Source organism: Mesorhizobium sp. L103C119B0 (assembly GCF_000502235.1).
Lineage (GTDB): Bacteria > Pseudomonadota > Alphaproteobacteria > Rhizobiales > Rhizobiaceae > Mesorhizobium.
Genome location: NZ_AYXE01000004.1, coordinates 55292 through 112158, shown reverse-complemented (window position 1 = coordinate 112158; position 56867 = coordinate 55292). Strand labels below are relative to the sequence as shown.

Annotated in this window: 54 protein-coding genes and 3 pseudogenes (2 of these 57 running past the window's edge); 31 read left to right on the top strand and 26 right to left on the bottom strand. The window is 63.0% G+C overall.

Annotated features, from left to right (window positions below; all coding sequences use genetic code 11):
* A protein-coding gene (locus X728_RS158200) for an NAD(P)/FAD-dependent oxidoreductase (protein ID WP_023708708.1) crosses the window boundary here: on the top strand, nt 1-642 show its 3' portion. Its footprint begins 462 nt before the window's first position; only the last 642 of its 1104 coding nucleotides appear in the window; the start codon falls outside the window, past its left edge; it ends in the stop codon at nt 640-642.
* Nucleotides 643-662: 20 nt separating this feature from the next.
* Here the strand turns inward: X728_RS158200 and gcvA are convergent, their stop codons facing one another.
* Complete coding sequence (gene gcvA, locus X728_RS158205; RefSeq protein WP_023733984.1) at nt 663-1562, bottom strand: transcriptional regulator GcvA; 900 nt, start codon at nt 1560-1562, stop codon at nt 663-665.
* A 131-nt stretch (nt 1563-1693) separates the two neighbouring features.
* On the opposite strand from gcvA, the gene X728_RS158210 reads away from it, so the two are divergent.
* Entirely contained in the window at nt 1694-2398 is a 705-nt protein-coding gene (locus X728_RS158210) for an SDR family oxidoreductase (protein ID WP_023705118.1), read from the top strand.
* Between the two features lie 30 nt (nt 2399-2428).
* On the opposite strand, the gene X728_RS158215 is transcribed toward X728_RS158210, so the two are convergent.
* The 7 genes from X728_RS158215 to X728_RS158245 form a co-directional block, all read right to left on the bottom strand.
* Entirely contained in the window at nt 2429-3331 is a 903-nt protein-coding gene (locus X728_RS158215) for a carbohydrate ABC transporter permease (RefSeq protein WP_023831057.1), read from the bottom strand.
* Between the two features lies 1 nt (nt 3332).
* Nucleotides 3333-4271, bottom strand: coding sequence for a sugar ABC transporter permease (locus X728_RS158220; RefSeq protein ID WP_023673470.1), 939 nt, complete (start codon nt 4269-4271; stop codon nt 3333-3335).
* Between the two features lie 102 nt (nt 4272-4373).
* Entirely contained in the window at nt 4374-5699 is a 1326-nt protein-coding gene (locus tag X728_RS158225; RefSeq protein WP_023831056.1) for an ABC transporter substrate-binding protein, read from the bottom strand.
* 39 nt (nt 5700-5738) lie between these two features.
* Nucleotides 5739-6824 carry a sn-glycerol-3-phosphate ABC transporter ATP-binding protein UgpC gene (gene ugpC, locus X728_RS158230; RefSeq protein WP_023831055.1) on the bottom strand — a complete coding sequence of 362 codons (1086 nt, stop codon included), beginning with the start codon at nt 6822-6824 and terminating at the stop codon, nt 5739-5741.
* Nucleotides 6825-7018: 194 nt separating this feature from the next.
* On the bottom strand, nt 7019-7597 hold the full coding sequence (locus X728_RS158235) for a DUF922 domain-containing protein (RefSeq protein ID WP_023712528.1): 579 nt from the start codon (nt 7595-7597) through the stop codon (nt 7019-7021).
* 64 nt (nt 7598-7661) lie between these two features.
* A complete protein-coding gene (locus tag X728_RS158240) occupies nt 7662-8939 on the bottom strand; it encodes a D-tagatose-bisphosphate aldolase, class II, non-catalytic subunit (protein WP_023831054.1) in 1278 nt (425 codons plus the stop codon).
* The gene (locus X728_RS158245) at nt 8936-9922 is read right to left on the bottom strand and encodes a sugar kinase (protein WP_023699147.1); all 987 of its coding nucleotides are present in this window, start codon (nt 9920-9922) and stop codon (nt 8936-8938) included. The genes X728_RS158240 and X728_RS158245 overlap by 4 nt, the downstream gene beginning before the upstream one ends.
* A 210-nt stretch (nt 9923-10132) precedes the next feature.
* Here X728_RS158245 and X728_RS158250 point away from each other — a divergent pair, with 210 nt between their 5' ends.
* Nucleotides 10133-10762 (top strand): glutathione S-transferase family protein, encoded by a 630-nt coding sequence (locus X728_RS158250; protein WP_023703088.1) that lies wholly within the window; start codon nt 10133-10135, stop codon nt 10760-10762.
* 145 nt (nt 10763-10907) lie between these two features.
* Nucleotides 10908-11141 (top strand): hypothetical protein, encoded by a 234-nt coding sequence (locus X728_RS158255; RefSeq protein ID WP_031193476.1) that lies wholly within the window; start codon nt 10908-10910, stop codon nt 11139-11141.
* Nucleotides 11142-11207: 66 nt separating this feature from the next.
* Here the strand turns inward: X728_RS158255 and X728_RS158260 are convergent, their stop codons facing one another.
* The 6 genes and pseudogenes from X728_RS158260 to X728_RS1000000170215 all read right to left on the bottom strand — a co-directional run bounded on the left by X728_RS158260 (nt 11208) and on the right by X728_RS1000000170215 (nt 17320).
* Nucleotides 11208-11705 (bottom strand): N-acetyltransferase, encoded by a 498-nt coding sequence (locus tag X728_RS158260; RefSeq protein ID WP_023831053.1) that lies wholly within the window; start codon nt 11703-11705, stop codon nt 11208-11210.
* A 10-nt stretch (nt 11706-11715) separates the two neighbouring features.
* A pseudogene (locus X728_RS01000000166535) lies at nt 11716-12805 on the bottom strand (ABC transporter permease).
* The gene (locus X728_RS158265; protein WP_031195123.1) at nt 12802-14373 is read right to left on the bottom strand and encodes a sugar ABC transporter ATP-binding protein; all 1572 of its coding nucleotides are present in this window, start codon (nt 14371-14373) and stop codon (nt 12802-12804) included. Before X728_RS158265 ends, X728_RS01000000166535 begins: the two are co-directional and overlap by 4 nt.
* Before the next feature lie 231 nt (nt 14374-14604).
* Nucleotides 14605-15552, bottom strand: a complete 948-nt coding sequence (locus X728_RS158270) for a substrate-binding domain-containing protein (protein ID WP_023673481.1) — start codon at nt 15550-15552, stop codon at nt 14605-14607.
* 407 nt (nt 15553-15959) lie between these two features.
* Entirely contained in the window at nt 15960-16967 is a 1008-nt protein-coding gene (locus tag X728_RS158275; RefSeq protein WP_023743907.1) for an aldo/keto reductase, read from the bottom strand.
* Complete coding sequence (locus X728_RS1000000170215) at nt 16964-17320, bottom strand: hypothetical protein (protein ID WP_155923947.1); 357 nt, start codon at nt 17318-17320, stop codon at nt 16964-16966. Before X728_RS1000000170215 ends, X728_RS158275 begins: the two co-directional genes overlap by 4 nt.
* 45 nt (nt 17321-17365) lie before the next feature.
* Between X728_RS1000000170215 and X728_RS158280 the strand changes: the two genes are divergently transcribed.
* The 15 genes from X728_RS158280 (at nt 17366) to X728_RS158345 (ending at nt 34976) form a co-directional block, all read left to right on the top strand.
* On the top strand, nt 17366-17590 hold the full coding sequence (locus tag X728_RS158280) for a hypothetical protein (protein WP_023689819.1): 225 nt from the start codon (nt 17366-17368) through the stop codon (nt 17588-17590).
* 257 nt (nt 17591-17847) lie between these two features.
* Entirely contained in the window at nt 17848-20340 is a 2493-nt protein-coding gene (ligD, locus tag X728_RS158285; RefSeq protein ID WP_023831051.1) for a DNA ligase D, read from the top strand.
* A gap of 450 nt (nt 20341-20790) precedes the next feature.
* Nucleotides 20791-21696: a Ku protein gene (locus X728_RS158290; RefSeq protein ID WP_023685883.1), complete on the top strand. Its 906-nt coding sequence runs from the start codon at nt 20791-20793 to the stop codon at nt 21694-21696.
* Entirely contained in the window at nt 21693-22814 is a 1122-nt protein-coding gene (locus tag X728_RS158295) for a tetratricopeptide repeat protein (RefSeq protein ID WP_023831050.1), read from the top strand. The genes X728_RS158290 and X728_RS158295 overlap by 4 nt, the downstream gene beginning before the upstream one ends.
* 21 nt (nt 22815-22835) lie before the next feature.
* Entirely contained in the window at nt 22836-23480 is a 645-nt protein-coding gene (locus X728_RS158300; protein WP_023831049.1) for an alpha/beta family hydrolase, read from the top strand.
* A 7-nt stretch (nt 23481-23487) separates the two neighbouring features.
* Nucleotides 23488-24258 (top strand): exodeoxyribonuclease III, encoded by a 771-nt coding sequence (locus X728_RS158305; RefSeq protein WP_023831048.1) that lies wholly within the window; start codon nt 23488-23490, stop codon nt 24256-24258.
* Between the two features lie 106 nt (nt 24259-24364).
* Nucleotides 24365-25972 (top strand): WD40 repeat domain-containing protein, encoded by a 1608-nt coding sequence (locus X728_RS158310; protein ID WP_023831047.1) that lies wholly within the window; start codon nt 24365-24367, stop codon nt 25970-25972.
* A 105-nt stretch (nt 25973-26077) separates the two neighbouring features.
* Nucleotides 26078-26671: a tetratricopeptide repeat protein gene (locus tag X728_RS0134630; protein WP_155923946.1), complete on the top strand. Its 594-nt coding sequence runs from the start codon at nt 26078-26080 to the stop codon at nt 26669-26671.
* Nucleotides 26672-26903: 232 nt separating this feature from the next.
* A complete protein-coding gene (locus X728_RS158315) occupies nt 26904-28913 on the top strand; it encodes an amidase (protein WP_023831045.1) in 2010 nt (669 codons plus the stop codon).
* Nucleotides 28914-28993: 80 nt separating this feature from the next.
* Nucleotides 28994-29530, top strand: a complete 537-nt coding sequence (locus tag X728_RS158320; RefSeq protein ID WP_023831044.1) for an isochorismatase family protein — start codon at nt 28994-28996, stop codon at nt 29528-29530.
* Between the two features lie 31 nt (nt 29531-29561).
* Nucleotides 29562-30026: a GFA family protein gene (locus tag X728_RS158325; protein WP_023831043.1), complete on the top strand. Its 465-nt coding sequence runs from the start codon at nt 29562-29564 to the stop codon at nt 30024-30026.
* A gap of 266 nt (nt 30027-30292) precedes the next feature.
* Nucleotides 30293-31306, top strand: coding sequence for a LacI family DNA-binding transcriptional regulator (locus X728_RS158330; RefSeq protein ID WP_023831042.1), 1014 nt, complete (start codon nt 30293-30295; stop codon nt 31304-31306).
* Nucleotides 31303-32820 carry a sugar ABC transporter ATP-binding protein gene (locus X728_RS158335; RefSeq protein ID WP_023831041.1) on the top strand — a complete coding sequence of 506 codons (1518 nt, stop codon included), beginning with the start codon at nt 31303-31305 and terminating at the stop codon, nt 32818-32820. The genes X728_RS158330 and X728_RS158335 overlap by 4 nt, the downstream gene beginning before the upstream one ends.
* Nucleotides 32821-32858: 38 nt before the next feature.
* A complete protein-coding gene (locus X728_RS158340; protein WP_023689830.1) occupies nt 32859-33872 on the top strand; it encodes an ABC transporter permease in 1014 nt (337 codons plus the stop codon).
* Nucleotides 33873-33992: 120 nt separating this feature from the next.
* On the top strand, nt 33993-34976 hold the full coding sequence (locus X728_RS158345) for a substrate-binding domain-containing protein (protein WP_023689831.1): 984 nt from the start codon (nt 33993-33995) through the stop codon (nt 34974-34976).
* Between the two features lie 95 nt (nt 34977-35071).
* Here X728_RS158345 and X728_RS1000000170210 read toward each other — a convergent pair whose 3' ends face one another.
* The 4 genes from X728_RS1000000170210 to X728_RS0134625 form a co-directional block, all read right to left on the bottom strand.
* Nucleotides 35072-35209 (bottom strand): hypothetical protein, encoded by a 138-nt coding sequence (locus X728_RS1000000170210; RefSeq protein ID WP_155923945.1) that lies wholly within the window; start codon nt 35207-35209, stop codon nt 35072-35074.
* Complete coding sequence (locus tag X728_RS158350; protein ID WP_155923944.1) at nt 35206-38289, bottom strand: AAA family ATPase; 3084 nt, start codon at nt 38287-38289, stop codon at nt 35206-35208. Before X728_RS158350 ends, X728_RS1000000170210 begins: the two co-directional genes overlap by 4 nt.
* Before the next feature lie 98 nt (nt 38290-38387).
* On the bottom strand, nt 38388-40346 hold the full coding sequence (locus X728_RS158355; protein WP_023831039.1) for a hypothetical protein: 1959 nt from the start codon (nt 40344-40346) through the stop codon (nt 38388-38390).
* Nucleotides 40347-40394: 48 nt separating this feature from the next.
* Entirely contained in the window at nt 40395-41021 is a 627-nt protein-coding gene (locus tag X728_RS0134625) for a nuclear transport factor 2 family protein (RefSeq protein ID WP_023831038.1), read from the bottom strand.
* A 269-nt stretch (nt 41022-41290) separates the two neighbouring features.
* Here X728_RS0134625 and X728_RS158360 point away from each other — a divergent pair, with 269 nt between their 5' ends.
* Entirely contained in the window at nt 41291-42358 is a 1068-nt protein-coding gene (locus X728_RS158360) for a M35 family metallo-endopeptidase (protein WP_081732353.1), read from the top strand.
* A 318-nt stretch (nt 42359-42676) separates the two neighbouring features.
* Here X728_RS158360 and X728_RS158365 read toward each other — a convergent pair whose 3' ends face one another.
* The gene (locus X728_RS158365) at nt 42677-43513 is read right to left on the bottom strand and encodes a hypothetical protein (RefSeq protein WP_023697775.1); all 837 of its coding nucleotides are present in this window, start codon (nt 43511-43513) and stop codon (nt 42677-42679) included.
* Between the two features lie 756 nt (nt 43514-44269).
* Between X728_RS158365 and X728_RS1000000170945 the strand changes: the two genes are divergently transcribed.
* The 4 genes from X728_RS1000000170945 to X728_RS1000000170205 all read left to right on the top strand — a co-directional run bounded on the left by X728_RS1000000170945 (nt 44270) and on the right by X728_RS1000000170205 (nt 46055).
* Nucleotides 44270-44425: a hypothetical protein gene (locus X728_RS1000000170945; protein WP_023671409.1), complete on the top strand. Its 156-nt coding sequence runs from the start codon at nt 44270-44272 to the stop codon at nt 44423-44425.
* Nucleotides 44426-44565: 140 nt separating this feature from the next.
* A complete protein-coding gene (locus X728_RS1000000170940) occupies nt 44566-44739 on the top strand; it encodes a hypothetical protein (protein ID WP_023689840.1) in 174 nt (57 codons plus the stop codon).
* A gap of 170 nt (nt 44740-44909) precedes the next feature.
* Nucleotides 44910-45614 carry a Crp/Fnr family transcriptional regulator gene (locus tag X728_RS158370; protein WP_023685922.1) on the top strand — a complete coding sequence of 235 codons (705 nt, stop codon included), beginning with the start codon at nt 44910-44912 and terminating at the stop codon, nt 45612-45614.
* A gap of 285 nt (nt 45615-45899) precedes the next feature.
* Nucleotides 45900-46055 (top strand): hypothetical protein, encoded by a 156-nt coding sequence (locus X728_RS1000000170205; protein ID WP_023831036.1) that lies wholly within the window; start codon nt 45900-45902, stop codon nt 46053-46055.
* A 22-nt stretch (nt 46056-46077) separates the two neighbouring features.
* Here the strand turns inward: X728_RS1000000170205 and X728_RS158375 are convergent, their stop codons facing one another.
* Nucleotides 46078-46818, bottom strand: coding sequence for a sulfotransferase family protein (locus tag X728_RS158375; RefSeq protein WP_023831035.1), 741 nt, complete (start codon nt 46816-46818; stop codon nt 46078-46080).
* A 268-nt stretch (nt 46819-47086) separates the two neighbouring features.
* Here X728_RS158375 and X728_RS158380 point away from each other — a divergent pair, with 268 nt between their 5' ends.
* On the top strand, nt 47087-48304 hold the full coding sequence (locus X728_RS158380) for a PLP-dependent aminotransferase family protein (RefSeq protein WP_031195111.1): 1218 nt from the start codon (nt 47087-47089) through the stop codon (nt 48302-48304).
* Between the two features lie 120 nt (nt 48305-48424).
* On the opposite strand, the gene yghU is transcribed toward X728_RS158380, so the two are convergent.
* Complete coding sequence (gene yghU / locus X728_RS158385; RefSeq protein WP_023831033.1) at nt 48425-49294, bottom strand: glutathione-dependent disulfide-bond oxidoreductase; 870 nt, start codon at nt 49292-49294, stop codon at nt 48425-48427.
* A gap of 527 nt (nt 49295-49821) precedes the next feature.
* On the opposite strand from yghU, the pseudogene X728_RS1000000168545 reads away from it, so the two are divergent.
* The 3 genes and pseudogenes from X728_RS1000000168545 to X728_RS1000000168535 all read left to right on the top strand — a co-directional run.
* Nucleotides 49822-50466 (top strand): annotated as a pseudogene (locus X728_RS1000000168545) (helix-turn-helix domain-containing protein); the annotation flags it as partial.
* Between the two features lie 52 nt (nt 50467-50518).
* A pseudogene (locus X728_RS1000000172250) lies at nt 50519-50773 on the top strand (integrase); the annotation flags it as partial.
* Between the two features lie 146 nt (nt 50774-50919).
* Nucleotides 50920-51327, top strand: coding sequence for an integrase core domain-containing protein (locus X728_RS1000000168535; RefSeq protein ID WP_023831030.1), 408 nt, complete (start codon nt 50920-50922; stop codon nt 51325-51327).
* Nucleotides 51328-51365: 38 nt separating this feature from the next.
* On the opposite strand, the gene X728_RS21685 is transcribed toward X728_RS1000000168535, so the two are convergent.
* Nucleotides 51366-52004, bottom strand: a complete 639-nt coding sequence (locus tag X728_RS21685; protein WP_023831029.1) for an SGNH/GDSL hydrolase family protein — start codon at nt 52002-52004, stop codon at nt 51366-51368.
* 130 nt (nt 52005-52134) lie between these two features.
* Nucleotides 52135-52539 carry an alpha/beta hydrolase gene (locus X728_RS1000000171460; RefSeq protein WP_050589871.1) on the bottom strand — a complete coding sequence of 135 codons (405 nt, stop codon included), beginning with the start codon at nt 52537-52539 and terminating at the stop codon, nt 52135-52137.
* A gap of 37 nt (nt 52540-52576) precedes the next feature.
* On the opposite strand from X728_RS1000000171460, the gene X728_RS1000000171455 reads away from it, so the two are divergent.
* The 3 genes from X728_RS1000000171455 to X728_RS1000000168525 all read left to right on the top strand — a co-directional run bounded on the left by X728_RS1000000171455 (nt 52577) and on the right by X728_RS1000000168525 (nt 54503).
* On the top strand, nt 52577-52912 hold the full coding sequence (locus X728_RS1000000171455; RefSeq protein WP_050589870.1) for a hypothetical protein: 336 nt from the start codon (nt 52577-52579) through the stop codon (nt 52910-52912).
* A gap of 784 nt (nt 52913-53696) precedes the next feature.
* Nucleotides 53697-53882, top strand: a complete 186-nt coding sequence (locus X728_RS158395) for a hypothetical protein (protein ID WP_023831027.1) — start codon at nt 53697-53699, stop codon at nt 53880-53882.
* Nucleotides 53883-54038: 156 nt separating this feature from the next.
* A complete protein-coding gene (locus X728_RS1000000168525) occupies nt 54039-54503 on the top strand; it encodes a DnaJ domain-containing protein (RefSeq protein WP_245266101.1) in 465 nt (154 codons plus the stop codon).
* 677 nt (nt 54504-55180) lie between these two features.
* Here the strand turns inward: X728_RS1000000168525 and rbsK are convergent.
* The 3 genes in view from rbsK to ugpC (X728_RS158415) are tightly spaced (at most 41 nt apart) and all read right to left on the bottom strand, a layout consistent with a single transcriptional unit that may run on beyond the window.
* Nucleotides 55181-56110 carry a ribokinase gene (rbsK, locus tag X728_RS158405; protein WP_023689460.1) on the bottom strand — a complete coding sequence of 310 codons (930 nt, stop codon included), beginning with the start codon at nt 56108-56110 and terminating at the stop codon, nt 55181-55183.
* Between the two features lie 4 nt (nt 56111-56114).
* Nucleotides 56115-56567 carry an RbsD/FucU family protein gene (locus X728_RS158410; protein ID WP_023711516.1) on the bottom strand — a complete coding sequence of 151 codons (453 nt, stop codon included), beginning with the start codon at nt 56565-56567 and terminating at the stop codon, nt 56115-56117.
* A 41-nt stretch (nt 56568-56608) separates the two neighbouring features.
* Nucleotides 56609-56867, bottom strand: partial view of a sn-glycerol-3-phosphate ABC transporter ATP-binding protein UgpC gene (gene ugpC, locus X728_RS158415; RefSeq protein WP_023831025.1) — the 3' portion only. 794 nt of this gene lie beyond the right edge of the window; the window shows 259 of its 1053 coding nt (coding positions 795-1053); its start codon lies off the right edge, out of view; the stop codon is at nt 56609-56611.

Below are 56867 nucleotides of genomic sequence, written 5' to 3'. Positions count from 1 at the left end.
CAAGCGGCGCCCTTTGCCGGCCGCTCGGTGCTGATCGTCGGCATGGGCAACACCGGCGCCGAGATCGCGCTCGACTTGGCGGAAAGTGGCGCGCGTCCGACCATTTCGGTGCGCAAGGGCGTCCACATCGTGCCGCGCCAGCTGTTCGGCGTGCCGATCCAGATGGTCGGCATCGCCAGCCGGCCGATGCCGCAGGCGCTGAACGACTGGATGTTCCCGATCATCCTCGATTTCGCGCTGGGCAAGCTCGAGAAATACGGCATCGTCAGGCCGAAGCAGGGCATCCTGCAGCAGATCGACGAAGTCGGCCGCATCCCGGTCATCGACGTCGGCACGGTCGACGCCATCACCAAAGGCGCCATCAAGATCGCACCCGACATAGCGGGCTTCACCGAGCGCGGCGCTGCGTTCACCGACGGCAGGCAGGAAAATTTCGACGCCGTCATCCTCGCCACCGGCTATCGCCCGGGCTACGAAAAGTTTCTGCCCGTGGAATTGCAGCCGGAGCGCAGTGGCGTCAACGCCCGCGCCTCTCAACTCGGCCTCTACCTCGTCGGCTTCTACAATCCGGTCACCGGTCTGCTACGAGAAATCGGCAGGGAGGCGAAGGCGGTGGCGGCCGACATTGCGCGGCGGCGGTAAAAGGGGAGATCGGCTATCCATCACAGCCGCGCCGCATCGCCCTCATCCAGCAGCCATCGCCGCACGGCTTGCGTCGGTTCTGGGTGCCGTTGCTTGCGCGGCATCACGACATAGAAATCGTGCGTCCCACGCATCTCCGCGTTGATCGGCTGCACCAGCCGGCCGGCGGCAATGTCGGCGGATACGAGAAACCGGCTGGCCAGCGCGATGCCCTGGCCGGCAATGGCGGCGTCGATCGCGAGGCCTGTCTGGTTGAAGCGCATGCGTTTGGCCTCGGCGGCCATCCTCAGGCCGAGCGCCTTTTCCATGAATTCCGGCCATAGATTGTGCGCGTCGTGCAGCAGGACGTGGTGCTGGATGTCGGTCGGCGCGATCTCGTTCGCGCCGGTCGGCAGCAGGGCAGGGCTGCAGATGGCGACGATCTGCTGTGGAAACAAAAGATCCACCATCAGGCCGGCGCCGAAGGGCAGGCGGCCTTGCCTGACCGCAATGTCGACGCCGTCGGCCTGAAAACTCGACAGGCTTTCGCTGGCCAGGATTCGCAAATCGACCAGCGGGTTGTGGGCGACGAACTCCGGCAGTTTGGGGATCAGCCATTTGGTGGCAAAGCTCGGCGTGACGCTGATCGTCAGCCGCGCCGGTTCGGGCCGCAGCAGCAAGGTGGCCTCCGAGATCAGCTCGAAGGCGCGGCGGATGTTGGGCATATAGGCGCGGCCCTCATCGGTCAGCGCCAGGCCGCGCGGCAGCCGGTCGAAGAGTTTTGTGCCGAGATCGGCCTCCAGCCCGCGTATATGCTGCGCCACCGCCCCTTGCGTCACGTTCAGCTCTTCGGCGGCGATGCGGAAGTTGAGATGACGCGCGGCGGCTTCGAAGGCACGCAGCGCATTCAATGGTGGCAGGCTCAGGAAGGCTTCAGGCATGCAGGAGTTTTTCTACAGCTTGATTTCAGGCTTTCTGGTTCGAACCAGATGGCAACACCGCTTATAGCATTGCTCGAAGGTCGGAAACATGGGCTTCAGAGTCCCGCCAACCCGTGCGAAGGAAAATCAAGATGAATGTAGAAAAAGTGGCAGTGGTCGTCGCCGGTGGCAGCGGCATGGGTGCGGCGGCGGCCAAGCGGCTGGCGGCGGACGGGTTCAAGGTCGCGATCCTGTCGTCCTCAGGTAAGGGCGAGGCCTTGGCGAAAGAGCTTGGTGGCCTCGGCGTCACCGGCTCCAACCAGTCGAATGACGATCTGCAGCGGCTCGCCGACCTCACGCTCGAGCGCTACGGCCGCATCGACGTGCTGGTCAACAGCGGCGGCCACGGGCCACGCGCGCCGATCCTCGAAATCACCGACGAGCAGTGGCACACCGGTCTCGACGTCTATCTGATGAACGTCATCCGGCCGGTGCGCATCGTGGCGCCGCAGATGGTCAAGCAGAGGGCCGGCGCCATCATCAACATCTCGACCGCCTGGGTGGTCGAGCCGAGCCCGATGTTCCCGACATCCGCCGTGTTCCGCGCCGGTCTTGCCGCCTACACCAAGATCTTCGCCAACACCTACGCCGCCGACAATGTGCGCATGAACAATGTGCTGCCCGGCTGGATCGACAGCCTGCCGGCCACCGAGGAGCGCCGCGACAGCGTGCCGATGCAGCGCTACGGCACCTCGGAGGAAATTGCCGCGACCATCGCCTTCCTCGCTTCCGAAGGTGCGGGCTACATCACCGGCCAGAACATCCGCGTCGACGGCGGCATCATCGGCGCGATCTGACCGCGCGGTCGCCTCGCGTGAGCCGGCGCGTCACTCCTTCACCGCGCCGGTCATCGACGAGACATAGTGCTCGACGAAGAACGAATAGAGCACCACCACCGGCAGCGAGCCGATCAGCGCTCCCGCCATCAGCGCCCCCCATTCGTAGACGTCGGAGCGCACCAACTCGGTCAGCACACCCACCGGCACGGTCTTGTTTTCCGAGGACTGGATGAATGTCAGCGCGTAGATGAACTCGTTCCATGACAGGGTGAAGGCGAATATGCCGGCGGAGATCAGGCCGGGCACCGACAGCGGCAGCACGATCTTGGTGAGGATCTGCCACCGGCTCGCTCCGTCTATCAGCGCGCATTCTTCCAGTTCGAACGGGATGGAGCGGAAGTAACCCATCAACAGCCACGTGCAGAACGGCACCAGGAAGGTCGGATAGGTAAGGATGAGCGCGAAGGGCGTGTCGTAGAGCCTGAGGTTGAACACCATCACCGACAGCGGAATGAACAGGATCGAGGGCGGCACCAGATAGGCGAGGAAGATGCCGAGGCCGACCTGCCGCGCCCCGGAAAAGCGCAACCGCTCGATCGCATAGGCGGCGAACACCGACGCCAGCAGCGACAGGAACGTAGCGGCGGTCGAGATGATGATCGTGTTGAGCAGCCAGCCCGGATAGGAGGTCTCGAACAGGAGATAGCGGATGTGCTCCAATGTCGGATGCACCACCCAGAACGGATTGAACTGCGCATAGTCGGTCATTTCGAGATTGGGTTTAACCGCCGTGATCGTCATCCAGTAAAACGGAAACAAAAGCACGAAGACGAACACCAGCAGCGGCAGATAGACCGTCACCACGCGGCGCGGCAGGCTCTGCAGGTAGCCCATGCCGCCTTCGTCGATATCCCCACGTTTCGCCTTCCTTGTCGCGGCCGTCTTGACCATGTCAGTCTCCGCCGCCTTGTTGCCATTTGCGGCGTTGCAGGCCGAAATAGCTGAACAGGATCGCCGCCAGCAGGAACGGGATCATGGCCACCGCGATGGCCGCGCCTTCGCCAAGCTGGCCGCCGGAAATGCCGCGCTGGAAAGACAATGTCGCCATCAGATGCGTGGCATTCACCGGTCCGCCGCGGGTCAGCACGTAGATCAGCTGGAAATCGGTGAAGGTGAAAAGCACCGAGAAGGTCATGGTGATGGCGATGATCGGCGTCAGCAGCGGCAGCGTCACATAGCGAAACAACTGCCAGCGACTGGCGCCGTCGAGCGTGGCCGCCTCGTAGAGCGACTGCGGAATGGTCTGCAGGCCGGCGAGCAGCGTGATGGCGACGAAAGGAATGCCGCGCCAGACGTTGGCGGCGATAACCGAAGCGCGCGCATTCTCCGGATCGCCGAGGAAGTTGATGCGGTGGTCGATCAGGCCCATTTGCTGCAGCGCCCAGGACAGGATGGAGAACTGCGAATCGTAGATCCACCAGAAGGCGATGGCTGACAGTACAGTGGGCACCACCCAGGGCAGCAGGACTATCGCGCGGAAGAACGATTTGAACGGCAGGTTTTCATTGAGGATGAGCGCCAGCCACAGGCCGAGCACGAACTTCAGAATCGAGGCGCTGACCGTGTAGAGCAGCGTGTTGAAGACGGAGAGCCAGAAGACGTTGTCATTCCAAAGGTACTGATAATTCTCGACGCCGATGAAGATGCCGGGGCGGCCGATCCGGGCATCGGTGAAGCCGAGCCAGACGCCCAGCCCGAGCGGATAGGTCAGGAAGACCAGCAGCAGCGCCGCCGCCGGCAGCATGAAGCCGAAGCCCAGCGCGTTGCGGCTTTCGGAGATCCGCGAAAGCATCGACGGACGCGGCTGGGCGGCAACGGACGGCACGGCCATGGAGGGCTCCTCATCGGGGAATCAGGTCACGGCGTCAACGGCCGCCATGGGATTGTGCGACGGGCCGGGCAGCGCACTAGACGCTGCCCGGCGGTGCCGTGATCAAACGCGGTAGTAGCGGTTGGCGCGCTTCTCCGCCTCCTCCATCGCCTCCTGCGGCGTCGCCTGGCCGGTCACCGCCTTGGCAAACATGTCGACCAGGACATAGTCGGCCATGGTCGCCGCCGAGGCATAGCCGAGCGGCCCGGCATAGCCGTTGGGGCGCAGCGTCGCCGAGGCCTTGGCATAGGCGGCATTGTTCGGGTCGGCCGTCCACACTGGATTGTTGTCGAAGGCCTTCAGCGTCTGGCAGCAATAGCCCGCCGAGGAGGTGATCCAGTCGGTCATCTGCGGATCCTCGAACATGAACTGCAGATAGGCCTTGGCCGCATTGGGGTAGGGCGTGTAGTTGAAGATGACGGCGGTGGTCACCTGGAACAGTTCGACCGATTTCCCGACGGGACCGATCGGCAGGTTGGTGGTGCGGATGTCCTTGGCGATCTCAGCCAGCTTCGGATCGTTGTCCTTGTTGATCGTGGCCGTATTGTAGGCGGAAATGCCGTTGGCGATGACGCCGAGTTCGCCGGCCAGGAAGGCGCGGTTGTTATTGACGTCCAGCCAGCTTTCGGTCCCGGGAATGAAGGTCTTGTAGAGTTCCTGCGCGTATCCGATCGCCTTTAGCGTCTCGGGGCTGTTGATCGCCACCTTGCCGCTCTCGTCGACCATCTGGCCGCCATGGCTCCACAGCAGCCAGTGCGCGTAATTGTTGCCGTCGCCGACGCCGTGGCCGTGCGTGAAGCCGGCCGGATGTCCCTTCGCCTGCAACGCCTTGCAAAGCTCGAGGAAGCCTGCCGTATCCTTCGGAAATTCGGAGAAGCCGGCCTCCTTCACCCAGCTTTCGCGATAGACGATGGCATTGCCGATCGTGGCCAGCGGCAGGCCGACGAACTTGCCGTCCCGCGTCGCATATTGCTTTGGTCCGTCGTGCCAGCCGCCATATTTCGAGCCCAGATACTCGCCGAGCTCGGTCACGTCGTGCAGCTTGTCGGGATATTGATGCGGGTCGTCGAACCAGACGAACATGAGGTCCGGGCCGGAACCGACATTGGCGGCGACCGCTGCCTTGGGGCGAATGTCCTCCCAGCTTTCCTTGTCGACACGAACCTCGACACCTGTCGCCTCGGTGAAGCGCTTGGTGTTGGCCAGCCATTGATCCTCATCGCCCTTGACGAAGGGCGACCAGCGCAGCAGCCGCAGCTTTGCGCCTTCCTCGGGCTTGTATTTCAAGCCCTCCTGGGCAAAAGCCGGCGAGCCGACGAACCGGCTTCCCAGAGCTCCCGCTGCGGCACCTGCGGTCGTGCGGATTACATCGCGTCTCGTGAATTTCATGGTCGTCTCCTCCGGTTTATCTTCCTTGCTATGCGGTCCTTACCATCCGTTACGCGTTTCAAATCGTGTTCCGGTCTTGCCGTCAAAGAGATGAATCAGGCCAGGCGCGGCAGAGAGCCGTATGGATTCGCCCGGTGTTAAGGCATGGCGTTCGCGGAAATTGGCGACGATCTCGTCGCCGCCGGCGGTGCGGCCGCTGATCTGCACTTCCGACCCGGTCGGCTCGACCACCGCGACGGTGACTGGAATGCCTTGGTCTGACGATAGCCGCAAATGCTCGGGCCGTATTCCCAGCACCACCGGATGACCGTTGCCAACGGCCGGCGCGCCGGCCAGCGGCACGGAAATTCCCCCGGCGCCGCGAAAGGACGGAGACCCGTCGGTGACGATCTCGCCCTTGATCAGGTTCATGGCGGGCGAGCCGATGAAACTGGCGACGAAGAGATTGTTTGGCCTGTCGTAGAGCTCCAGCGGCGGTCCGATCTGTTCGACGATGCCGTCATGCATGACGACGATCTTGTCGGCCATGGTCATGGCCTCGATCTGGTCGTGGGTGACATAGACTGTGGTCGTCTTGAGCCGCTGGTGCAGTTCCTTGATCTCGGCGCGCATCTGCACCCTGAGCTTGGCGTCGAGATTGGAGAGCGGTTCGTCGAACAGGAAAACCTGTGGATCGCGCACGATCGCCCGGCCCATGGCGACGCGCTGGCGCTGGCCGCCGGAAAGCTGGCGCGGATATCGCGTCAGCAATGGCACCAGCCCGAGGATTTCGGCGGCGCGCTGAATGCTGGTAGCGCAATCGGCCTTCGAAACACCTTTGAGCATGAGCGAGAACGCCATGTTCTCGGCGACCGTCATGTGCGGGTAGAGCGCGTAGTTCTGGAACACCATGGCAACGTCGCGCTCTTTCGGCGCAACGTTGTTGACGACCCGATCCCCGATCGCGATCTCGCCCCGAGAAATCTTTTCCAGGCCGGCGATCATCCTGAGAAGGGTCGATTTTCCGCAACCCGACGGGCCGACCAGCGTGACGAATTCGCCGTCGTCGATATCCACACTGACGCCATGCAGGACCTCGACGGTCCCGAACGATTTGTAAACATCGCCGATCGCGACAGACGCCATCGATCTCCTCCCGAATGCTTCTTGCGACGCCCCGAAGGAAACCGCTCCTCTCCCGCCTCGCGACCGTCTCCCATTCCCCCAACAGGTCGCGTGACGATCAGACGGTAGCGCTACCAAGCCTGCCTGTAAAGCGGCCATGCGGCCGGTGCTCTTGTCATTCGGAACACCGGGGCAATGACCGGTTCGCCGGCAAACTACCCCCCATTCACAAAAGCCAGCACCAGCTTCTGCAGGTTTCCGCCGGGGCCGAATTCGACCCGGTCGAAGTCGCGGCTCGCCTGCCGCTGAGCCAGCGAGATCTGGGCGAGTTGCCTCGTCAGCTCGGTTCTGATCTTGCTGCAGGCGGGGTCATCAGTAACGGTCAGGCCGACGCTCACCGCCTCGATCTTGCGCACCATCTCGGCGATGGCTGCGCCATGCACTCTCTCGTGGGCGGCGAGCCCGGCGATGAACACCGTCCAGTTCTTCTGGACGGAAGCCGGCAACGGTTCGGCCGGCTTCGGCAAGGTGTAGGTGATGATCAGTTTCGGGCGCGCCGATTTGAGCACGCAAGCGTCGCCTTGCGGCCTGTAGTCCCTGGTCCAGGTCAGCTTGAAATTGGTGTGCGCAATGACCCGACCCTTGCCGAGCAAGGGGCCGGCTTCGCCGATCGCGGCATAGAGTTCCGGGCCGGTCCGCCCTGCGATGGCGTAGGTCTCGACCTTTTCGACCGGCTTCCAGTCGGCGCGTGCCGGCGACGCCAGCAGGGAGGCCGCGAACAGGAGAAAGAACATGGCTGGTTTCATGGAAACGTCAGAGACACTGGGCTGAGGCAAAGATCAACCCGGCGCAATGCACTCAGGTCCCACGGCAGGCCGCGTCATAGTCGGCCAGCACCTGATCGACAGCTTCGAGAAGGATAGCCTCGGGATTGCCCGCCGGCCCGAGTTCGGCCGGCAGCGCCGGCAGGAATTGCCGCATCAGCGTTTCGGGAATGGCAACGTCGTCCAGCGCCTTGCGCAGGCGCTCGACGGCCGCGACAGCGGTGGGGTTGCTCCAATAATAGCGGATGCGGTCGCTGTAGCTGTAATGCCGCTGCACATATAGCTCTGCTTCATTGCCATGATAGTGGCTGTGCCAATGGCCGGGGGCTGCCAGCATCGCGCTTTCCATGGTCCGGGCGAGCGACCGGTCGCCATAGTCCCTGGCCATTTCGGAGGCGATCAGGTCGAGCCCGTAAAGCGCCTCGCGCAAGACGAAGGTCAGGCCGGGGCCGACCTTGAGGATAGGAAAGCCGTTTGCGACCAGCGCGGTCAAAGCCGCACGGGTCTGGTAGTCGGTCGAATGCGCCTCGTAGACGAGCGACGGCTGCTCATCGAGCAAGCCGGTCAGGCCCTTGGATTTTTCGGGCGCGTAGGCGACGACATTCTGGCTGCCGAATTCCACGCCCGGCTGCACCACCACGGCCATGACGCGGCCGAACGCCTCGGTCAGGCCTTCGCGGGCAAAGATCTCCCGGTGAACCTCGATCGTGCGCCGCGCCGCCGCCGCCTCGGTCGGCTTCAACTCGCTGATCGCATGGTCGACGCCGCCGGGGGCGGGAACTTCGGTGCCGATGATGTAGACCGGCAAGGTGCTGCCTGCGGCGTGCGCGCCCGTTTCGGCCGCCTTTGCCAGCCGCGCCGCCCGGGTGGCGATGGTCTCGTCGTCAAGCGCCGCCGGCTCGCCGGCGCAGCCCATCGATGCGTCGAGATGGATCTTGGTGAAGCCGGCCGCGATATAGGCGCCGACCATGGCCTCGGCCTTGTCCATCGCCTGCGCCGCCGGCTCTGCGCGCCACGGGTTCGGTCCCAGATGGTCGCCGCCGAAGATGATACGTGAGGCTTCCAGCCCCTCGCGGCAGGCTATCTCCAGCACGAAGGCGACGAACAGCGCCGGGGTCATTCCGGTATAGCCGCCGAACTGGTTGACCTGATTGCAGGTTGCCTCAATCAGCAGGTTTTTCTCCCTGTCGGCAACGGCGCGCCTGATCGCCGTCTGGATCACCAGCGGATGCGCGGAGCAGATCGAGGTGATGCCGTAGGGCGAGCCGTTTTTGCGCGCGCTGGCGAGGCCTGCAAGCGGGTTGGCGCTCATGTCCGTCTCGCTGTTCCCTTGATGAATTGATCGAGTCCGTCGAAGCTGGTGACGCCCTCCATCGGGCCGCGCCGGGTGACGTTGCGGGCGCCGGCGGCATTGGCATAAAGCAGCGCCTTGCCGGGCTCCATCCCCTGGCGGCGGCAGGTCAGGTAGGTGGCGCCGAAACAATCGCCGGCGCCCGTGGGGTCGACTTCCTCGACCTGAAAACCGGCGCAGTCGATCCTGGCGCCGTCGGCGCCGAACCAGGAAGAGCCGTCAGCACCGCGCTTCAGCACGATCTCGCCGACGCCCCTGGCAAACAGCGCCGCCACCGCCCGGTGCTCGTCATCGACGCCCGCCGTAGCGAGCAATTCGTCGCCGGACGGCAGCAGCAGGTCGGCATCGTCGATGAGTGCGGAAAACAGTGCGCCGTCGGAGCCGTCGATCAGCTCCTTGCGCACATTCGGGTCGAATGAGGTCGAGCCGCCGCGGGCACGAACCGCCTGCACTGCGTAGCTGACGATCTCCTTCAGCCCTGCCACCGACAGCGTCGATCCCATGATATGCAGATGGCCGGCCCTGTCCGCCAGCAGGCGCGCAGCAGTGGTCAGGTGGATCTGCCCGGCGGCGGATTCGGCGATGTTGTAGACGAAGTCCCTGATACCATCGGGCCGGTAGCGCACGAAGGCGCATCCCGTCGGGAAGCGGTCGCTGATATCGACGGCTGAGACGTCGACGCCGTCGCGCTCCAGCCTGTCCAGGTTGAGCGTGCCGAAATCGTCGCGGCCGACGCAGCCGATAATGCCGGCGCCGCCTCCCAGCCGGGCGACCTGATCGATGAAGATCGCCGGCGCACCGCTGGGGAATGGCCCGACAAGCGATTGCGGCTCGAGGAAGCCGAAACCCCGTTCCGTCGCCATGATCTCGACCAGGATTTCGCCGGCGACAATCGTTGGCCCCACGGCCTCGGCGGCGATCTCGCTTCGGCGCGAAAGGCTCATGCTTGCGATTCCTCTCACACGCAAACTGATTGCTTGCCCGCGCAGTTATCCGACGCAAGTGTTTATCGGGTAAATCGCACATACAGCGAAGTCAATAAAACTCTACATGCGTATAGTTTATCTGTTTCCGCGCGTACACATTGCAGGATTCGGGTGGCTGGTATCGTGGCACCGTGCAAATCAGGCGTCGACCGCAGCGAAAGGACAGCCATGCTCACGCTTCATGATTATTTGCCGTCGCAAAACGGTTGGAAGGCGAGGGTCGTGCTCGGCCTGCTCAACATTCCCTATGAAAGCCGCCTGGTGTCGATTTTCGAGGGCGAGAGCCACACCGACGCCTTCCTGAAGCTCAACCCGGCCGGCGCCGTTCCTGTGCTCGAACTCGAGGATGGCCGTGCGATCGCCGAATCGAATGCGATCCTCATTTATCTCGCCGAAGGCACGCCCTTGCTGCCGGCGGATCGCTATGTCAGCGCGAAAGTTATGCAATGGCTGTTCTTCGAACAGTACCATGTCGAGCCGGTCATCGGCTCCCTGCGCTTCTGGACGCTGGCCGGAAGGCTGGAGCGCAACCAGGCGACGCTTCCGGCCAAGCGCGAAGCCGGCGCCCGCACGCTGGCAGCGCTGGAGCGCAGCCTGAACGACACGCCGTTCCTTGTCGGCGACATGCTCACCATCGCCGACATTGCTGTCTATGCCTACGGCCACCGTGCCGAAGATTGCGGCTTTGCGCTGGCGGCTTATCCGGCGGTTCGTGCCTGGACGGGCCGGGTACGCGACGCCATCGGTCCCGGCTATCCCGTGCATCTCTACAGCATCGATCGGCATTCGGCTGCTTGAAGGCAAAAGGCGCGTTCACCTTGCTTAGTCGAAAAGAAGACCCAGATTCTGCTTTGTCGGCGGCTTTCGCTCGCAATCCGTTGACTGGATGGCCGGATCCCGGCGTCAACTCGACGACCTGCCGGCACTTAGCATGGAGGTGACCATGACACGCGACGACATCATTTCGGTGTTGGGGCCGGTAGACGAGGCGGTCATAGCCGACATCGCGCTGACCGGCGCCACCCTTCAAGAACTGCGCGAGGCGTTCGCCTGGCTCGGTGCCGACGAGGCGCTGGTCAACGAGGGCCGCCCCTTGCCGGGAACGAAGGTGGCGCGGCTGATCGAAATTCTCGATATGCCGGACGACGAGGACGGCCGGCAAGCGGCGGCGCAGTAGGCTGTAGGCGTAGGGTATCGGTCTGCGCCACCTTATTCCCTATTCCCTACGGCCTATTCCCTCCCCTTACGCCCTCGACAGCAGCCGGCGCATGATCAGCGAGGCGTGGCCGCCAACGCCGTGCGCGGCCGGGCGGCGCTCGACCACTTCGAAACCGTGCTTGCGATAGAAGGCGATCGCCCGGTCGTTGCCCTCGATCACTTCCAGCGCAATGCTGGGGATGCCGGCATGCGCGACAAGCACCGCGTGCAGCAGGTCGGTGGCGAGCCCGCTGCCGAACTCTGTCTTGTCGATGTGCAGCCGGTCGAGCAGGACATCGCCACGATCGTCCATCGCCGCCATCGCGTAGCCGGCGATCGAACCGTCCGGCCGTTCGGCCACGAACGACATCTTGTTGTCGTCCCCAAGTTCCTCTGCCAGCCGCTCGGGCGCATGCTTGTCGTCCGAGAGCCGCGCGGTATTTTCAGGTCCCAGGATCGACGAATAGGTGCGCCGCCAAGACTCTCCCAGCAGCCGCGATACCGACGCTACATCGTTCTCTGCCATCGCCCTGATCTGAACCATGGCCGATCCCTTACCGCCTTACCCGCGACTTCAGCCAACGATCGAAGGCCACGGCCAGGATCAGGATCAGGCCGATGACGATGCTTTGTGTGTAGGACGAGACATTGTTGAACTGCAGCCCGTTTTGCAGCACGCCGATCAGCGCTGCGCCCACCACCGTGCCGCCGACCGAGCCGATGCCGCCGAATAGCGAGGTACCGCCGATGACCACGGCGGAAATCACCGTAAGTTCGTAGCCGATGCCGGCTACGGCTTCGGAGGAGTTGAGCCGTGCTGACAAAACGAAGGCCGCCAGCCCGGCGAAGAAGCCGACGATGACATAGACCGAGATCAGAATGCGGTCGACGCGCAGGCCCGACAGGCGTGCGGCCTCGGCATTGCCGCCGACGGCATAGACGGCACGGCCATAGCGCGTATAGCGCAGCACGATGTGGCACAGGANCCTCGGCATTGCCGCCGACGGCATAGACGGCACGGCCATAGCGCGTATAGCGCAGCACGATGTGGCACAGGATGGCGGCCGCCGCGAAGATGATCGCGGGCACCGGCACCGGTCCGATGAGCCCGGTGCCGAACCAGCGCATCGAGGCGTCGAAACCGGAGATCGGTCCGCCATTGGAGATGGTCAGCGTCAGGCCGCGAAACACGGTGAGCCCACCCAGCGTGACGACGAAGGGCGGCACTTTCAGCCGGGTGATGGCAAAGCCCTGGACGCCGCCGGCCAGCGCCCCGACGATGACGGCGGCAAGCAAGGCGGCGAACCAGCCATATCCTTGCGTGCCCGTGGTCGACAGCGACAGCGTGTTGGCGGTGCCGCCCTTGGCCACCACCGCCGCCACCATGCCGCAGAAGGCGAGCAGCGAGCCGACCGACAGGTCGATGCCGGCAGTGAGGATGACGAAAGTCATGCCAAGCGCGATCAGCCCGGTGATCGAGATCTGCCTCAAAATGTTGAACAGGTTGATTGGATCGATGAAGCTCGGCTTCAGCACGGTGAAGATGACGATCAACACCGCCAGGAACATCAGCGGCCCAAAACTCATCAGAAGCCGCGCGATGTTGATGCCGCTGCGCTGGGTCTGTTCGGTGGTGCTGGTCATTGCATTGCGTCCTGCTTGCGGTCGAGCGCCATCAGTTCCATCAGTTTTTCCTCGGTCGCTTCGATGCCCGGCATTTCGCCGGTGATACGGCCGCGCCGCATGGTGACGATGCGATCCGACACCGCCAGCACTTCCGGCAGTTCCGACGAGATCATCATGATGGCGATGCCGCGCGCAGCCAACTGGACCAGGATTTGGTGCACTTCGGCCTTGGCGCCGACATCGACGCCGCGCGTCGGCTCGTCGACGATCAGTACTTTCGGGTCGCGCGCCAGCCAGCGGGCCAGGATGACTTTTTGCTGGTTGCCGCCGGACAGGCCCTCGATCGCCTGGTCGGGCGAGGCCATGCGGATCGACAGTGCCTTGCGATAGCCGGCCAGCGCCTCGCGCTCGCGCCGTTCGGCCATGAAGCCGGCCCCATTGCTGTAGCGGCCGAGCGAGGCGATCGAGAAATTGTTGAGAATGCCCAGTGCTGCAAAGATCGCCTGGTGCTTGCGGTCTTCCGGCACCAGCCCGATGCCGAGTTTGATGGCGTCTGCGGGGGAGGCCGGGGCGATCGGCTTACCGTCGAGCGCAATCGTGCCGGCGGCGATGCGGTCGGCGCCGAAAATGGCGCGGGCAAGCTCGGTGCGGCCGGAACCGACGAGGCCGGCAACGCCGAGGATTTCGCCGGCCTTCAGATCGAGGTTGACGCCTTCGAGTACGATGGCATGCGGCGCCAACGGGTCGCGTACCGTCCGCAGCCCGCGCACCGAGAGCCTGACCTCGCCGGCGACATCGCGCTGCGTCGGCCGCGCGTAGAGCTCGGAGGCGGCGCGGCCGACCATCTTCTCGATGATCTTCGGGATCTGGATCGGCTGGCCGTCACGGTCGAGATGACCGGCCAGCCTGCCGTCCCGCAGCACGGTCATGCGGTCGCAAATGGCGGACGCTTCCTCCAGCCGGTGGGTGACGAACATGATGGCGACACCGTCCTTGCGCAGCCTGTCCATGATCGACATCAGTTTCTGCACCTCGGTCTCGGTCAGCGCCGAGGTCGGCTCGTCCATGATGATCAGGCGGCTTTCCAGCGACAGAGCGCGGGCGATTTCGACCAGCTGCTGTTCGGCTACCGACAGCGAGGACACCGGCGTCGCCGGATCGATGTCGAGACCGACGCGGGCGATGATCGCGCGCGAGGCGTCCTCCATCCTGCGCCAGCTGACCAGCCCGAGCGGCCCGAGCGGCGCGCGGCCGATGAAAATGTTTTCCGCAACCGTCAGCGTCGGGATCAGGCTCAGTTCCTGATAGATGGTGACGATCCCATGCCGCTTCGCATCCTGCGGACTGGACGGCGCGTAGTCGGCGCCGTCGAAGACGATGCGGCCGCTTGACGGCGGCATCACGCCGGACAGGATTTTCAGCAGCGTCGACTTGCCGGCGCCGTTCTCGCCGAGCAGGCCGAGGATCTCGCCGGACCGCACCTCGAGCGAGACATCGCTGAGTGCGGTGACGCCGGAGAAATGCTTGGTCACGCCTTCGACGGAAAGGAGCGGGGGCGATGATGCGGTGGGTTCAACGGCGGACAAGCATTGCTCCCGGATTGCGATAGGCAGCGGGACAGCGCCCCCCTCTGTCCTGCCGGACATCTCCCCCACACGGGGGGAGATCAGCAGTTTTGCCGGCAGCACTATTTCTATAACGTTGGCGATTGGCGAAAGCAGACGTGACGGCCAATCTCCCCCCAAGTGAGGGCGATGTCCGGCAGGACAGAGGGGGGCGCGACAGAGCGCGACCTCCACCCGTCATGGGCCCTACTTTCACTTGGTCTCGTTCAACCTCTCCGCCTTGTCGAGATTGTCCTTGCCGATGACGATCGGCGTCAACAGCACCAGCTTCTCCTTCGGCTCGGTCTTGTCCCTGGCGAAGGCGACCGCGATCTGCACCGCCTTGCGCGACTGTTCGCCGGGGAACTGCTCGACCGTGCCGGCGAGCTTGCCGTCGCGCACGGCGACCAGCGCTTCCGGCAGCGCGTCGAAGCCGTAGATCTTGACGTCGGTGAAGTTGCGCGCGGCACAGGCTTCGAGCGCGCCGAGCGCCATGTCGTCATTGGCGCAGATGATGGCGTCCGGCTTGCCGTTGGCGGCAAGCCCGGCCTCGGTCACCGACAGCGCTTCGGCGCGGGCGAAATTAGCGGTCTGCTCGAAGATGATCTGGTACTTGTCCTTGAGCGGATCGAGCACATTGTGGACGCCTTTGTTGCGGTCGATCGCGGGCCCGGCACCCGGCTGGCCCTGCAAATGGAACAGCTTGGCGCCGTTCGGGAACGCCGCCACCATGGCCTGCGCCTCGGCTTCGCCACCCTTGACGTTGTCGGCGCCGACATGGGCCAGAATGCCCTCGACGCCGTCGACGCGGCGGTCGATCGTCACCACCGGAACGCCGGCCTTGACCGCTTCCTCGATCGCCGGCGCCAGCGCGTTGACGTCAAGCGGCGAAATCACGATGGCGTTGACCTTCTGCACAAGTGCGGCCTCGATGTCGGCGGTCTGCTTCGGCGCCGAGTTCTGGCCGTCGCTCTCGGTCAGATTGACGCCTTGCGCCTGCGCCTCCGCCTTGATCTCGTTCAGCATGTGCACAAAGAACGGAAAGCCGAGATTGGGCACCGAGCCCAATATGGTCAATTTGTCGGCGGCAAAGGCCATGGGCGCGGCCAGTGCCATGGCACCGGTCGCCACGGTCGACAACAGGAATTCGCGTCTGTTCATCAGATATCCTCCACATGAACGCAGGAGCCCGAAACCGGGAGCGGCTCGGGACGGTCCTTGCGTCAATTCAAAAATGGAGTGTCCTGTGAACGCCCCGAGGGGACGCGAGGCGCTCCAGCCGGTCCGCCGCAACGTTCTCCTCCGCACGGCGCCGACCCGAGGATGCTAGCCAAGGAAAATCGATTACGCAAGGTGAGGCGAGGGGCTGAAACTGCTAATCTCCCCCCTTGTGGGGGAGATGTCCGGCAGGACAGAGGGGGGCGCTGTCCCGCCGACATTGGCCAATTTCACTTACATCTTTGAGCTAACCTCTACGCAGAATACTTGATGCGGGCGATCCTTCGCGCCCCCCTCTGCCTTGCCAGGCATCTCCCCCACGAGGGGGGAGATTGGCAGCTTAGACGCCTCTACCTGTCGATGGTCGTCATCACCCGCTCATTGTAGCGCGGCCCTGAGACCTTGCCCGGCGCGAGTGCCGCGTCGAGCGCAGCCATCTCGGCGGCTTCGAGCGTGATCGCTGCGGCAGCGACATTTTCCTCCAGATACTTGCGCCGCTTTGTCCCCGGGATCGGCACGATGTCGATGCCGAAGCCGTCGCCCTTGCCGAGCACCCAGGCCAGCGCGATCTGTGCGGGCTTTACCCCTTTGGCCGCGGCCACCTCTTGCACCGCAGCCGCTGCCGCGACATTGGCGTCGTAGTTGGCGCCCTGGTAGCGGGGGTCGCCGCGCCGAAAATCGCCTTCCGGATAATCCTCGGCGCGCTTGACATCGCCGGCGAGGAAACCGCGGCCGAGCGGCGCGAACGGCACCAGGCCGATGCCGAGCTTTTTGAGCAGCGGGATGATTTCCGGCTCCAGATTGCGCTCCCACAGCGAATACTCGCTCTGCAGCGCCGAGACCGGATGCACGGCATGTGCGCGGCCGATGTTGGCCGCACCAGCCTCCGACAGGCCGAAGAAGCGCACCTTGCCCTCGGCGACGAGCCGGCCGATCGTGCCGGCGACGTCTTCCATCGGCACGGCCGGATCGACGCGATGCTGGTAGTAAAGGTCGATATGGTCGGTGCCGAGCCGCTTCAGCGAGCCCTCCAGCGCCTCGCGGATATGGTCGGGCCGGCTGTCACGCTCCGTGCCGACCTGTCTGCCGTTTTCGATGCGGAAGCCGAATTTGGTGGCAAGGGTCACCTCATCGCGCCGGCCCTTCAGCGCCCGCCCGAGCAGTTCTTCATTGGCATAAGCGCCGTAGACTTCCGCCGTGTCGAGGAAGGTACAGCCGAGTTCGATGGCTCGGTGCAGGGTGGCGATCGATTCCGCCTCGTCGGCAGGGCCGTAGGACTGGCTCATGCCCATGCAGCCGAGGCCGATCACCGAGACCTGCAGCCCCTGGCTGCCGAGTTTGCGGGTGCTGAGGGTCATTGCCGTTCTCCTTGGGGCTGAGGAAAACTATAGCGGCCGCTCCTCCAGTTTCCATAGCTGTTCGGCGGAAGAACAGCGCTTCCCTTGACAAAACCCAGCCGCAAGCGCCTTTGCCGGCGGCCATTGGGGGCCATGGGATACCAATGAAGAAGATCTACGAGAAGCCGACGCTGAACCGGCGTCAGCAGCTCTCGCGCGTCACCGCGCTCATAATTCCTTCGGACCACTAACCGAATATTGTCGTCGCCATTGCAAAGTCCGCTGCCGAGGCGCAGCGGTTTTTTGCTGCCGTTGGATCGTAGCGCTGCCAGAAGCAGGCGGTCAAAATTGACAGAGCGGCCGATCTCCAGCATCCTTATGCCGCCGCCATGTCTTGCGGTCTTGTGTATGAGTGAGCCATGGCCAGTTCCGTCACCAGCCAGAATTCCAAGCGCGCCGCGGTGCGCAAGGCGCTCGACCGCCACAAGGTCTACGTCACCGCGCAAAGCTTTTCCGGCGGCGTCTACTCGGCCCGCGTGCTGGTCGACGGCGAGGCCTACTGGGTCGACGAATTCCGGCTGAGCCAGCTGCAGCAGGGGCTGTCGCCGGCCGAGCTTGAGTTGATGCCGGCTGCTGACGATTGAGCGTGATCTTCGTTCCTTCGCACCGTGCTGGGAAATCTGAAATGTTGGCGGGACAGCACCCCCCTCTGTCCTGCCGGACATCTCCCCCGCAAGGGGGGAGATTGGCAGCTTCATCGACGGCGCCTCTCTTGCGACGGTGGGGATTGGCGAAAGCATCAGCGACATCCGATCTCCCTCCTTGCGGGGGAGATGTCCGGCAGGACAGAGGGGGGTGTGACGGAATGCGGCGCTGGGAAAGCGCCGCTCCTACCTGATCCATGCCAAACCCGCCCAAGCTCAAGGCCTATCGCGCCAAGCGCGAATTTACGAAGACGCCGGAACCGGCGGGCGGGGTCATTTCAGGCGACGGCAACCGCTTCGTCGTCCACAAGCATCACGCCACCGCCGATCATTACGATTTGCGCCTGCAGGTCGGCGGCGTGCTGAAAAGCTGGGCGGTGCCGCGCGGGCCCTCGCTCAACCCGGCCGACAAGCGGCTCGCAGTCGAGACCGAGGACCATCCGCTCGAATATATCGACTTCGAGGGCGTCATTCCCGAAGGCGAATATGGCGGCGGGCCGATGATCGTCTGGGACACCGGCACCTGGGCACCGATGGACGATGTCGACAAGAGCCTGCGCACCGGCGCCTTCAAGTTCCGGCTGGCCGGCGACAAGTTGAATGGCGGCTGGATGCTGACCCGTCTGAAGCCCAAGCCCGGCGAAGACAGCGAGAAGAAAAACTGGCTGCTGTTCAAGGAGCGCGATCTCGCCGCCGATACCGGCCTCGACATCCTGGAAGCGCGGCCGGAAAGCGTGAAGTCCGGCAAGCGGATCGAGGAGCTGGTGGCGCCGCCGAGGAAGCCGGCCCGCCTGCCGCCCAAGCCCGGCGCGCTGAAACCCGGCGCGTTGTCCGGTGCGGTCAGGGGCGATCCGCCGTCGCGCATCGAGCCGCAGCTCGCCACGCAGGTGCCGAAACCGCCGGGCGGGCCGGTGGAAGACACAGGTGAACTCTGGCTGCATGAAATAAAATTCGACGGCTATCGTACCATGGCGCATGTCGGAGATGGCGAGGTCAGGTTGATCACCCGCGGCGGCATCGACTGGACGAAGCGTTACGGCGACCTGCCGCAAGCCTTTTCCCGGCTACCGCTCAGCCAGGCGATCATCGACGGCGAGATCATGGTGCTGGACGAGAAGGGCATCTCGCGTTTCGCGCTGCTGCAGGATGCGCTGTCGGCGGGTGCGGGCAGCAAGCTCCATTTCTATGCCTTCGACCTGCTGCATCTCGACGGCTGGGACCTCCGCAAGGCGCCGCTCGCAAGACGCAAGGCCTTGCTCGCCGAACTGCTAGCCGGGCAGGGCGCCAACTCCGCCATCCAGCTGAGCGACCATGTCGAAGGCGACGGGCAGGGGCTTTACGATCAGGCCTCGATCCTTGGGCTGGAAGGCGTCGTCTCCAAGCGCGCCAACGCCATCTACCAGAGCGGCCGCACCAAGACCTGGACCAAGGTCAAGGCGCTGGAGACCGGCGATTTCATCATCGCCGGCTACACCGTTTCCGACGCGGCCGAAGGACTGGCGGCAATCGGCATGGCTGAATTCGCGGATGGTGAACTGCACTATCGCGGCAAGGTTGGCACCGGCTTCGATGCCGCGACGGCGGGCGACTTGCTGGCCCGGCTGCAGCCGCTGCGCGACGGCGCGACAGCACCCGAGGGTGTGCCGCGCGAGATCATGCGCGAGATGAAATGGGTGCGGCCGATGCTGTCGGCCCGCATCCACTACGCCAACCGAACGGCGGACAATTCGCTGCGCCACGGTGTGTTTCGGGGCTTGCGCGATGTCGGCCTGTCGACGCCGGTGTCGCCGAAGCGCAAGCGGCTGATCGCCGAAGCCGATCTCGCCACCATATGGGTGACCAATCCGGAGCGGCGGCTGTTCGGCAAGACCGGGCCGACCAAACTCGACATCGCCGTCTATTACGCGCTGGTCGGCGATTTCATGCTGCCGCACATTATGGGCCGCCCGGTGTCGCTGGTGCGCTGCCCGACGGGCCTGCCGAAGGACTGTTTCTTCCAGCGCCACGCCTTCACCGGCATGCCGCCCTCTGTGGTCACTTTTGACGCCACCAACTCCGAAGGTGAAACCAAATCCTATCTGTCGGTCGAGGGAGCAAAAGGCTATCTGGCGCTGGCGCAGTTCGGCGTCGTCGAGTTCCACACCTGGGGCACGCATCGCTTGAGCCTCGACAAGCCCGACCAGATCGTTTTCGATCTCGATCCGGGTGAGGGCATCGCCTGGCGCGAGGTGGTCGAGGCCGCCGTCCACATCAAGGGCGAATTGGAACGGCTCGGCCTGGTGCCGTTCGCCAAGACATCCGGCGGCGGCGGCATCCACATAACCGTGCCGGTGACGCAAAAGCAGAACTGGAAGAAGCTGCACCAGGCGACCAGCGCCATCTCCACGCATCTGGCGGCCACGGCGCCCGACACTTTCACCACCACAATGGGCAAGGAAAACCGGAAGCGCCGCATCTTCATCGACTACCACCGCAACGCGCGCGGCCACACCTCCGCGGCGCCTTATTCGCTGCGCGCCCGCACCAACCTGCCGGCGTCGACGCCGGTGAGCTGGAGCGACCTTGAGACGATCGATGCGCCGCAGGATCTGAACTATTCCTCGCTGCCGGGGTTGTTGGCGACCTCGGGCGACCCCTGGGCGGACATGGAGCATTTCGCGAGGGATTTGCCGTTGTTTTCGGGGAAGTAGATCGGGAGGTGTTGGCGATCCGGCACACCCCCCTCTGTCCTGCCGGACATCTCCCCCGCAAGGGGGGAGATCGGATGTCGCCTCTGCTTTCGCCAATCGCAAACCTTGCAAGAGGAGCGATAAGGTTGAAGCTGCCAATCTCCCCACTTGCGGGGGAGATGTCCGGCAGGACAGAGGGGGGTGTGCTGTCCCTCCGGCATGACTTACTTCCCCAAGTCCATCGACCATGCGGACAATTTGAATTATCCTCCGTCGGTGCCCTCCAGCTCACCTGGAAGGTTTCGTCAGGAATTTGCCGGTATATTTGGGGCCGGTGTAGGATTTCCGCAGCACCATTCGTCCTTTGGACGAAGCGCTGCAGTAAGCATGATCCCGAAACGTGGGAACCGGTTTTCGGTTAAGATCATGCTCAGTCTGAAATGTCAGTGCGTGGCCGCGTAGGAGAGTATCATGGCGCCCAGGGCAAGTTGGAAAGGTTACCTCAAGCTCAGCCTCGTCAGCTGTCCGGTTCGGCTCTATCCGGCAACGACGACCAGCGAGCGCATATCGTTCAACCAATTGCACAAGAAGACCCACAACCGCATCAACATGAAGCCGGTCGACCCTGAACTCGGCCTCGTCGAGCGCGCGGACTTGGTCAAGGGTTACGAATACGAGGACAAGCAGTACATCATCATCGATGAGGCCGACCTCGAAGCAGTGCGCATCGAATCCAATCACACGATGAACATCGAGGCCTTCGTCGACGAAGACGAGGTTGACGTCATCTATCAGGACGCGCCGTACTACATGGCGCCGGATGGCGCCATGGCGGAGGAAACCTTCGCCGTGCTGCGCGAGGCCATGCGCAAATCCGGCAAGCTGGCCATCGCCCGCCTTGTCCTGTCCAGCCGCGAGCGCGTGGTGACGATCGGCGCGCGCGAGAACGGCATGTTCGTCTGCACCTTGAGGAACCCGAACGAAGTGCGCGGCACGGCTGAATATTTCGGCAACATCCCTGCCGGCAAGCCCGATCCCGAAATGCTGCAATTGGCCGAAGCGCTGATCAAGCAGAAGGAAACCACCTTCGATCCGAAGAATTATGAGGACCGCTACGAGATCGCGCTGATGACGATGATCCGCGAGAAACTGAAGGGCCACAAGCCGATCATTGCGGCGGCGCCCGAGCGTGGCAATGTCATCAATCTCATGGACGCGTTGAAGGCGAGCCTGTCGCAATCAGCCAAGCCGCCGGCCAAGTCGAAGAGCAAGGCCGACGACGCTGAAAAACCTGCCGCCAAGGGCAAGGCGGGTGCGGCCAAGGAAAACCCGTTGAAGGCCAATCTGCTCAAGGCCGTCGGCAAGAGCAAGGGGTGACGGCGCCGACCGGTATAATCCCGGGCGCCGTCTTCGGCGCCATCGGCGCGCTGGCGGCATTTCCGCTGCGGCTTGCCGCGCGCGAGGTCGAGCGCCGGCACGGCCAATTGCGGCGCGGCGTTACCCGACGCACGACGCATGTCGTGTTCGGGCGCACGCTGCTTGCCAAGGCCGGCTTGGCGAAAGCCGGTGATGCCGAGATCGAACGCCGCGTCGCGGCCGAGCGCGCCGCGGGCCGCACGCTCCTTAGCGAAAATGGCTTCCTGCGCCTGCTCGGTCTGATGAAGGCGCCGGAGGCGTCTTCGCTGTCCAGGCAGTCGCTCGTCGACCAGTCTAGACTGTCCGGTGCCGACCTCGACCTGCTCAGCCTCTTCGACGCCTTCGAGCATGATGGCGAACCCTACTCGTTCCGCGATCTGATCCTTGCCCGCAAATATGCCGGGCTGGTCGCCGGCGGCGCATCCTGGGGCGCGATCGCGCGCTCCGTGCATCGCTCCGGTCCGGTCGCCTCGCTCCCCGCCAAATCGCTCAATGTCGGCTCGCAGCATGGCCGGCCCGGTGCGATCTATCTCGAAGGTGGCCAGAGCGAACTCGACGGCCAGCTGCTGTTTGATCTCGGCAGTGCAGCCGGCGACGACACGCTGGAGGACCTGTTCGCCGAGGCTAAAAGCGCGGAGGAGGAGGGCCGGCACGACGATGCCGCGGCGCTCTACCAACGCTGCCTCAGCATCGATCCGAGCGACGCCATCGCCGCGTTCAACCGCGCCAATTGCTTGCGTGGCGCCGGTCGCGTGGCCGACGCGGCGCATGACTATGCAAGAGCGATCAAGCTCGATCCGGCGTTCGTCGAGGCCTGGTTCAACCTCGCCGGGCTGATGAGCGACGAAGGCAAGATCGCCTCGGCGCGCCGGCATCTGGTCAAGGCCATCGCGCTCGACAAGAGCTACGCCGATCCGGTGTTCAACCTTGCCCGGCTGGAGTTCGACGCCGGCAATCTGACCGAAGCCCGCCGCCACTGGGTGCGCTATCTCGAACTCGATGCTGACAGCGAATGGGCGCGCACTGCGCAAAAGGGGATACAGTTCGTCGATCTGCAGCTGGCGCGGACGGCGGGGTGAGGCGCAATGGCAGCGCACCCCATGACCGCCTTCCTCTTCGACGGTAACGAAACCGCCGCGGTCACCATCTTGCTAGCCCACGGCGCCGGCGCCTCGATGGATTCGCCTTCGATGACCGCCACCGCCAAGGCGCTGGCCACCGCCGGCTTCCAGGTCGCGCGCTTCGAATTCCACTATATGGCGGCGCGACGCTATGGCCAGCGCAAGCCGCCGCCGCGCGCCGAGACGGTCAACCCGGAATACATCAAGGCCATCGCCGATCTGAGGGCGAGGGGCGTCGCTGGTCCGCTCATCATCGGCGGCAAGTCGATGGGCGGGCGCGTCGCCTCGATGGTCGCCGACGAGATGTTCGCCAAGGGCGAGATTTCGGGCCTCGTCTGCCTCGGCTATCCCTTTCATCCGCCGGCCAGGCCCGAGCAACTCAGGACAAAACATCTCGCCGACCTCAAGACGCCGACGCTGATCTTCCAGGGCACCCGCGACGAGTTCGGCACGAAAGAAGAGGTCGCGACCTACGGCCTTTCCAAAGCCATCGAGGTGATCTGGCTGGAGGATGGCGACCACGACCTGAAGCCGCGCAAGAGCGTGTCGGGGTTTTCGACCGCCGATCATTTGAAGACGCTGGCCGGGACGGTGAAGGCGTGGACAGGGCGGATCGTTTCCTGATCGCCAAATGAAAATCGCCACTTTCAATATCAACAACATCAACAGCCGGCTGCAAAACCTGCTGGCGTGGCTGGCGGCAGCCAAGCCCGATGTGGTCTGCCTGCAGGAGCTGAAGGCCCGCGACACGCAGTTTCCGCGCACGGCGCTTGCGGCGGCCTGCTATGGCGCGGTGTGGAAGGGCGAACCGACCTGGAATGGCGTCGCCATACTCGCGCGCGGGTCCAAGCCGGTGCTGACCCGTGACGTCCTGCCCGGCGATACCGCCGACAAGCAGAGCCGCTACATCGAGGCGGCCGTGAACGGCATCGTCATCGCTTGTCTCTACGCGCCCAATGGCAACCCGCAGCCGGGCCCGAAATTCCAGTACAAGCTGGCCTGGCATGAAAGGCTGGAGGCGCATGCCGCAGAACTCTTCGACACCGGCCTGCCGGTGGCGCTGGTCGGCGACTACAACATCGTGCCCGAGCCGCGCGACATCTACGCCACCCGCTCCTATGACGACAACGCGCTGGTGCAGCCGGAAAGCCGGGCGTCGTTCCAGCGTCTGCTCGAGCAGGGCTGGACCGATGCGCTGCGCAAGAAGCATCCGAAGGAAACGCTCTACACATTCTGGGACTACCGCCGCAACCGCTGGCCGCGCGATGCCGGGCTGCGGCTCGACCACATCTTGCTGTCGAAGAAACTGGCGCGCCGCCTCACCGCTGCCGGCATCGACCGCGATGTCAGAGGTGAGGACGGCGCCAGCGACCACGCGCCGGTATGGGCCGAATTGAAGTGAATTTGGCTGCGTGATCGCGCCCACTTTCGTGGGCGCAGTTTTGCACTATTTGTTTCGCTGCGGCGGCCGCATGATGAGCAAGGTGCGGCACCGGAGGGGGAGTCCGATGGACAGGTTGGCCGAAAGGCTGTTTGCGCTTCCGCTGCTGGCGGCCGCTTTGGCTTGTCTGGTGCGGGCGTATCTGCTGCTCGGCGACAGAGATTTCAGCTGGAGCGGGATCGATCACATGCTGCACGGCCCAGCCACGCTGCGACCGGTGGTGTTCCTGACCGTCGGCGGGCTTTGCCTGCTTGGCGCCCTGTTGTTCTGGGCCGGACTGCTGCCGGGTCGGCGAAGCCAGCCTGCTGGAACGCCGCTTTTTGGCCGCGACGCCGAGATCGACCCAAAGGGCCACCCCGGTCTGCGGCGCGCCTTCCTCATGTTGCCGGTGCTCGCCGTGTTGGCGCTGCTGGCCGACCACTTCCCTTGGGCGCGTGACGCCGGCCCAGGCGCTGAGGTGGCCGCCCCGAACGAACCCAAAGCCGAGCCGAAGGACCAGGGCATCGACGGTGTCCCGCCGGACCTGGCGACGCAACCGGCCCCGCCGAGTTCGCCGCAGGTCGCCATGCCGCCCGAGCCAACTCCGCCGGTGCAGGCAGCCAAACCGCCCGAGCCGGCGCAGCCTACGCCTCCGGCTGCTCCCCCTCAGCCGCCACAAGTCGCACTCGCTCCGGCGACACCGCCACCGGAGACTGCTCCACCGCCGGCTCCGGCCACGCCACCGCAAACCGTCGCGCCGTTGCCGCCGCCTCCGCCGGCGCTGCCGACCGAGCCCGACGGCCACCGCGACGCCGTCGTCTGGCTCGCCGTCTCGGCCAATGGCCGCGACGTCATGAGCGCCAGCACCGACCACATGATCAAGCTCTGGGACATCGCCGGCAAGCGGCTGATCCGCAACCTTGGTGAACACAAGGACATGGCGCGCACGGCGCTATTCATGCCCGACGGCGCAACCGCGCTGACCGCCGGCGACGATGGCGAGATCGTGCTGCGAAAGCTTGCCGACGGCACGGTGCTGCATGTCTTCTCGTCGGGCGCGAATGGCGGCGTGCGTAAGCTGGCGATCAGCCCGGACGGCAAGCGCGCCGTCAGTGGCCACGACACCGGCAACGTCATCGTCTGGGATCTCGTCAACAAATCGGTGCTGCATGTGATGATCGGACATGACTGGCCGATCAGCACGGTCGCAATCTCGCCCGACGGCACGCGCGCGCTGAGCGGCTCCATCGACGGCACGCTGAAATTCTGGGACGTCGAAAGCGGCAAGCAATTGCGAAGCTGGCACGGCCACGAGCAGGGCACTTACGGCGCTGTCTTCACCGCCGACGGCCATCATGTCGTCACCGGCAGCGGCGACTACACGATCAAGCTCTGGGACCTCGACACGTTTAGGGAATTGCGCCGCTTCGAGGGTCACGAAGGCACCGTCTATACGCTGGCGCTGTCGGCCGACGGCAAGCGCTTGGCCTCCGGCTCGCTCGACGGCACGGCGCGGCTGTGGGATGTCGGCACCGGCGGCCAGACCGCCATGTTCGACAGCCGCACCGGCCCGATCTACGCCGTTGCCTTCGCCACCGACGGCACGCTGCTCACCGGCGGCGACGATCGCACCATCAGGGATTGGCCGGCGGCTGGCGGCGATGGCGAGATCCTCTTTGCCGGCGCGGCGCAGTAGCGACATCAAATGCTTTGGATATTCCAGAACAGCCTGGCTTGCGCTATGAATTACTGGTGGCTGCAAATGGATTGGGGACCGTGAGCAACAACGACTGGGCCCAAAGTGGATACACCTGTCTACAGCCCGCCCACGTCGCGTCGCCGAGGGGTCCTTACCGTCGTTCTGGTGTTGCTGGCGGCTTTTGTGCTGCTCGGGCCTGGCCGAAATTACTATGTGCAGTGGTCAGCCATTAAGAAGATTCAAGCGGCTGTCCTGGCAAAGGATTATCGCGAGCAATTCCATCAGATCTCCGTGCTGGCCGACATGGGAAATGCTGACGCACAGTACAATCTGGGATTAATGTACTGGCGTGGGCAGGGTATTGCCCAAAATGACAGGCAGGCGACCTACTGGTGGGGCAAAGCAGCCGAGCAAGGAAATGCAGATGCGGCATCCTTGCTCGCCCAGGCCCGCGGCAGAGGGATAGCCAAGGATGAAAAATCCGCCGAATTCTGGTTGCTGGAGGCAGCCAAGGCGGGAAATGTCGAAGCAGAACTCAACCTTGGCAAGCTTTATTACACCGGGATCGGCGGCAAGCCGAACTATCCGGAATCTGCCAAGTGGTTTTCCACATCGGCAAGCCACGGAAATGCCGAGGCCAGGACCTTCCTCGAAATGATGAAGGAAAAAGGCCAGTTCGACAGCAAGACGCTGTGAGCTCAGGGTCAGGCAACGCCGATGACGTCGGTGAGGTCGTGTCATATAATGGACATCGGCAGCGGATACCAAAACTGTCTTTCATCAGTCAATTTCGGAGGCCGCTTATGCCTGCCGGCCATCTCCCCACTTGGGGGAGATCAGCAGCGTCGACGTCACGCCTTTCGTTTGCGGCGTGACACTCGCATCGCACGATGCGAAGACTCATTTGCCGCTGCATCTCGAGAATCCCATGCCCAACCTCCAGCTCGTCGAAGCCACGATCGCCGACCTGCGCCGGGCGCTGGAGGCCGGCACCGTCACCAGCGTCGAGCTGGTGGGCGCTTATCTCAGGCGCATCGCGCATTACGACCGCCATGGCATCGCGCTCAATGCCGTGCCGGTGCTTAACCCGGCAATGTTCGAGGAGGCGGCGGCGTCCGACCTGCGGCGGCGCAATGGTGCCACCCTCGGGCCGCTCGACGGCATCCCCTACACCGCCAAGGACAGCTATAAGGTGAAGGGCCTGACGGTGGCCGCCGGCTCGCCCGCCTTCGAGCATCTCGTCGCCAACGAGGACGCTTTCACCATTGCCAGGCTGAGGGCCGGTGGTGCTGTGCTGATCGGGCTGACCAACATGCCGCCTATGGCCAATGGCGGCATGCAGCGTGGCGTCTATGGCCGCGCCGAGAGCCCCTACAATGCCGACTATTTGACCGCCGCCTTCGCTTCCGGCTCGTCCAACGGCTCGGGCACGGCCACCGCCGCCAGCTTCGCCGCCTTCGGGCTGGGCGAGGAGACATGGTCTTCCGGCCGCGCGCCGGCGTCCAACAATGCACTTGTCGCCTACACGCCGTCGCGCGGCGTCATTTCGGTCAGGGGCAACTGGCCGCTGGTGCCGACCATGGATGTGGTGGTGCCGCACACGCGCGGCATTGCCGACATGCTGGAGTTGCTGGATGTGATCGTCGCCGACGATGCGGAGACGCGCGGCGATTTCTGGCGTGTGCAGCCCTGGGTGTCGATCGCGAAAAGCGCTGCTCTCAGGCCGCCAAGCTACACTACACTCGCCTTGGAGGGCTCGTTGAAAGGCAAACGCCTCGGCGTGCCGAAAATGTATATCGGCCGCGACGGCGGCGCGCCCAAACCCATCGAGACCCGCGCCTCGGTGCTCGACCTCTGGCGGCAGGCAGCGCGTGACCTGGAAAAGCTCGGCGCGGAGGTGGTCGAGGTCGATTTCCCCGTCGTCTCGAACTATGAGCGCGACCGTCCGGGCACAAAAACCATGGTCGAACGCGGGCTGGTGCCGGAAGCCTTCGCCGAGCGCGAAATCTGGGATCTCTGCATCTGGGGCTGGGACGATTTCCTGCGCGCCAATGCCGATCCGGCGATCCCCGATCTGGCTGCGGTCGACGGCCCAAAGATTTTCCCGCAGCCGCCGGGCGCGCTGCCGGACCGCTATGGCGACGACGGTTTCGATCTGGCCGACTACGTCACGAGCGCCAAGCAGGGCGTGATGCCATTGCTGGACATTCCAGCGCTGGCGGAAGGTCTGAAGGGATTGGAGGCGACGCGGCGCATCGACTTCGAGGACTGGCTGGACGAGCACAGGCTCGACGCCGTCGTGCTGCCGGCGGTCGCCGATGTCGGGTCGGCCAGCGCCGACGTCAACCAGACCTCAGCAGAAATCGCCTGGCGCAACGGCACCTGGGTCGCCAATGGCAATCTGGTGTGGCGTCATCTCGGCATTCCGACCGTCACCGTGCCTATGGGAACGATGGCCGATATCGGCATGCCGGTCGGGCTGACCTTTGCGGGCAAGGCCTATGATGATGCGGAGTTGCTGCGGCTCGCCGGCGATTACGAGCGCGCCACCCAACGCCGCACCAGCCCGCCGCGCACGCCGGAATTGCCGGACGATGTGTTTGCGGGGCGGCCTGGTGGATTGCGGGCCAGCGATGCGCCGGCGCCGAGGCTTACGCTTGTTGCCGAGACGATGCGGCGAGGAGACCAGGCCGAGATCGCCGTGACGGTTGAACTCGATGCGGAGACCGCTGACCTCAAGGTTCACGTCAATGGCGAACCGGTCGCTCTGCGGCGCAGCGGCACAAGCTTTCACGGTCGCATCCTGGTGCCGGCCGGCGAGCATGAAAGAATGCACAGTGTGCGGCGAGGCGCTTACGGCTCGATCGTTACGGCCGTCATGCGGCTGGAGGATGGACGCACGGCTGGTGCTTACGTGGTCGCGGGTGGAATCGGGTGAGGGTACAGGTAATCTCCCCAAGGGGGAGATCAGCAGCTTCGCCGTCTTGACCCTCCCATCGCCCGCGTTATCTTCGCGCCATGTCAAAACTCGCTCCCCTCATCGTCATCGATCTCCAGACCAACATGTTCGACGGGCGCGTCGAGCCGCCGATCCATGATGCGCCGGGCATAGCCGAGCGTACCCGCTCGCTGATCGGCTGGGCGCGGCGCGAGGGGCGCCGGATAGCGTTCGTGCGGCATGACGGGCCGGCCGGCGATCCGCTGGCTCCGGGCGAGCCGGGTTGGCCGGTATGGCCGGAACTCGGCCAGGCCAAGGACGAGCCGACATTCTCCAAGACCGTCCGCAACGCCTTCTCGAATGCCGAGCTTGGCGCCTGGGTGGCCGGGCAGGGGGCCGGCGAAGTCGTGCTCGCCGGAGCGCAAACCGATTTCTGCATCGCCGGCACCGTTGAGGGCGCCCTGGCCGAAGGCTTCGGCGTCACTGTCGTTTCCGATGCGCACTCGACGCTGGACACTGAAGGCGAAACCGCGACCGAGATCATCGCCCGGTACAATGCGGACTTCACCGATGCCGGCGTCACGCTGGTGACGACGAAGGCGCTGACCGGCGACTGAAGCACCGCGCTTCGAAGAGTGGGAGACTGCCGTGCCAACCCTGAAATTGCCGGCCGAAGGCGGATGCCGCTGCGGACGTGTGCGGCTCAAGATTTCCGCAAAACCGCTTTTGACCATGGCTTGCCATTGCATCGGCTGCCAGCGCATGTCGGCCAGCGCCTATTCGCTGAGCGCCGCCATTCCCTCGGACGGGTTCGAGATCATGCAAGGCGAGCCGGTGATCGGCGGACTGCACGGCGCCTCGCGTCATTACTTCTGCCCACATTGCATGAGCTGGATGTTCACGCGCCCCGAAGGGCTCGACTGGTTCGTCAATCTGCGTCCGACCATGCTTGATGAACCCGGCTGGTTCACGCCGTTCATCGAGACATGGACCAGCGAGAAACTGCATTGGGCGACGACACCGGCGGTGCATAGTTACGAGGCGCTGCCGGCCTTCGAGGCGTATGAGGGGCTGGTGGCCGAGTTTGCTGAAACTGCGAATCTCCCCCCTTGAGGGGGAGATGGCCGGCAGGCCAGAGGGGGTCGGTGCGACTGGGCTCGACGTCCTTGCTGCAGATGGAAGGTTGGCGCTTCACGCGCGGCGACCCCCTCTGTCGCCTTCGGCGACATCTCCCCCCCGAGGGGGGAGATAAGCCCCGCTAAAAATTTGCATCGAATCGATTGCGCAAACGTTTCGATGGCCCTAAGCTCCCTTAAAATCCGCCATCAGAGCGGACGGGAAACGCAAAAGGGAGGAGCGCTTGCAGGCGCTGATATGTCTTGCCGACAATGGCTGAAGTGGCGCGGCGCGCCGGCGTGTCGGTGTCGACCGTCTCGCATGTCGTCAACAACACGCGCTTCGTTTCGCTGGAAAAGGCGAGGCTGATCAACGACGCCATCGCCACGATGGGCTATCAGCCCAACGAGCTGGCGCGTTCGCTGAAGGCATCGACCACCAACAGCGTCGGCCTGGCCATCTCGGCGATCTCCAACCCTTATTTCACCGACATCATCTGCGCGGTCGAGGCTGAATGCGCGCGGCTCGGGCTGATGGTCTTTCTGTCGGACACGCAGGAAGATCCCGACCGCGAGCTGCAGGTGGTGCGCGCTTTCCATCAGCGCCGCGTCGACGGCGTCATCCTGGCCCCGTCGGGCTCGCCGCAGCGCGCCATCGATTACCTCGCCGACAAGAAGATGCCATGCGTTCTGATCGACCGTTTCGCCGACGAGCGCTTCGATCAGATCGGCGTCGAGAACGAAACGTCGATGCGCGCGCTGATCGACCATGTCGCCTCCTTCGGCCACAAGCGCATCGGCTATATCGCCGGACAGCCGGGCCTGACGACGACGCGCGAGCGCATCGAGGCGTTCCAGGCTTCGCTCGCCGCCAATGGACTTGAGTGCGTGCCGCGCTATCTCTCGGCCGAGAATGTCGACACGGCGGCGGCGACCGCATCCACCCACGCCATCCTGTCGCTGCCGTCGCCACCAACCGCATTGGTCACCGGCAACAACATGACGACGATCGGAGCCGTCCGCGCCATCCGCGAAAAGGGCCTCACCATTCCGGGCGATCTGTCGCTGGCCGGCTTCGACGATTTCGAATGGGCCGATTGTTTCGAACCGCGCCTGACGCTGGTTGCCCAGCCCTGCACCGAGATAGGCAGGCAGGCGGCAGCCCTGCTCAGCGCCCGCATCGCGGCGACCGGTTCAGAGCCACGTTCGGTGCGGCTGCAGGCGACGCTGCGGGCGCGCGCCTCCTGCGGGAGGCCGACCCACACGAGGCTAACATGAGCGCGCCGCTGCTGGTAATGACCGGCGCCGTCAAACGCTTCGGCGGCGTGCAGGCGCTGCGCGGTGTCGACTTCGATCTCAAGGCCGGCGAAATCCATGCGCTGCTCGGCGAGAACGGCGCCGGCAAGTCGACGCTGATGAACCTGTTGTCGGGCGTCTACACGCCGGACGAAGGCACGATCGAGATCGACGGCAAACCCGTGCGTTTCAACAACCCGCGTGAGGCGCAAGCGGCCGGCATCGCCACCATCTTCCAGGAGCTCGACCTGGTGCCGTCGCTGGATGTCGCCGCCAATCTGTTCCTCGGCCGCGAACTGATGCGTCCGGGCGGCTTCCTCGACGTGCCGGCAATGCGCCGCGAGGCCAAGAAGCGGCTGGAAGCCATCGAGATCGCCATCGATCCGGCCGCCATGGTGGCGGATCTGTCGATCGGCCAGCGCCAGGTGGTGGCGATCGTCAAGGCGCTGTCTTACGCCTCCCGCGTGCTGATCATGGACGAGCCGACGGCCGCACTCACCGTCGGCGAAGTCGAGCGGCTGTTCGATATCATGCGCAAGCTCGCCGCCACCGGCGTCGGCATCGTCTATATCTCGCATCGGCTGGAGGAAGTGCCCGGCATTGCCGACCGGGTGACGGTAATGCGCGACGGCCGTGTCGCCGGCATCACCGAGCCGCACGCGCCGCAGGCCGAGCTGGTCAGGCTGCTGGTCGGACGTCCGCTGGACGAACTCTATCCGCAACGCGCCAAGGCCGCGGGCAAGCCGCTGCTCAGCCTGAGGAACGCCAGCTTCAAACTCGCCCGCGACAGCGCCGGCTGGCAGGCGCCGCGAGGCGTTTCGCTCGATGTCCATGAAGGCGAGATCGTCGGCCTGGCCGGCATTATGGGGGCCGGGCGCACCGAACTGTTGTCCGCGCTCTACGGCACCGGCCTGTCCGGCCGCTGGGAGGGCGAGGTTGCTGTCGGCGGCAAGCCGGTGAAACTGGATTCAATCAGTGCTGCCCGCCACGCCGGCATCGCCTTCGTGACCGACGACCGCCGGGGCTCGGGCCTGATGCTGCGCATGGCGGTCGGCCTCAATCTGGTGATGTCGGTCATATCCCGAATCTCGCCGAACTGGCTGGTCTCGCCGCGCCGCCAGGCCGAGGCGGTGAAGGAATCCTTCAGCCAGTTCGATATCCGCCCGAAGAACCCTGACATCGCGGTCGGCGCGCTCTCGGGCGGCAACCAGCAGAAGGTGGTGCTGGCGAAAGAAATCCTCGGCAACCCGAAACTGTTGCTGCTCGACGAGCCGACACGCGGCGTCGATGTCGGTGCCAAGGGCGAGATTTACGCGAGGTTGCGGGCGCTCGCCGCACAGGGCCTCGGCATACTGGTGGCGTCAAGCGAGATGCCTGAACTGATCGGTCTGTGCGACCGCATCGTGGTGCTGCGCCAGGGGCGCAATGTGGCGGAATTCATGGGCGGCGTCGACGAGCACACGGTGCTGGCCGCGGCTAACGGCAGGGAGGCCTGATGTCTCAGGACAACAACCCAGTGGCAGCGAGCCCGGTGATGGCGGCGCCTCAAAAGCATCGCGACCCGCTGGCGCTCATCGTGCGCTTCCAGAGCCTGATCGGCCTGGTGCTGGTGGCGATCGGCGGCATCATCTTCTCGCCGCGCCGCCACGGCGAAATCCTGTTCCTCAACCCCGACAACATCGCCAACATCGTGCGCGCCGTGTCGGAGACCGGCATCATCGCCATCGGCATGACCTTCGTCATCATCACCGCCGGCATCGACCTGTCGGTCGGCGCGGTGCTTGGCCTGTCCAGCGTCGTCACCGCCTCGATGATGATCTCCGGCGGCTTCGGCCTGATCCCCACCATCCTCGCCGTGCTCGCTTTGGGCATCGTCTTCGGCGCCATCCAGGGCACCATCTCGACCCGTTTCCGGCTGGAGCCGTTCATCGTCACGCTGGCCGGCCTGCAGGCCGCGCGCGGCCTGGCGCTGGTCGTCTCCGGCAACCAGTACATCAACATTTCCTATGGCGAAGGGCCGGGCCTGGCGCCGCCGGTGTTCGCCGTGCTGGGCGAGCGGCTGTTCAACAACACCGTGCCGGTGGCAACGCTTGTGTTCGTCGTCTTTGCCGCGATCGCCACCATCGTGCTCAACACCACGCGCTTTGGCCGCTATGTCTTTGCCGTCGGCGGCAATGAGCGCGCCGCGCGCATATCCGGCGTGCCGGTGTCGATGGTGAAGATCTCGGTCTACGCCATCACCGGCTTTGCCGCCGCCCTTGCCGGCATCGTCCATGCCGGCCAGTTCAATTTCGGCAGCGCCAATGACGGCATGGGCTATGAGCTGACGGCCATAGCCGCCGTGGTCATCGGCGGCACCAGCCTGTTCGGCGGCGCCGGCTCCATGGTCGGCACCGTAGCCGGCACCATCATGCTGGGCGCGCTCGCCAACATCCTGCAGCTCAACAACATCACGCCCGCCATGCAACTGCTCGCGACCGCCGCGATCATCGTCCTGGCGGCAGTGCTTCAATCCCTCGTTCGCCGCCGCGAGGGGTTGGGTCGTTAGTGCATGTCGCGCAAAAGGTTTTGCGATGACGACATGCACAAACAAACAAGGAGGAGACGGCAACACGTGAACGTCAAACCAAGGTCTGGCCCCCCGGCCGGACGAGGAGGAGAGTGAGTTATGAAAACGACACTAAGAGGATCGACCCTCAAGGCCGTGCTGCTGGCCGGCGCTGGCCTGTGCATTGCAGGCTCCGCTTACGCCGCCGAGCCGCTGGTGAAAGCCTGCGCCAAGGACGGCCAGTTCGTCATCGGTTTTTCGCAGGCCAACAATGCCGAGCCCTACCGCCAGCACGTCAATGACGAGCTGGAGGCGGCGGCCAAGGAAGTGCCCGGCTTCACGCTGCAGATCGCCGACGGCGCCGGCAACGTCAACACGCAGACCTCGCAGGTCGACAATTTCATCACCCAGAAGGTCGACATCCTGCTGATCTCGCCCTTCGAGGCCGCACCGCTGACGCCGGCGGTGAAGCGCGCCATGGATGCCGGCATCCCGGTCATCGAGCTTGACCGCAAGACGGTCGGCGACCCCGGCAAGGACTACACCGCCTTCATCGGCGGCGACAATTTCAAGATCGCCGAGGAAGCCGGAAAGTACACCGCCAAGACGCTGCTGCCCGACGGCGGCGAGGCAGCGGTGCTGCAAGGCCTGCCGAGCTCGACGCCGGCCGTGGAGCGCCTCAACGGCTTCAAGGAAGGCGTGAAAGGCAACCCGAAGGTCCAGATCGTCGCCGAGCAGGCCGCCGACTGGGTGCCGGACAAGGCGCAGGTCGCCTTCGCCGCCATGCTGCAGGCGCACCCCGACATCAAGGTGCTCTACGCCTCCAACGACATGATGGCCGCCGGCGCGCTGCTCGCCGCCAAGGGAGCGGGCAAGGACGTCAAGATCATCGGCACCGACGGCCTGCCTGGCCCAGCCGGCGGCATCGAGGCGGTGGCCAAGGGCGACTGGGTCGCAACCTTCACCTACCCGACGGGCGCCAAGGAAGCGATCGAAATGTCGAAAAAGATCCTGCTCGATTGCGCCACCGAGGTGGACAAGACGGTGACGGTGGAGACCACCGCGATCACGGCCGAGAATGCCAAGCAACTGATGGGGAAGTGAGGGGGCGAAGCTCAGAACTGAGGTTGATGCGCAAGGCCCCGGGAGGGGCCTTGTTGCGTTGCGGCGAGCTACGGGTGAATGGCCGCTGCCGGCCTTCAGATCAATGCCATCGCTACCCGTAAGCGGACGTTGGTCTGCTTTAAACCGTAAGTTGCGGCTGCGCCGGGGATCGAGATGTTGCCGAATCCGCGCTCGTCGAGATTGCCGGCAGAACGTGATGCGTCGTTAATCACTCAATGTCTGCTGCGATGAACCAATCGTTGATCTCCCGCAATTCCGCACGCGCCTCTTCGAATCTACCCTGTGACCGCAATAGCTTTGCCAGACTATTGGTCGCCTGCAACTCCCAACTCCTAGCGCGCTGCTGCCGCGCAAAGGCAATAGCCTCGCGGAAAGAAGCCTCTGCCGCTCTGTCTCCGACTCCATTTGCAAGTTCGATCTCGCCGCGAATGCGAAGCAAGGCAGCTGTAAAGTAATGCTCGCCAATCTTTTCGGCCTCGCGCAGACCTTTCTCGACGGTCTCTGCCGCTATATCGAATTGTCCAGAGTTAATGAAAGCTTTGGCCAGTAAGCCTAAATAACACGATTTGTCGACTTCCTGATCTTCAAGGTCACTCTCGGTCAATGCCATCATATGGCTTCCCACCAGACTGTCATCGAGGCTTGATGCAGCCAAGCCACCAAAAAAGCGCGCCACCCGTGTCCAGAGATTGAAACCGTTTTCCTGCGCTAATGGCAGAAGTTCATCCGCCAGCCGAGCGATATCCCTGCTCTCTTCGCGGAAGGCGAACAACACACACCCGTTTCCCAAGCAGGCGGCCAAGCGATAGGCGGATTGCTGCCGAACGGTCGCCTCCGCCTCGAGGTAGAGTTTCAGCGCTTGACGGCGATACCCCAGAATATGCAAGGTCCACGAAAGGTAGATCATGGCCATACTCGGAAAGTCGCTGCCGACCTCGTCTGCACTGCCCTTGTGGCTGAGAGCGCGCTCAAGATATTGCCGAGCCTCCGCCAACTCACCCTGACAGAACAGACTCATGCCCTTAAACTGCAGACCTATAACGAGTGCGTTTAGGTAGCCGCCCTCCTCGCCGACTCGAATTAATTCATCACTGGCCGCGAGGGCCTTACCAAACTGGCCCGAGTTGAAATGGGTACCGAAAAGCCCGTCGAGTGCCCTAATCGTCGCCTCCAGTTCGCCAAGCTTCCCGCTCAGCGCTATGGCCCGCTGATACGCGGCACTGCCTTCGCCCGTCACGTAGCCGAGCGCAGCGTACAGAACGTCGCCCAGTTCCAGTTCGAAGCGAAGCAACCTGCGGCTACGATCGTCGGAGTCAGGCAAGAGTTTCGCGGCTTCAAGCCCTTTCCTGAAGATACGCACTGCGTCAACTTTCGCCCAAGTCTTGGCGGCCTTCAGCCCTGCCTGCAGCCAGTAGTCAGCGGCGCGATCGACCAGACCGGCGTCGGCGAAATGCTCAGCGAGCACTTCGGGATAGGCAAAGCCCGCGTTGGGGTCGCGCAGCTCGATGCATTCGGCAATCGACTTGTGAATCTGTTGCGCACGTTCGTGCAGCATCGTGCCTCTAGCGGCCTGCTGGAGCAGCACGTGGGTGAACGAAAAGCCTGCTCCGGCCGTCCCTCGCTCGGCTACGATCAGCCCTGTGCGCATCAGCTCACCAACCGCAGCGCGCAACTCCGCTTCAGGCCAATCACAAATTTCGCGCAGCATGTCGAAATCGAATTCGCGGCCGATCGCCGCCGCGACCTGCGCGACTTCCTTGGCGGTCCCCAGCCTGTCGAGACGGGCAAGCAACGAGAACTGCAGAGAGTTTGGAATGTTGTTCGTGAGTGACAGACGCTTGGGCTGCGATACGTCTAGGCGCAACCCTGTTTCGACCACGCTTCGAGTAAGCTCTTCGATATAGAGCGGGACGCCTTCACCGCGATCGAGCACCGCTGCTACGTCAGCAGCGAGCGCATTCGGACTAATGTCATGGACAATCGCTTCAGCGTCCGCTCGGCTGAGCGCTTCAAGCCTGATATGGTGCCCGTCAGGACCGTCGACCCATGGAACGCTTGCGTTGTTCCTGCTCGACACAAGCAAGAGGGCGGGTGTCGAAGCCAGGCTGGCGACGATTTTTTCGAGAAGGTCGCGCGAGGTCGCATCGGCCCATTGCTCATCCTCGAACAAGATCAGGATCGGGGTAGTTCGCGCCAAATAACTGACCAGATCGATGAATGCTTGCTCGGCAATGTTGCGCTGTCGTTCGGCACTTATCCCTTCAAGCCTGTCCGGCATTGTCGTCGGCATCCCGAGCAGGCCCGAGAAGATCGCCAGCGCGATGTCGCTGGACACCGAGCCTATCGACAATCCGTTGCGGAGCTTTCGAAGCTTTTCTTCCGTTGAGTCACCGTCCTCGATCGTTGCAATCCTCTGCAACTCTGCGAGGAATGGATAAAGGGTGCTGTTCTCAAAGGTCGGAGAACATTGCATGGTCAGTTGCGGAAAGCTGCGCAGACGCTGCTGGATTTCGTTGAGCAACCGGGACTTGCCGATTCCCGACTCCCCCGAGACCAACACGGCATTGCCACGCCTGTCGCGCACGACAGTCTCCCAGTGCTCCATCAGCAGTCGCAATTCGGCGTTGCGGCCGCACAGCTTGGTCATACGCGCCCGCTTTGCAAAGCGGGTCGGCACCATGCGCGCCCTTTGCACCTGCCAAACCTGGACTGGCGCGGCGAATCCCTTCAGCTCATGTTTGCCGAACCCGGTGAAATCAACCGCGCCGCTTGCGGCCTCGAAGGTCGCCGCGTCGACAAGGATCGTATTCGGCTTGGCCAGTACCTGCAGCCGTGCCGCTAGATGCGCGACGTGACCGAAGGCGACGGTGGATACACCGCTCGGTGCGCCGACGAACTCACCCACCACGACTTGGCCGCTCGCGATACCCATCCTCACTTGCAACGGATATCCCAGATTTGCGGAGATGGTGGCCACCGCATCAACGATCTCGAGCGCGGCCAGCACCGCGAACTCGCTGTCGTCCTCACCAGCTGTTGGATAGCCGAAATAGGCCTGAATAGCATCGCCGATGTAACTAGCCGTCACGCCCTTGCGGCGCCGGACGACGCTGCTGCAGGTCTGTAGAAAGCTCTCAATCAGGTGTTGGAAATCCTCGGGATCCAGGCGGTCGGCATATTCGGTTGACCCCACCATGTCGCAGAACAGGATGGTGAGATAACGCCGTTCCGCAACAGGTTTCGCCGGATTGCCGGGCAAAATGGGGCTGGCCAATGGAACCGGCGTGGTCACGCTCCGGGACCCTCCTTAGTGCGGCGACCATGTAGCACCCAGTCATGTTATCGCAAATCCCGGTGCTCACCAGTCGCTTTTCGATCGCGTCAGGTGGTTCATTGAGGCTCGCCACACTGAACATCGGCGTAGATCAAATGGTCTGCCTCGCTAAATGCCGCTTGGCTCTGGTCGAAGCAGAACCGTTTGGGCACCAAACGAACTAAGGTGCGTCGGTTGCATTCACCGGGCAGATCGATCTGGAAGGTGCGCGGCGACATCGACGGCGCTGGATCGCTCCATTTCTTGTGACCAGCAAACGAAACGTTCTCGATCCACAAGCTGGAGCCGGCTGAACCGACTGGACCGGAGATAGCCTCGACGCTGATGCCCTTTGCCTGCTCGATGCTTGGATATTCGCCACTTTGCGGCGGATCCCCGTTTGCCGGAATCGTGCCCGCGCTGACTGCCACATTGATCCTGATATCGTCGCGCTCGGGAACACCACCGTAGCTGTTGCGAAAGGTCCAGCTTAAGCGAAGGACACGCGTCCTGACGTCCTCTCCGGGCGGTGGAGGCAAAACCCGAATCTCGGCATCGGCAAGCGAAGAGCCTTCATCCTGCGCTTCTGGCGCCGGGCAGCGCGTGTAGAGTGGGCGGTAGCCACACTCAGGACCGCCGGCTCCCCACAGACAGTCGCTCAGCTTGCGCCAGTCTTCCAAGCTCAATCGAGGCGTTCCTGAGGACAGGTCATTGCCGGACCCCGGCACCATCCAGGGATGGATGCCGCTGCTGCCGATCGCCCAGTCCGTGCGATGTGCTTCTATTCCGGCGTAGACGGTCTGTTCCTCGTGCAGCTCGAGCAATTGGACCCAGGTTGGCGATGTGACCGCCGGTTCGTACCCGACTGCGTCCGCGGCAAAACGGCGGCCGGTGATTTGTGTGGTAAGCGTGTGGCAGCTTGTGCAGTTTCCGGTCGGATCTTCGACCGTCCTGGCTTGGCTAAGTTCATTGGGATAGGTGCCGGTGTAACCGGAGCCGACCACGCGGAACGGCGCGCCCGGCAACCGCGGTCGGCGCGGTAGAAAATCTCCCAGGCTGAAGGCGGTCGATTTGGAATCGCGGGCTGAACGGAAACCGACCCTGCTCTGTTCAATGTGCGGATCTATCACATAGGGGCTTTTGTTGTCATGGCATGCATGGCACGAGATCTGGAACGTCGGGTCATAGATTTTCTCCGCCGCAACCCTTCCGATGTCATCGGAATAGTTGCGCCCGCCTGGCGGAACGAAGGGCTTTGACCAATCGAACTCGCTCCGGTCCTTGCGGCCGTCGAAGAAGATGATTTCTCCGGATTTCCGATTGAACCCGATGGTGCCGAAGACGGAAAATCTCGGATCCGACCGTGTCCAGTAGGGATCGGTGCTGACCTCGTGGCTGATATTGGACTTTCTGCAGAGGAACAGCCATTCCACGTTGCCGCGCACGACCCTTACTGCACGTGAGTTCAGCCCACAGTAGGTTGAGCTGCCAGTTAGCGAAGGCTTGTCGCATCTGGGCAATGTCGCCGTCCATTTCACCACCTCTCCGTTCTCATTGCTGTGCTCGAACTCCAGCGGAGAGCCCGGTTTTGTCGGATTGGGCTTGAGGTCGACGACATTGCCATCAACTTCCAGTGGGATGACCTTCATCTGTGGGCTGCCGCAATCGCCCTCTGGAATAGGACCGAACACCGCCCGCGCTTCATCGCCAGACCTCGTTATGACGTCGGTGCTCTTTGAGGCTGGCGCCCAAAAGATGTCAGGGTTCCATCGCGTAACGGCTTCGGCGAACGCCTTCCCATCGAGTTCAGCGGGAGCGAAAGCGACGCTGCGAGGGCGCAGCGGCTCGAAAGCGGAACTGCGTGGCAATGGTGACGCCGCGTAGTTGCCCGCCTTGCTGCAAATCATGTCGGCCTGATTGGAGCCTTGCCTCTCGCCGGCTCGCGGCGTCGACACGAAAGCTTCATGTCCGATCGTCCCGGACAACAGGAGAAACGCAACGCCGAGGACAGCAGCGATCAGCGCAACAGCACGCATCTCAGCCCACTGGAGCGTGCCAGTGAACCCATGGCCGATCTCTGGGCGTCATCGCTTCTTCGCTGCGACAGAGCCAGCGTCATAGTCAGCGTGGACAGTAAGCGATTGAAATCGCCACATGCCGTCATCGCCCTTTACAACAGACGCGCGGGCATCCGCCGAATAGTCAAGACTCGGTGCCGAAGAGTGGGAGTCCTGCATTGTCACAAGGACTATCGATTTGGTGTTCACCGTCTTGTCGTTAACCACGTCGAACAAGGTGTTGGTCACGAGATGCCGGGTCTGGAGTTTATCGGTTTCCAGTTTCTTAACTATTATTTTCATTTGCACGAGAAGATCATGTGCCGACTCTGGGCCAAGGTCGAGTGTCAGCTCGAGGACACTGCTGCCTGCATCGCAAATCTCATAGTAAGACGATTTAGGTTCCGCAAAGAGGGTGGCGAACGCGGCTGCATTTTTTTCGTCGATCGTCCAGGCGTAGCGGGACAAAAGATCTTGGATTGCCTGACGGTCTTCGGCCGGAGGATTATTATTGACGTTCCAGCCATGAGTAGCCTCTGTTCCACATGAATCAGCCAAAGCAGTGCCGCTGAAAGCAAAACAGAACCCATACGCCAAGGCAAAATACCTCAAAATCGCGCAGACTGTTATTAAGCCTTTCCAACGCTCGCTCATAATGGCCCCCTCGGATGGAGCTTGATGGGAAAGTAGCGGTTCATCTTATACCACGCCAAAAAAGGCGCCAGTGAAAATCGATGTCATTGGAGGCCGGGGATGTCGTATTCCTGAATTTGTGAATTTGTGGTAAGTTGTACTCCCCTGTCTGCAGCAATTTTATTCCTGATTGCCAGATCAGCTGTGGGTGATCCTGGTATGCGTTAGCAAAATAAAAGCTCACGTAGGCGAAACAATAGATTCTAATCGTGGTTACACAGGAGCAAAAAATGCCAAACATTGTTCGAAATACGGTGTTTCTAATTTCAGCCTTTTTTAGTATAGTTCCTTTGGCGTTTGCGCAGCAGAATCAGGAAATTGAGATAGTTCTGCAATCGCGCCTGACTTCTTTTGGAAACGATACCCCACTAATTATTGACTTTACTCTCACGAACCGGTCACGCAGCCCGATCAGACTGCTCAGGTGGACCACGCCGATCGACGGCGTCTCGGGCGAAATTTTTTCAGTAGCGAGAGGGTCGCAGCCAATTCAGTATATTGGCCCTTTGGTGAAGCGAGCAGAACCGACCGAGGCTGACTTTATCAATATCGAACCCGGACAATCGATTTCGGTGCCCGTCGATCTGTCATTGTACTACGCCATCTATGAAGCAGGGATCTATGCGGTTACCTATGATACAGAGAGAGTGGGTCTGCTGGTTGGCCCTCAAGGTGCCCTGAGACGCGCCCAGGTTCTGAGCAACGCCGTCACGTTCAGGCTTCTATCCGGTCGAATTCCTCCGGAACGGATACCGCTCTCGGCACCCAAATTCGACCAGTGTGACAGCTCTCAACAGGACGATATTGGCGCTGCGCTGGCGGAAGCAAACAACATAGCCTCGGCTGCGCTGCAGGTTTTGCAGGGCACGCCTTCTGCCCAGCAACCGAATTCCCAACGATATCTGACATGGTTTGGGGCGCATACCGTAGGACTGTACGCGAAGGCCACTGGAAATTTCTCGAAGATTGCGGATGCTCTTGCAAACAAAGCAATATCGTTTGGATGTCACGGCAGCCTCTGCGGACCGGGAGTTTATGCGTATGTGTTCCGTGGTCAACCTTATAATATCTTTGTTTGTCAAAAGTTCTGGTCAGCCGCTCTGAAAGGAACGGATTCAAGATCTGGAACGATTGTACACGAAATTAGTCACTTTGAGGTCGTCGTCTTCACAGATGACTATTCCTCTGGTGGTCAAAATACCGCCAAGCTACTCGCGGTTGAAAACCCCCCGCAAGCCACAGAAAATGCCGATAGTCATGAATACTTTGCGGAGAACAACCCGGATCTTCCGATGTGAGGGACACCCAGGCAACTGATCCAGCGTGGATACGGGTGCCGTATTGCCATCAGAAACGAGAAAAGATCACCGAGGGCCGGACACATTGCGATCGCATGGTGAATGTCCGCTATCGCTCCCGCACACCGAAAGCGGTCCGGTCGCTCTCGGCCAAAATGCGACATTCAACTTTCGTCTCGTCCTGTCAGGATTTGGCAAGCCGCCCGCCGGCTGGCTCCGAAATGTAGGATCGAAGTCCTGGGCGCGCATGCTAATGCGGACAACACGAACTGGACCGGTTTGGCAGTGATCCACTGCGCGCGCCAAACCCTGGCCGATTCACGGCGCAGCCGTAAACCCGCACTGCTTCTGTTCCATCTCGATCTGCTTGGTGATGCGGATGGCGTTCTGGGCGTAGGCTTCGGTCACCGAGCCGCTGTTGACGGTCTTGTCCTTCAGCGGGCTGACGGCTGCGCAGAGGTGGAAGACATGCTCGGTGTCGGACTTGGCGGCGCCGTTTTCCGGCGCGATCCAGTAGACGACATCCTGGCCATTGGGGTGTGCCGCGTCCTTCGTCGCCGCGGCCACCGTGGTGGAGTCGGTGGCGATCGCCTGCGCCTGGGCGGCGACCTCGGGCGAACAGGCCGTGGTCGGCTGCCCCGCCTTGATCTGTTCCGCGCAGGTGTTCATGTCCTGCGTGTACTGCTCGACCGATGGCGGCTGGTAGCTGACCCCGATCAGCGTCGCCAGCACGGCCAGCACGGCGCCGATACCGCCGGCCACCTTCTTGCTCTTCGGGTCCATGTTCTTGTCGTTGAGGATCAAGAGAACCAGCGGCAGGAAGGCAATCAGGGTGATGATCGCGCCGAGCTGGTTCTGGACGAAGAACCGGAACGTGTCGGATTCGCGGGCCGGGTCCTTCCGGTTGGCCGCCTTCCAGAGCAGGCTGCCGACGATGGCGAATATCGCGATCCCGACCAGGATGCCGATCAGCAGCGGCAGGTTGCCCTGGTCGAACTTGTGCTTGTAGAGCAAGACGATCCCGGCGATCTCGCCGCCAATGGCGATGACCCACGACAGCACGGCGAACAGGCGCAGCCGCGTGGCGCCGGACTTCTGGCCCTGCGTTGCCTGCCAGTCCTTGGTAACGTCTACGGTCGGCTTGTTGTCGGTCATGACCAGATCCCCCGGTATCGACACTTTTGCGGGGCGTCAAAGGCGCCCGGCGCAGCGTCATTGAACGAACGTCGCCTGCCCCGGCGCGAAAGCGCCACGGCAGACCCCATCCTTATTGCGCATGATGGGATTCGTCCATAGCCGAGGGGGCGGACGAGGATGCGGGCAATGGTGCGGAGGAGGGCAGGGCAATCGCATAAGGCGGCGCTAGCTCCACTCCGTCCGCCGCGGCCACCTCCCCCATGTCCATGGGGAGAGGAAACCCAAGCCCATCAAGGCCGCGACCTCGGTGATTGGCATTTCCTCTCCCTCCGCGGAGCGGGGCAATGGCATATGACAGGTTTGCGCTCTACGAATACCCCCACCCTTGATCCCTCCCCACAAGGGGGAGGGAGACTTGGTAGGCGCTGATCGCCGCAAATCGCCTAGGTTCCACGCCAGAAAGGGTGGCTTGCGGCAGCGTTCCTCCCCCTTGTGGGGAGGGTTAGGGTGGGGGTCCTCTTCGTAAGAACTCATATGTGATCGCCTTGCGCCGACGAAGGGAAGGTGGGTCGCCGAACCCGAGGGAGCGCCATATGCGATCGCCCTGCCATAGGTCGGATCACGCCACCGCGGGAGCGCAACTAATTTGTATACAAATGTTTCTGGCGGCATCGGTTTGTGAAGCGCTTCACCGTTGCCGCGCAATCGATCGGTTACAGAGGTGGCGCAAGAGCGGGCCTAAGGCAGCGCTCTGCTGCTGCATGGAGGTAACCGATGTTTGAAAGTCTCAGTAGAATTCGCGCTGCCCTGGCGCGCGCCAGCAAGCACAGGAAGACCGTCCGCGCACTGAACGCGCTGCCGACGGAGATCCAGAAGGACATTGGCTGGACGGAGTCGAGGTCGATCGATGAGATAAGGCTGCCGTTCTAGGGCCGCATCCAGCGTCGCTAATATATCGCTCGCCATCGATTGTTCGGAAGCGTACAGTATAGCATCGTCAGCCACATCAATGGGCGCTGACGCTTGGGAGCGACCATCGCACTCCTGCCCCGACAGGAGGCATTGGAGACATGGCGGAGCAACCGAGACAGTCCGGTCTGAGCGCCGAGGCGCTCGCGGCCTTGGCGCGGGAAACCGGGGCCTCCGAGCAGCAGATACAAGAGATCGCATCGCTGATCGGCAACGATCGCTCGTCCATCGTGCGCGAAGCGCGCATGGTTGCGGCTGACCGCCCGAAGCGCTGATCCAGGAAAAAGCTGCTGGATTGATCCATGGGGCGTCGCCCCTGATTTGTCGGTTTTGTACGAAGTACAATGGCTGAATCCGAGTCAGCTATCGTCCAATGACCGTTTGCATTTGGGCAGGGCGCCGACGGCTGGGAGATGACATGTGCTCTTGCCCTGGGGAGAGAGCGATGGACCAGTCGGTCAGCAAGGAGAAAAGCGGCCTTTTGCGCCGCATGAACCCGGCCGACTTCGCACTGCTTGCGCCGCATTTGCATCATCGTGTGCTCGATCTCAAAGCCCCGCTCGAAATGGCGGGCGAGCCGGTCGCCTCGGTATGCTTCCTGGAAAGCGGCCTGGCCTCGGTGGTGGCGAGGAACCGGCCGGGCCTGGACACCGAGGTCGGCATCATCGGCCACGAAGGCATGTCGGGCTCCGCCTTGGTGATGGGCGCCGACTGGGCGCCCCATGATTGCTACATGCAGATGCCGGGCGAGGCGGTGTGCATCGATTCCGAGCCGTTCAAGGCAGCGCTGCAGAAAAGCCCGACGCTTCGCGCCTTCCTGCTGCGCTATGCCCATTATCTGCACGGCCAGACCAAATCCACGGCACTGAGCAATGCCCGCGCCAAGCTCGAGGATCGGCTGGCCCGATGGCTCCTGATGTGTGACGACAGGGTGGTCGGCCACCAGATCCAGATCACGCATGAGTTCCTGTCCGTCATGCTCGGCGTCAGGCGTCCGGGCGTCACCATCGGCCTGCAGATCCTGGAAGGGCGCGGCCTGATCCGGTCGAGGCGCGGCGAGATCGTCATTCGCGACCGGGATGGCCTGATCGCCGTCGCCGACGGTTTCTATGGCCAGGCCGAGGCCGAATACGAACGCCTGCTGGGCTGAGCCTGGCACGGGCTGGAAATGGCCGACGCGAATGCCGGTGAAAGCATGTTGCCAGAGCCGCGCCGGCCATTTGCGGCCATCTGGGGAGAGGCCGCCCGGCAAATCTAGCATCGGCGCAAAAGCGGGCAACGAACCGCAATCGCTTGGTAAAAACCGTACAATCGAATTGTGTTGAACCTTGGTTCGGCAAGAGTATGAATCTGCTGTCGTCGACCATGTATATGGGGCGCTGGCGCCTGAGGCTTCGACAGGCTCGCGCGCCCGATGTGAACGGGGAAAACCGAAATGGCAGAACTGCTTTTCGATGTAACCGCCTTCGATTGCGCCATCCTGCGCGCCGCCTTCATCAAATCGGTGATGGAAGACAATGTCCCGGAAAAGCGCTGGCGCGCGGTCGCCGCCGTCGAGCCGGATCTCCTCGGCTGGATCACGCGCAAGTAGCAATATTCTGACGGTCCGGCGGCTACCCCAGCCACCACCACAGCGCCGCGATCACCGCAAGCACCGCCGCCACCGACAGCCCCAGCATGATGTAGCTGCCTTTGATGATGTCGCGGATGATCTTCTTGACGCTTTCGCGGTCGTTGAGGTTGGGGAAGGGCTCGTTGGGCAGCGCCACGCCGAGGAAGCCGCAGAGCGGCGCCCAGCCATCGCTGACCTTGAACACCAGAAGCTTCTCCGGCGGCACGGCCGCTATCACCTCCTCGGTGTAGGCGTTGTAGCGCGCCACCGCCTTGGCGCGGTCGTCCATCACGCCGGCAAGCGTGCGGCCCCAGATCAGTCTGTGCGACATGTCGCCGAATTTGCGGCCGAACGGCGTCAGCCATTCCAGCACCTTGAACTGCCACAATGTCTCGGTGAAGTGGATCGTGTCGATGGTGCTGTCGTACCAGGCCTCGGCGCCGCGCGGATGCAGGGTGAGCAGCACCTTGGCGTCGGGATAGGCTGTCATCAATTCGCGCCACACGCAGCATCCCGGATTGTCGACCGTCGCCTTGTAATTGGCAAAGACTCTGGTCCAGTCGTGCTGGCTGCCGGGCGGGCTGTTGGCCACCTTGCGCCAGAAGTCGAGATGGCCCTTGTTGGCCTTGTTGAGGATGACTTCCTGCATGTGATAGCTGGGAAGGCCCAGCCTGTTCAGCGCGGCAAAGGTCGACCATGTGCCGGTGCGGCCGAATCCGGCCCCGATGAGCTCAAGCGTCATTTTAACCCCCCTTGTTGAGACCGCTTTTCTTTTTATGCCGGTCCGCTCGGAATGAGGTTGCATCCGCGCCCCTCGGCGCGCAACAATTTTCCCTATCCAGGGCAGAAATGTGTTTGCTTTTTCGTCTGGGCCACGCGGAATGACGGTCTGGCTATTCCCGCGGTGGGGGAGCCTGATAATAGGTCAGCCAGATTGACCTAAATTCGCATGGCCGGAACGGTCATGCTGGACCAGATGCCGTATCCCGGGAGGTGGGCTCGTGAGTTTGATGGACCTGTTGGCGTCGCGCGCCTCGCGCATGAAGGCGTCGGAAATCCGCGAGCTGCTCAAACTGCTCGACCAGCCCGACATCATCTCCTTTGCCGGCGGCATCCCCGATCCGGCTTTGTTTCCGGCGCAGGCGATCGCCGATGCTTACGCCTCGGTGCTGGGCGGCGCGGAGGCGAGCGCAGCACTTCAGTATCAGGTCTCCGAAGGCTATCTGCCGCTCAGAAAATGGCTGGCCGGCCAGATGGGCAAGCTTGGCATCGCCTGCGACGAGCACAACATCTTCATCACCTCCGGCTCGCAGCAGGCGCTGGATTATCTGGGCAAGCTGTTCCTGTCGCCCGGCGACACAGCGCTCGTGACGTGGCCGACCTATCTCGGCGCGCTGCAGGCCTTCAACGCCTATGAGCCGCGCTACGACCGGCTGACGCCGGATGGCGGCAACATGACGCCCGCCGCCTACCAGGCGGCGGCTGCCGCCCCTTCTACTTTTGCAAAAGAGGGCGGCAAGGTGAAGTTCGCTTATCTCGTTCCGGATTTCGCCAACCCGACCGGCGAGACGCTGAACCGCCAGCAGCGCGAGGCGGTGCTCGACCTTGCCGGCGAGCTCGACATTGCCGTCATCGAGGACGCCGCCTATGGCGCGCTGCGCTATGACGGCGAGGGCCAGCCGCCGATCCTGGCGCTCGACTGCGAACGCTCAGGCGGCATCGAAAACGCCCGCACGCTCTATTGCGGCTCGTTCTCCAAAATCCTGTCGCCGGGCATGCGCGTCGGCTGGGTCTGCGCGCCGGGCCGCGTCGTCGAGCGGCTGGTGCTGATGAAGCAGGCGTCGGACCTGCACAGCCCGTCGATCAACCAGCTGGTGATGCACCGCGTCTCCGAGGCCGTGTATGACGGCCAGGTGGAAAAGCTGATCGGCGCCTATCGCCAGCGCCGCGACGGATTGCTTGCAGCGCTTGAGGCGGAAATGCCGGATGGCGTCAGCTGGAGCCGGCCGGAAGGCGGCATGTTCGTCTGGCTGACGTTGCCTGAGGGTTCGGATGCCACCGCGCTGCTCGCCCGCTCGGTCAAGGAAGCCCGCGTGGCGTTCGTGCCGGGCAACGCATTCTACGCCGACGGTTCGGGCCGCAACACGATGCGGATGAGCTTTACGCTCGCAGATGAACGCGCCGTGGGTGAGGGCGTGCCGAGGCTGGCGAAATTGATGAAGGGCTAGGCGCCCTACCTCCCCCTTGTGGGGAGGTCGACCGAAGGTCGGGTGGGGGTGCTTGGCGCCGACCCCCACCCCGATCCGCTTTGCGGATCGACCCTCCCCACAAGGGGGAGGGTAAAAAAGTCACTCCGCCACCACCAATTTATCCTGCGTCTTCGTCTCGAAATCGCTGGCGTCGTGGCGCTCGTGCAGTTGCATGGCGGGGTCGCCGAAGGCGCGGTTGACCATGCGGCCGCGTTGCACGGTCGGGCGGGCGTCGATCGCCTTGGCCCAGCGTTGTACGTGCTCGTAGTCCTGCACCGACAGGAACTCGGCGGAATCATTGTACATGCGGCCGAGCGCCAGGCCGCCATACCAGGGCCATACCGCCATGTCGGCGATCGAATAGAAGGCGCCGCCGAGATATTCGGTCTCGGCCAGCCGCCGGTCGAGCACGTCGAGCTGGCGCTTGGTCTCCATGGCGAAGCGGTCGATGGCGTATTCGAACTTTTCCGGCGCATAGGCGTAGAAATGGCCGAAGCCGCCGCCGAGATAGGGCGCCGAGCCCATCTGCCAGAACAGCCAGGACAAGGTTTCCGCGCGCGCCGGCTGTTCGGTCGGCAGGAACTCGCCGAACTTTTCCGCGAGATAAAGCAGGATCGAGCCGGACTCGAAGACGCGGACAGGCGTCTTGCCCCTGCGGTCGAGCAGCGCCGGGATCTTGGAGTTGGGGTTGACCTCGACAAAGCCCGAGCCGAACTGGTCGCCATCGTTGATGCGGATCAGCCAGGCGTCGTATTCGGCGCCCTTGTGGCCGAGCGCCAGAAGCTCCTCCAGCATGACAGTCACTTTGACCCCATTCGGCGTCGCCAGCGAATAGAGCTGCAGCGGATGCTTGCCGACCGGCAGCACCTTGTCATGCGTCGGACCGGCAATAGGCCGGTTGATGCTGGCGAACGTACCGCCATTGGCTTTCTTCCAGCTCCAGACTTTCGGCGGGATGTATTCGGTCATGCGGGGAATTCCTTGGGTTTGGCGGGGCGAAAACGACGGCGCGAGACTGATGGCGGAAAAGTCGGCGGAACGTAGATACTGGAACACATAGGTGCAATTCAGAAAGGTTCAACTTGTGTTGAACTATTATCGATGTCAGCGCCGCCCCTCATGGCCTGCCGGGCACTTCTCCCCGTATAGTGACGGGGAGAAGGACGCTGTCGCCTACTGATTTCGCCAATTGCCAGCGTTGCCAAGAGCGCCGATGTTGCGGCCATCTCCCTTCTCCCCGTCACTATACGGGGAGGTGAGGAGCGTGTCCGAACCGGATAGATAGGTAACAGAATGGACCGATAGCATGGGTGACAGTTTTCTCCTTCGCCGGGAGGACCGGCGATGGTTTGGCGAGAGACTGGCATCATGGACGGGCGGCTACGGTTTGTTGTGGAGTGTCTTTCTGGGGATGAGACGATGGTTGCGCTTTGTGCGGCCTACGGGATCTCNGATAGCATGGGTGACAGTTTTCTCCTTCGCCGGGAGGACCGGCGATGGTTTGGCGAGAGACTGGCATCATGGACGAGCGGCTACGGTTTGTTGTGGAGTGTCTTTCTGGGGATGAGACGATGGTTGCGCTTTGTGCGGCCTACGGGATCTCACGCAAGAACGGCTACAAATGGCTAGGACGCTATCGGACGTTTGGGCCTGAGGGTTTGCACGACCTGCCGCGAGCCCCGCTCAATCATGGCCGGGCGACAGCTCAGGATCTGGTTGAGCGGATTGTGGCGGCCAAGGAGTTGCATCCGCTTTGGGGTCCAAAGAAGATCGTGGCACGGCTCAGGCGCACGGCTCCCGAGTTCATGTGGCCTTCAGNCGGTCGGCGCGATCCTTGCGCGGCATGGGCTTGTCCGCGCCCGCAAGCGACCCCGCCTGCGGGCCTGCGGCAATGGACCCTGGCCACAGCCGCAAGAACCGAACGCGGTGTGGACTGGCGATCACAAGGGCTGGTTCCGGACCCGCGACGGCTGGCGTTGCGAACCCTTGACGGTGATGGATGCGTCGAGCCGCTATCTTCTGGCGCTCGAAGCGACGGGGTCGACGGCCGATAGCGAAGCCTGGCCGGTGTTTGAGCGGCTGTTTGAAGAGCATGGCCTGCCGGATCGCTTCAGAAGCGACAATGGCCCGCCCTTCGCATCNCAGCACCTACCGACACCACAAAGCTCGACGGCCGATAGCGAAGCCTGGCCGGTGTTTGAGCGGCTGTTTGAAGAGCATGGCCTGCCGGATCGCTTCAGAAGCGACAATGGCCCGCCCTTCGCATCAGCCGGCGTCAGCGGGCTGACGCCGGTTGTCGTGCGCTTCATCAAGCTTGGCATCACGCTGGAGCGGATCGCACCCGGCAGGCCACAGCAGAACGGACGTCACGAGCGCTTTCACCTGACCATGCTGCCGATGGCCGAGGCACCGGAAGCCGACCGAACGGCACAGGGCCAGGCCTTCGAGACCTTCCGGCAAAGCTACAATGAGCAGCGTCCCCATGAGGCGCTGGGCATGGACACGCCCGCCCAGCACTATCGGTCCTCACAGCGCGCCATGCCCAGGACACCACCCGAGCCCGTCTATCCGGCCGAGGCCTCGGTCCGCCGCGNATGGCCGAGGCACCGGAAGCCGACCGAACGGCACAGGGCCAGGCCTTCGAGACCTTCCGGCAAAGCTACAATGAGCAGCGTCCCCATGAGGCGCTGGGCATGGACACGCCCGCCCAGCACTATCGGTCCTCACAGCGCGCCATGCCCAGAACACCACCCGAGCCCGACTATCCGGCCGAGGCTGCGGTCCGCCGCGTCCGCCACAATGGCGAGATCAGATGGAATGGCGGCTTCATCTATGTCTCGCAAGCGCTGGCGGCGAACCGGTCGCTGCCTCACAGACCGAAGACGGACAATGGACGCTCTCATTCCGCCCACCCGCTCGGCATCATCGACACACGCCGCATGAAGCTTGTCCGCCGCAGCGCCGCGCCAACCAATCCGCTTGGCGCTGCGGCGGACGCATAGGGGGAGAGAAGTGTCACCTATGTATCCGGTTCAAAGTGTTACCCATCTATCGGCTGGACAGACCGACTTCCGGCTAAATCGTGCTCGACTACAAGTGCCGCGATGGCTGCCGCGATCTTCGCGCCGCCTTGCACTGACGGTTCGATAGGATTGGCGAAGTCCGCGTCCTCATTCGATACCAAGCGCAGGTCGACGAGCGGCAAACCGCGCGAGAACGCCGCCCGGGTGATGACGTCGTTGAGGACCGTCAGGGCAGTTGCGGCAAGTCTACGACGCTGTGGGTCGGGAAAGCGCGCCTCGTAGATCGTGCAGACAGCGGTGGGTAGGTTTTGGCCCAGCGCCCCCTCGAGCATCGTACAGTAGTCCTGCTCGAATTCCTCCCGGATATCGCTGATCCTGTCCAGAACCTCGGCCACCGAACAGGCCCCCTGCTCCAGAATCCCTGCATGACGAAGAGCATCATTGCCACCGACGCTGACGACAAGATGGCTAGCATCCTGGGGGAGCCGTTCAAGCTGCCGCTCGACGCCGCTTGTGACGGCGCCGTCGACGGCGTTTAGCGCTGCACGCCACCCCTCCGGCAACCGCTCCCGCAGCTGCCGCACTACGTCGGGCCCGTGCGCGACATAGGCAGCGTTGTCAAAGATCGAATCCCCGAGAAGGACGACGTGTGGCATCGGATGCTCCGTTGAGGCCTCTGCCAATGCTGCATCAGCAGAGGAGGTAAGGTGGTGGGTTGTGACCGCGGCAGCGAGCACGGTCAGGAGATCACGGCGAGTCAGGCCACCTACAGAACGGAACGGCATCTCAGCCGTCCAGGAACGCCAGAAGCGCGGCATTCACCGCGCTGGCCTCTTCGCGCTGTACCCAATGCGTCGCCTTCTCGAACGTCTGCAGGCCCCGATCGTTGCAAAGGGCCAGACTGCGCTCGGCCAGGCCATATTCCAGAGCTTGGTCCTGCATCCACCACAGTACAAGGGTCGGCGTCGTGATCCGCTCCTTCAGGCTTGGGCGGAAGCGCAGCGCCCGATACCAGTTGAGCATGCCTGTCAGCGCCCCCGGCCGTTCCCAGGCCTGCCGATACTCTGCGATTTCCTCCGCCGTGAAGGCATCTGTTCGGCTGGATTTGATGAGCGCCCGTGCCAGCAGAGCCGAGCGCCCCGCCCCCAGAAAAGCCTCCGGCAGCAAGGGGAACTGGAAGAAGGCCGGCATAGCTGCTCCGCAGGAACTGGGTCGGAGATCGCAAGGAATGGGCAAGCAGCACCTCGGGATGGGGCGCGTTCAGGATGACGAGCCTTTCCAGGCGGTGCGGCAGCTTTGCGCCTGCGGCCCAGGCGACGATACCGCCCCAGTCATGACCGACGAGGTGAAACCTTCCGATGCCGAGCGCGTCGGCGATGGCAACGACATCGCCGACGAGCTTGGGGAGCGTGTATTCACGGATGGCTTTCGGCTTGTCACTGGTGTTGTAGCCCCTCTGGTCGGGAACGATGACCCGGAATCCGGCGGTAGCGAGCGCATCGATCTGCCGTCTCCAGCCGATCCAGAAGTCGCCGGGAGCAGTCTGTCCCGGTCCAGCCGCTAGGCTGGCAGCAGCGGAGGCGTCGATCAAAGTTAATATCTCGCGGAGTTGACGAGGAGTTCTGATAAGCAAGTTTCAATTTCGCGCTATTTCCCGCAAATTCGAGAGCGTGAGGAATTGAAACCATTCGTTGATGAATCAGGCGTTTTCGCCGGCCTGTCACGCCGGAGGTCGCGGGTTCGAGCCCCGTCACTCGCGCCATTTAACCGTTTGCTGGTTAAATGGTTTCGCGCAAGTAGGCTAAGGCCATGTCAGAAAAATCCGCCATTCTAGCAAGTGTAGGCAGGGCTAAAGAAAAGCCCGCCACCGTGAGGCAGCAAGGCTGGTTCTCTCAGGCGCCTTTTACCGCCGGCCTTCATGGGGCGGGGTTGCGGATGTCGCTGGCCGGCCTTTCGACGTCATTGAACCGAGAAACTCCTCCAGACGTTCCAAGCGCGCCTTCTTGCATCGCAGTGTGTTCGCGACGTCGTGAAGTGTGGATTGACCCCTAGAATTGGCGGCAGCGATCAAATCTATTTCGAGCCGATCGATATCGCTGCGCAACTCGCGAGCCTCAGCTTCCCTCAAACCCTTGATCCATCCAGCCCCGCGCATCGCCAGCACGCCATCCATCGAACAAGGTCGTATGATATCAACGAATTTGCTAACAACCCTGTCTTGGACCTGCTCGAATTTTACGCACTGCTAATATGAAGCGCTCAGCCACTGTGAGGCTGCGGCTTCAAAGTATCCCTGCGTTCGCGCCGCTCGACTGGCGTAATTCTTGTCGATTGGAAGGAGCCGAGCAATGGACAAATTAAGCATCGGGGCTGATCAAGCCAAACACTGGCGTAACAAGGCTTTGCAAGGTCGCCGCAGGCGCCTTTCGCGAAACTTCGTGTCGTGGGTTCTCATCCTGCTGGGGATCGCAATTCTCTCTGGTCTGATTGCCTTGAAGGCATGGGGGATTCACATCCTCGGGGTTGCGATCTAGAATCGGTCCATGGAAACGGTTTTCGATGATATCGCCCAAGCCCCGCCTGGACGTAAAGCGCTACGGGAGCCGGCTTGCGTTTGGCCCCGACTGGGGCGATGCTGAAGGTGGGGAAATTGCGTATTCGCAAAATACGTTGCTGGTGGGGACTTCTTGATGTTCGTCGACTTGTACGAAACGCTGGAGATCAGCCCAAACGCCAACTCGGAAACTCTAGAGCGCGTATTCCGTTACTTTGCGATGCGCTATCATCCAGACAATCAGCAGACTGGCGATGAAGCCCGCTTCAGCGAAATTGTGGAAGCCCATAATACGCTCAAAGATCCGGTCAAGCGGGCGCAATATGACGTCGCGTATAGAGACCATGCCGGCCTTCGTCGAGAGTTGACCCAGGAAGCCAGCAACAATAAAGGCTTCGAGCGAGATTTCGAGATAAGCCAAACTGCTTTCGCTGCTTTATGCGAAACGCCGGCACGACGTCAGCGATCCTGGCATCGGAGATGTAGAGCTGGAGCGCTTGTCAGACTGTCCGCGAGAACATCTCGAGTTCCACATCTGGTATCTAAAGGCGAAAGGTTGGATCGTCAGAGTGGAAAATGGCACGATCGCCATCACCGCTGAAGGTGTCGATCGCGTCAACTCTGAACGCCGCCGCAATCCGACTATTCGGCTCCTGGATCACCCATCCCCCCAACAAACAGCGTCGGGGACGCGCAGCTTCAAGTTGGAGGTTTTCCGGCGGCTGCCCCTGCGCCGAGGCTTTTGGTTTCCTCAATCGGGAGAATGGGATTCGGGCCGCTTTGGATAATTATGCAGTTCGCGAGCCAGCGAGTTCCTCGTTGAACGAAATGTGCGGGTCGGCCTCTGGCAAGATCTGAGCCAAGCGTAGCGATTTCAACCTGGCTGTCTTGGCGGCACGTTCTGCGCATTCAACCTCATTGATCGCTTTCGCGGACCGCACTGCACCTCGGCGATCTCCCAGCCAACACATTTCCTGGTAGCCTCATTCTCACCTCCCCCCGACGCAAATTTCTACATTCGGATGAACCATGTCGCCCTTCATTCTGATGAAGCCCAAGCTCAAACAGCGGAGGATCCACATCGAACCCGGTTCGATCCAGAATCTTGCCATGGAAGCGATCTTCGATGATACGCCAAACGCCTCAAAGAGCCCCCGCCAGGACACTTGGCGCCCTGTCCGCGCATTCGCCTCGACATTGCCAGGAAGCTGTTCCTGGGTCTCGCCATGGGTTGGGTGCTGGCCTTGGAATAGCGGCGTTGGACTCGGTGCCGTCGATCTATCCCTCGGCCAGCAGCGCCTCGACCTCATGCAGCGTCGGCATGGATGGCGCCGTACCCGGCCTTGTCACCGAAATGCCGGCGACGGCGCAGGCGAAGCGGACGGCTTGCAGCGGCTCCACGCCTTTGGCGAGTGCGGCGGCCAGGCCGCCATTGAAGGCATCGCCCGCGCCGGTGGTTTCGACCACCGGACCGGCACTGACCACGGGAACATGGTCGGACCGAGCGGCCGTGTGCAGCAGCGCGCCTTTTTCGCCGAGCGTGATGATGACCGAGCCGACGCCCTTTTTGAGCAGGCTGTCGGCGGCGCGGCGAGCCTCGTCGATCGAAGAAACCTTGATGCCGGTCAGCTCTTCGGCCTCGGTCTCGTTGGGGGTGACATAGTCGCAAAGCGTATAGATGCGGTCCGGCAGCTTGGCCGCCGGCGCCGGATTGAGGATGGTGGTCACCCCTGCACCGCGCGCGATTTCGAGTGCGCGCAGTGCCGCGTCGATCGGCTGTTCGAGCTGGGTGACGAAGACGCCGGCGCCGCCGATCAGGCCGGCGTTGGCCTCGATGTCTTCAGGCGAGATCAGCATCGCCGCACCCGGGCTGACGATGATGGCGTTGTTGCCGGTTGTCTCCTCGATGAAGATATAGGCCGCGCCGGTATAGCTTTGCGGCGTCTCGATGACGGCGGATTTGACGCTCGCCTCTGCCCAGGTCGCCTTGGCCATGTCGGCGAAAGCATCGACGCCAAGCCGGGTCAGGAAGGTGACGTCCGCGCCGAGCTTGCCTGCCGCCACCGCCTGGTTCGAGCCCTTGCCGCCCGGTCCCAGCTTGAAGGAATTACCAAGAATGGTTTCACCCATGCGCGGCTGTCGATCGGCGCGGTAGGCGGTGTCGGCGACGAAAACGCCCAGAATGACGACAGGTTTGCCCGACGCCATGGCCCTACTCGGCGTCCGGCGGCACGACGCCCTTGCGAAAGGCGAAGCAGCCATAGAAGCGGCGCTCGCCGGTCTGGATGACGCAATAGGCTTTCTTGGCGCGCTCGTAGAAGGCATAGCGCTCGACCGAGATCATCGGCCAGGCCTTGCCTTCCGCCTTGTCGATCTCCTTCTGCACCTCTTTTTGCACCGGCGGGATCTCGTCCGGCTTGCCGACGATCTCCATGCGCGCGGCCGCATCGTCGACGAAAGTGTCCAGCGGATAGAGCGACAGCACCGCCTTGACCACATCGGCCGCCGAGGCGTCGATGTGCAGCAGCTTGCCGAGCACGGTCTGCTTTGCCACCGAATCGGCGGGGAAATTGGTGTCGGCGATGACCAGATCGTCGCCGTGTCCCATTGCCCTGAGCGCCTGGAGCACATCGGCATTGAGCAATGGGTTGATCCCTTTGAGCATGGCAGTCCTCGTCAAACAGTTTGGTCAAAGTCGATTGGAAATCAGAGCCGGTTGCCCGTCTCGGCGTCGAAGAGATGGACCTGGTCAAGGCGCGGCTTGAGATTGAGCGTGTCGCCGGGTTTGAAGTCGTGGCGCTCGCGAAACAGCGCCACCATCTCGCCGTCGCCGAAGCGCACGAAGACCAGCGTTTCGGAACCGGTCGGTTCGACAACCGAGATCTTTGCCGGCACGCCGTCGGGATGGATTTCGAGATGCTCGGGCCGCACGCCATAGACCACGGCCTGGCCCTCCTTGGCGGCG

Bases quoted from the DNA above. Each gene is read 5' to 3' on its own strand.
- X728_RS158220 (WP_023673470.1), bottom strand. From the start codon at position 4,271: ATGGCCGTGCCGTCCGTTGCCGCCCAGCCGCGTCCGTCGATGCTTTCG.
- X728_RS158320 (WP_023831044.1), top strand. From the start codon at position 28,994: ATGTCAAAACTCGCTCCCCTCATCGTCATCGATCTCCAGACCAACATG.
- X728_RS158240 (WP_023831054.1), bottom strand. From the start codon at position 8,939: ATGAGCGCCAACCCGCTTGCAGGCCTCGCCAGCGCGCGCAAAAACGGC.
- X728_RS158370 (WP_023685922.1), top strand. From the start codon at position 44,910: ATGGACCAGTCGGTCAGCAAGGAGAAAAGCGGCCTTTTGCGCCGCATG.
- X728_RS158355 (WP_023831039.1), bottom strand. From the start codon at position 40,346: ATGCGTGCTGTTGCGCTGATCGCTGCTGTCCTCGGCGTTGCGTTTCTC.
- X728_RS158335 (WP_023831041.1), top strand. From the start codon at position 31,303: ATGAGCGCGCCGCTGCTGGTAATGACCGGCGCCGTCAAACGCTTCGGC.
- X728_RS158255 (WP_031193476.1), top strand. From the start codon at position 10,908: ATGACACGCGACGACATCATTTCGGTGTTGGGGCCGGTAGACGAGGCG.
- X728_RS158375 (WP_023831035.1), bottom strand. From the start codon at position 46,818: ATGACGCTTGAGCTCATCGGGGCCGGATTCGGCCGCACCGGCACATGG.
- X728_RS158210 (WP_023705118.1), top strand. From the start codon at position 1,694: ATGAATGTAGAAAAAGTGGCAGTGGTCGTCGCCGGTGGCAGCGGCATG.
- X728_RS0134625 (WP_023831038.1), bottom strand. From the start codon at position 41,021: ATGAGCGAGCGTTGGAAAGGCTTAATAACAGTCTGCGCGATTTTGAGG.
- X728_RS158395 (WP_023831027.1), top strand. From the start codon at position 53,697: ATGGACAAATTAAGCATCGGGGCTGATCAAGCCAAACACTGGCGTAAC.
- X728_RS158340 (WP_023689830.1), top strand. From the start codon at position 32,859: ATGGCGGCGCCTCAAAAGCATCGCGACCCGCTGGCGCTCATCGTGCGC.
- X728_RS1000000171460 (WP_050589871.1), bottom strand. From the start codon at position 52,539: ATGCCGGCCTTCTTCCAGTTCCCCTTGCTGCCGGAGGCTTTTCTGGGG.
- X728_RS158250 (WP_023703088.1), top strand. From the start codon at position 10,133: ATGCTCACGCTTCATGATTATTTGCCGTCGCAAAACGGTTGGAAGGCG.
- X728_RS158275 (WP_023743907.1), bottom strand. From the start codon at position 16,967: ATGACCCTCAGCACCCGCAAACTCGGCAGCCAGGGGCTGCAGGTCTCG.
- X728_RS158305 (WP_023831048.1), top strand. From the start codon at position 23,488: ATGAAAATCGCCACTTTCAATATCAACAACATCAACAGCCGGCTGCAA.
- X728_RS158260 (WP_023831053.1), bottom strand. From the start codon at position 11,705: ATGGTTCAGATCAGGGCGATGGCAGAGAACGATGTAGCGTCGGTATCG.
- ligD (WP_023831051.1), top strand. From the start codon at position 17,848: ATGCCAAACCCGCCCAAGCTCAAGGCCTATCGCGCCAAGCGCGAATTT.
- rbsK (WP_023689460.1), bottom strand. From the start codon at position 56,110: ATGGCGTCGGGCAAACCTGTCGTCATTCTGGGCGTTTTCGTCGCCGAC.
- X728_RS1000000170945 (WP_023671409.1), top strand. From the start codon at position 44,270: ATGTTTGAAAGTCTCAGTAGAATTCGCGCTGCCCTGGCGCGCGCCAGC.
- ugpC (WP_023831055.1), bottom strand. From the start codon at position 6,824: ATGGCGTCTGTCGCGATCGGCGATGTTTACAAATCGTTCGGGACCGTC.
- X728_RS158225 (WP_023831056.1), bottom strand. From the start codon at position 5,699: ATGAAATTCACGAGACGCGATGTAATCCGCACGACCGCAGGTGCCGCA.
- X728_RS158315 (WP_023831045.1), top strand. From the start codon at position 26,904: ATGCCCAACCTCCAGCTCGTCGAAGCCACGATCGCCGACCTGCGCCGG.
- X728_RS1000000170215 (WP_155923947.1), bottom strand. From the start codon at position 17,320: ATGCTGGAGATCGGCCGCTCTGTCAATTTTGACCGCCTGCTTCTGGCA.
- X728_RS1000000171455 (WP_050589870.1), top strand. From the start codon at position 52,577: ATGGGCAAGCAGCACCTCGGGATGGGGCGCGTTCAGGATGACGAGCCT.
- X728_RS158290 (WP_023685883.1), top strand. From the start codon at position 20,791: ATGGCGCCCAGGGCAAGTTGGAAAGGTTACCTCAAGCTCAGCCTCGTC.
- X728_RS158310 (WP_023831047.1), top strand. From the start codon at position 24,365: ATGGACAGGTTGGCCGAAAGGCTGTTTGCGCTTCCGCTGCTGGCGGCC.
- X728_RS158380 (WP_031195111.1), top strand. From the start codon at position 47,087: ATGGACCTGTTGGCGTCGCGCGCCTCGCGCATGAAGGCGTCGGAAATC.
- X728_RS158270 (WP_023673481.1), bottom strand. From the start codon at position 15,552: ATGAACAGACGCGAATTCCTGTTGTCGACCGTGGCGACCGGTGCCATG.
- X728_RS1000000168525 (WP_245266101.1), top strand. From the start codon at position 54,039: ATGTTCGTCGACTTGTACGAAACGCTGGAGATCAGCCCAAACGCCAAC.
- X728_RS158345 (WP_023689831.1), top strand. From the start codon at position 33,993: ATGAAAACGACACTAAGAGGATCGACCCTCAAGGCCGTGCTGCTGGCC.
- gcvA (WP_023733984.1), bottom strand. From the start codon at position 1,562: ATGCCTGAAGCCTTCCTGAGCCTGCCACCATTGAATGCGCTGCGTGCC.
- X728_RS158245 (WP_023699147.1), bottom strand. From the start codon at position 9,922: ATGAGCCTTTCGCGCCGAAGCGAGATCGCCGCCGAGGCCGTGGGGCCA.
- X728_RS158215 (WP_023831057.1), bottom strand. From the start codon at position 3,331: ATGGTCAAGACGGCCGCGACAAGGAAGGCGAAACGTGGGGATATCGAC.
- X728_RS158410 (WP_023711516.1), bottom strand. From the start codon at position 56,567: ATGCTCAAAGGGATCAACCCATTGCTCAATGCCGATGTGCTCCAGGCG.
- X728_RS158300 (WP_023831049.1), top strand. From the start codon at position 22,836: ATGACCGCCTTCCTCTTCGACGGTAACGAAACCGCCGCGGTCACCATC.
- X728_RS1000000168535 (WP_023831030.1), top strand. From the start codon at position 50,920: ATGGCCGAGGCACCGGAAGCCGACCGAACGGCACAGGGCCAGGCCTTC.
- X728_RS1000000170940 (WP_023689840.1), top strand. From the start codon at position 44,566: ATGGCGGAGCAACCGAGACAGTCCGGTCTGAGCGCCGAGGCGCTCGCG.
- X728_RS158280 (WP_023689819.1), top strand. From the start codon at position 17,366: ATGGCCAGTTCCGTCACCAGCCAGAATTCCAAGCGCGCCGCGGTGCGC.
- X728_RS158235 (WP_023712528.1), bottom strand. From the start codon at position 7,597: ATGTTCTTTCTCCTGTTCGCGGCCTCCCTGCTGGCGTCGCCGGCACGC.
- X728_RS158360 (WP_081732353.1), top strand. From the start codon at position 41,291: ATGCCAAACATTGTTCGAAATACGGTGTTTCTAATTTCAGCCTTTTTT.
- X728_RS158365 (WP_023697775.1), bottom strand. From the start codon at position 43,513: ATGACCGACAACAAGCCGACCGTAGACGTTACCAAGGACTGGCAGGCA.
- yghU (WP_023831033.1), bottom strand. From the start codon at position 49,294: ATGACCGAATACATCCCGCCGAAAGTCTGGAGCTGGAAGAAAGCCAAT.
- X728_RS21685 (WP_023831029.1), bottom strand. From the start codon at position 52,004: ATGCCACACGTCGTCCTTCTCGGGGATTCGATCTTTGACAACGCTGCC.
- X728_RS1000000170205 (WP_023831036.1), top strand. From the start codon at position 45,900: ATGGCAGAACTGCTTTTCGATGTAACCGCCTTCGATTGCGCCATCCTG.